A 56,810-nucleotide genomic window follows, 5' to 3' on the forward strand; every position below is an offset into this window, starting at 1 on the left:
TATTCGTCTGGTGATTATGGCGAAGAGGTCACACCCGTTCCCATGCCGAACACGGAAGTTAAGCTCTTCAGCGCCGATGGTAGTTGGGGGCTCTCCCCCTGTGAGAGTAGGACGTCGCCAGGCAAATGTAAAAAGCAGCTCTTTATGGGCTGTTTTTTTGTTTGAGTGAAGGAGAATGTAGCTGTTTTAAAGTTGTGATTGGATTTGAAAAATAATATATGGAAATTGAAAAATAAACTCCGGTTCACCCCTGAACATCCCCTGAACGATTCCCCAATTGTGTATGCTTATCTTTTTAATTAAAAACAATCAACTTTTTCCCTTTTTAGCCCTTTAATTTGTCTATTATCATTAAAAACCCTTCTCCTTATTGAAAAAGCGGGGGATGTTCCCCTAAAAATAAGACCGCTTTAACAAAAACACAAGAAAATGAACACGCAAATGAAGGCGTCCCCTGATTTATTATCGAAAATCGACTTTTTATTATCGAAATCAACGAATGTTTTATCGAAAATCCGGATCTTATTATCGAAATTGAAAATGCTTTTATCAATCATATGGAAATATCGTTGAATTTTGGTCCTTATGATCAGTTGATAAACTATATTAGTGAACACCAAAGAACCCCTTCATTTCACCTAAAGAAATAGTCACAGCTCTTTTTTTCATAACCTTTTCAATACTTCCTCTTAAACCACCGAAGTGACATTAACTTTCCCAGCCCAATCAACATACAATAGCTTAGACTCAAAGGAAGGATCTAAAACAGACTCTAATAAACTCCTTTTCATACGTTTAAAAGTTTTCCAAAACAGGAAAACTTCTAAGGGTAAGTTCTTAATTGCAAAGTTCAATGCCCGATTGTATAATTATAGTCAAATATAGTCAAAGTCAAAATGAGGAGGAGGTTTGATGAGGAACATTTCCGACATCATTGAGAGTTATTTGAAGAATGTTTTGGAACTGAGTGAGAGTGAAATAGTAGAGATAAAAAGAAGCGAAATCGCAGATAAGTTTCAATGTGTTCCTTCTCAAATTAATTATGTGATCAATACCCGTTTCACGATTGAAAGAGGGTATGTGGTTGAAAGTAAGCGTGGCGGCGGGGGTTATATCCGGATTATGAGGGTGAAAGCCCATGACCAGGTCCATCTTATAGATCAGCTTGTATCGCTGGTGACGAAAGCGATCAGTCAAAGTACAGCTGCAGATATTATTTTCAGATTAGTGGAAGAAGATATTATCTCTGAACGGGAAGCCAAGATCATGCTGAGCGTCATGGATCGTTCGGTGATCATGGTTGATCTGCCCGAACGGGATGTGCTTCGGGGAAGAATGTTAAAGGCTATGCTGGATAGCTTGAAGTATGAGTAAGGTTGAGAGGTGAGTTGGATGATTTGTCAAGAGTGTAATGAGAGACCTGCCACTCTTCATTTCACGAAGGTAGTGAATGGGGAGAAAACAGAAGTGCATTTGTGTGAACATTGCGCCCAGGATAAGGGAGATAAATTTATGTTTGATTCTTCACCTGGATTTTCTGTAAATAATTTATTGGCAGGTCTTCTTAATATATCTCCTGCATTCAAGCAGGCGAAAACTTCAGAAGTTCCTCAGCAAGAGGTTTTGCAATGTGAAAAATGCAAGATGACTTTTCAGCAGTTCATCAATGTGGGACGTTTTGGATGTTCTCATTGCTATGAGACGTTTAAGTCACAACTGGATCCGATATTAAAACGAGTGCACAGCGGCAATGTCGAGCATCATGGAAAAGTGCCTGAACGAATGGGCGGAGCGATCCACCTAAAGAAAAGAATTCTTCAATTGAGGACAGATTTGCAGAACTCGATCGAAAATGAAGAGTTTGAGCATGCAGCCCAAATCAGAGATGAGATCCGTTCCCTGGAGAAAGAGGTTAAGAAAGAGGGGGGAGATGCTGGATGAGTCTTGAGAAATTTTTGAGTAATGCTGTCAGCTCCTGGATGAATGAGGAAGGGCCGAACTCGGATATCGTACTTAGCTCCCGGGTGCGGCTGGCCCGTAATTTTACCGATTTCAGATACTCCACTCTTTATTCTGCGGAAGAAGCAAAAGAAATCGTCGAAAGGGTAAGGGATAAGGTGCCTCTATATCCAAAAGATTTAGGTGAATTGGAATTTCTGGCTACGAATGAGATTCAACCTCTTCAAAAAAGGGTATTGATGGAGAAACACCTGATCAGTCCTAATTTAGCTGAGAATGAGAATGATGGTGCAGTGCTTTTATCACATGAAGAAGATGTCAGCATCATGATAAACGAAGAAGATCATATTCGAATACAGTGCTTATACCCGGGTCTTCAGCTGAAGGAAGCGTTGAACCGGGCCAATGAAATTGATGATTGGTTTGAGAGTGAATTTAATTATGCGTTTGATGAGAAACATGGATACTTAACGACATGCCCCACCAATGTTGGAACTGGACTAAGGGCATCTGTCATGATGCACCTTCCCGGTCTTGTGCTGACACAACAGCTGAACCGTATCATACCCGCAATCAATCAGCTTGGTCTGGTGGTAAGGGGGATTTACGGAGAAGGCAGTGAAGCGCTGGGAAATATTTTTCAAATATCGAATCAGATCACTTTAGGTAAATCTGAAGAGGATATTGTGGAAGATTTATTGAGCGTCGTAAAGCAGATCATCGAAAAAGAAGAGTCTGCCAGGCAAGCATTAGTCAAGACATCAAACATACAATTAGAAGACAGAGTGTTCCGCTCGCTGGGAGTACTTGAACACAGCCGCATCATCGAGTCCAAGGAAGCAGCTAAATGTTTATCGGACGTAAGGCTTGGAATCGATTTAGGATACATCAAAAACATATCCAAGAATATATTGAATGAACTAATGATTTTGACTCAGCCCGGGTTTCTGCAGCAATACTCGGGAGGACCGCTTAAACCGAATGAAAGAGATGTAAGAAGGTCTTCTTTGATACGAGAGCGAATTAAACTAGATAAAGACGCATGTGAGGAGGAAGAATAATATGATGTTTGGTCGATTTACAGAAAGAGCACAGAAGGTATTGGCATTGGCCCAGGAAGAAGCAATCCGCTTAGCGCACAGTAATATTGGCACTGAACATATTTTATTGGGACTTGTCCGTGAAGGTGAAGGTATTGCGGCCAAGGCATTGACTGCACTCGGACTCAGCCCGGAAAAGATCCAGAAGGAAGTAGAAGGGCTGATCGGTAAGGGTACAGAGAAATCCCAAACCATTCATTATACACCGAGAGCGAAGAAGGTCATCGAACTGTCGATGGATGAAGCTCGTAAGCTCGGACACTCATATGTGGGCACTGAACATATTTTACTTGGTTTGATCCGTGAAGGTGAAGGCGTGGCTGCAAGAGTACTTGGAAACCTCGGTGTCAGCTTGAATAAAGCAAGACAACAGGTTCTTCAGCTGCTTGGCAGCAACGATTCCAACAATCATCAAGGCGGCGGCAATGCAAACGCAAATACCCCTACACTTGACAGCCTTGCCCGTGATTTAACGGCGATTGCACGTGAAGGAAGCCTGGATCCTGTAATCGGAAGAAGTAAAGAAATTCAACGCGTCATCGAAGTGTTAAGCCGACGTACGAAAAATAACCCGGTGCTGATCGGGGAGCCTGGTGTAGGTAAAACCGCCATTGCCGAAGGACTTGCACAGCAGATCATTGCCAATGAAGTACCGGAAATCCTTCGTGACAAACGTGTTATGACGCTTGATATGGGTACAGTTGTTGCCGGAACGAAATACCGCGGTGAGTTTGAAGACCGTCTTAAGAAAGTGATGGATGAAATCCGTCAGGCAGGAAACATCATTCTGTTTATCGACGAGCTTCATACCTTGATCGGTGCAGGCGGGGCAGAAGGGGCGATTGACGCTTCCAATATCCTAAAACCATCCCTTGCACGCGGTGAACTTCAATGTATCGGTGCGACTACGCTTGATGAGTATCGAAAATATATCGAAAAAGATGCCGCGCTTGAGCGCCGCTTCCAGCCTATTCAAGTGAATGAGCCGACTGCTGAAGAATCCATTCAGATTTTAAAAGGACTGCGTGATCGTTATGAAGCGCATCACCGTGTTTCGATCACGGATGAGGCAATCGATGCCGCGGTTAAATTATCCGACCGTTATATTTCAGACCGGTTCCTGCCGGATAAAGCAATTGATTTAATTGATGAGGCAGGTTCGAAAGTAAGACTGCGTTCATATACGACTCCTCCGAATTTGAAAGAGCTGGAATCAAGACTGGAGGAGATTCGCAAAGAGAAAGATGCAGCTGTTCAGAGTCAGGAATTTGAAAAGGCCGCATCTCTGCGTGATACAGAACAGAAGCTGCGCGAAGAGTTAGAAGAAACGAAAAACACTTGGAAAGAAAAGCAGGGTCAGGAAAATACAGAAGTAACCGTCGAAGATATTGCGACAGTCGTATCGAACTGGACGGGAGTGCCTGTGTCGAAACTTGCACAAACAGAAACAGACCGCCTGTTGAAACTGGAAGAAATCCTTCATTCCCGTGTAATCGGTCAGTCTGAAGCGGTAGTGGCTGTATCGAAGGCAGTCCGTCGTGCCCGTGCAGGATTGAAAGATCCTAAGCGTCCGATTGGTTCCTTCATTTTCTTAGGTCCGACTGGGGTAGGGAAGACAGAGCTTGCCCGTGCATTAGCTGAATCGATGTTTGGCGATGAGGAAGCAATGATCCGGATAGATATGTCTGAGTACATGGAAAAACACTCCACTTCACGGCTTGTCGGGTCGCCTCCAGGATATGTAGGATATGATGAAGGCGGACAGCTGACAGAAAAAGTACGACGGAAGCCATATTCCGTCATTCTGCTGGATGAGATCGAAAAGGCTCACCCTGACGTCTTCAATATCCTGCTGCAAGTTCTGGAAGACGGGCGTCTGACAGACTCTAAAGGAAGAACGGTAGACTTCAGGAATACCGTCCTCATCATGACGTCGAATGTCGGTGCACAATCACTTAAGAGCAATAAGTATGTCGGGTTCAACATCCAGGATGGAAAACAGGATTACAAGGATATGAAAGGAAAGGTCATGGAAGAGCTTAAGAGAGCATTCCGTCCAGAGTTCCTGAATCGTATCGACGAGATCATCGTTTTCCACTCATTAGAGAAAGATCATTTAAAAGAAATTGTCACGCTTATGTCTGATCAGCTTACGAAACGCTTGAAGGAGCAGGATATCCATATCGAACTTTCATCTGCCGCGAAAGAAAAGATTGCTGATGAAGGATTCGATCCGGAATACGGAGCACGTCCGCTGCGCCGCGCGATTCAAAAGCACGTTGAAGATAAACTGTCAGAAGAGCTGTTAAGAGGGAAAGTCCTGACAGGCCAAAGCATTGTAATCGATGTAGAGGATAAAGAATTTGTAGTGAAGGTAAAAGAAGAAGCTAATTCTACTACCTGATCATCTATTGAAAAGAGGTACACGTATTTGTATGACGTGTACCTCTTTTTTAATCACTGGTATAAGAAGAGTATTGGGCATTTTTAAACGGCTCCGGCGGTTGATTGGAGTGCAGGACGAAGACTACAGCGGGAAAATCCACAACGGTAATTTTAGATAGAGTAACAGAAAGCATCTATACATAACCGCGAAGGGCTTTTCATTGAAAGCCTTACACAAAATCGTTACAATCAATCCATTAGTATTGGTATGAATCAACAATAGACAAAATAGAGTAGAAGAGGAGAAGAATTGATTTGGCAAAGAAAAAAACGAAATTTGTATGTTCCTCGTGTGGATACGAGTCGGCTAAATGGATGGGGAAATGTCCAGGGTGCGGTGAATGGAACACTATGGTTGAAGAGGTTGCAATCACTGGCAAGCAGCCAAGGGCTGCGTTTATGCACAGTGAGAAAACCGGACCTTCCAAGGCGGAGAAACTTTCATCCATCGAAACCCGGCAGGAACCCCGGGTTTTAACCGATTCCAGGGAATTGAACCGGGTCCTTGGCGGCGGGGTTGTTCCCGGCTCACTGGTTTTAATAGGGGGAGATCCGGGTATAGGGAAGTCTACTTTACTTCTTCAGGTTTCCTCGCAGCTTGCCCGGCAAAATCAGAAAGTCCTATATATATCCGGGGAAGAATCGATAAAGCAGACTAAATTACGATCAGATCGTTTAAATATTAAAGGCGATGAATTATATATCTACGCAGAAACCAACTTAGAGTCCATACATCAAACGATTGAGCATCTGTCTCCGGACTTCGTGATCATTGACTCGATACAGACGATTTATCACCCTGAAGTCACGTCTGCCCCGGGCAGTGTTTCGCAGGTGCGTGAATGTACTGCAGAGCTAATGAGAATCGGAAAAACGAAAGGCATTGCCATCTTCATTGTAGGGCATGTTACTAAAGAAGGTTCGATAGCAGGACCGAGACTGCTAGAACATATGGTGGATACCGTTTTATATTTTGAAGGAGAGCGCCATCATTCTTATCGTATTTTAAGGGCAGTGAAAAACCGGTTTGGTTCCACGAATGAAATGGGAATATTTGAAATGAAGGAGTTTGGACTGGAAGAGGTGGCCAACCCGTCAGAAATTTTCCTTGAGGAGCGCTCTGAAGGGGCAACGGGCTCCACCGTTGTGGCTTCGATGGAGGGGACTCGGCCGGTACTCGTAGAGATACAGGCTCTGGTCACGCCGACAAGCTTTAATAATCCGCGCCGTATGGCGACCGGGATAGATCACAGCCGGGTTTCTCTGATTATGGCTGTATTGGAGAAACGGGTAGGAATGCTTTTGCAGCAGCAGGACGCCTATCTAAAAGTGGCCGGGGGAGTAAAACTTGATGAACCAGCGATTGATTTGGCTGTGGCCGCGAGCATTGCCTCCAGTTTTCGTGATAAAGCTTCCAACCCCCATGATTGTATTATTGGGGAAGTCGGACTGACAGGAGAAATCAGGAGGGTTTCGAGAATTGAACAGCGGGTTCAGGAAGCAGCCAAATTAGGGTTCAAACGTGTAATCGTCCCTCAAAATAACTTGAGCGGATGGCATCCTCCGTCTGATATTAATGTAGTGGGAGTAGCCACGATAAACGAAGCACTGGCGCTGATTTTAAATTCATAGAGTGCATTGTAATGTGAGAAATGTCCAGCTACAGCGCCTGGCCCCTCGAGACGTTTCAACCCGCCGCTGAAGTCAAAGAACGACTTCACCAGTCGGTCCTGAAGCGTTTGTCGGGGCTGGACAAGGCGCTTGCGCTTTTCTTAGGAGGATAAGATATGGAAGAGAAAAAAACGGATAAGTCGATATCGGATATTTTACAATTTGTCGCTCCCGGTGCTCCGATCAGAGAAGGGATAGATAATGTGCTCAGGGCAAAAACGGGAGGGTTGATCGTAGTCGGATACAATGACAAAGTGAGATCCGTCGTAGATGGCGGTTTTCATATCAATTGCTCCTTTTCCCCGAGCTACCTATATGAACTTGCGAAGATGGACGGGGCCATTATCTTAAATGAAGCAGGTACAAAGATTCTTTATGCCAATGCTCAATTGGCTCCGGATGTTTACGTTCCTTCTACTGAAACCGGGATGAGGCACCGGACAGCAGAAAGGGTTGCAAGGCAAACAAATGCCCTCGTCATTGCAATCTCACAAAGGCGAAATGTCATCACCCTTTATCAGGGCAACTTCCGTTATGCGCTCAAGGATATATCGGTTATTTTAACAAAGGCGAATCAAGCCATTCAGACATTGGAGAAGTACAAGGTCGTACTTGATCAGAGTATTTCTAATCTGTCAGTCCTTGAATTTGAGGAGCTTGTGACTCACAGCGACCTTCTTCAGGTTCTTCATCGTTTTGAGATGGTTCTACGGATCAAAAATGAACTTTTGACGTATCTGAGTGAGCTGGGAACTGAAGGAAGATTGATCCGCTTGCAAATGAATGAACTGCTGGCAGACATTGAAGAAGAAGCGATGCTCATCATCCGTGATTATGCACAGGACCGGGACATCAAGCCGTTTGAAGTGCTATACAAGTTCCAGGAGCTTGTCCATTCAGAGGTACTCGATGATAATGTCCTGCTAAAACTTCTGGGCTACTATGGATATGTCCATCATGATGATGCTATTTTCCCTCGTGGATACCGGGTGTTGAATAAGATACCGCGTCTGCCGGTGGTCATCATTGAAAACCTGATCACTGAATTTGAATCATTGCCGAAGGTGTGCAGCGCTTCCGTTGCTGAATTGGATGAAGTCGAAGGAATCGGTGAAGTGAGGGCAAGAAAAATCAAAGAGGGCCTGAAGCTCATCAAAGAACAGACGTTTGCAGACCGTCAGTTATAAAGGCTAGTCAAAAAGACCCTGTTATGGTACAATGGAATCTTTTTCAAAAAATTGACAGTTGAAGCCGGACATGTTAGCCTTTTTTTAAAGACCATTAGTATGATAGGCCTTACTGTATTAAAAATATTTCTTTTGGGTTAAATTCATGAAGTTTTCCGATTTGAAACGTTTTAAAAATAGTAAATTGTTTATAATGAGTAGGAGGAGGTGAGGGAATGTTAAAAAATATCGTTAAAGCGTGCTTCCTTATAGTAGGCGGGACACTGGGGATCTTTCTGCTTCCCGAATTGTTAACCGTACTAAATTTATCTGACATTCCTTTGATTAATAACCCTTATATGACTGCCATATTTGGTGCCATTATCTTTTATATTCTTACGTTTTGGGCAGTCGAGTACGTGGTCAATTTCGTTAAGTGGTTTGAAGATAGTCTCGTGAAGGCGCCCGTCACAGATTTATTATTTGGCAGTTTAGGTTTGATTATTGGTCTCTTTGTTGCCTATTTATTTGGTATTCCTTTTAACCAGATGGAAATCCCGATCGTCAATACGGTTGTTCCCATTCTATTAACATTGATTCTTGGTTATTTAGGATTTCAGGTTGGTTTTAAGAAGAGAGATGAATTGATTAACCTTTTCCCGGCTGCAGGTAAGGGGAAGAAAAAGGGTGCAGATGATGAGCTTGAGGAAAACGGCGTAAAAACGCTGAAGATCTTAGATACAAGTGTGATCATTGACGGCCGTATCGCTGATATATGTCAGACTGGATTCCTTGAAGGGATTGTGGTCATTCCCCAATTCGTTTTAGAGGAGCTTCAGCATATTGCTGATTCATCGGATGTATTAAAACGAAACCGCGGACGAAGAGGTCTTGATATCTTGAATCGGATTCAAAAAGAGCTGCCAGTCGAGGTCCAGATTTACGAAGGAGACTTCGAAGAAATCCAGGAAGTCGATTCAAAGCTTGTAAAACTGGCAAAACTCACAAATGGGATTGTCGTGACGAACGACTTCAACCTGAATAAAGTCTGTGACCTGCAAAGTGTACAAGTTTTAAACATCAATGACCTGGCAAACGCAGTCAAGCCGGTGGTTCTCCCTGGTGAAGAATTAAAGGTGCAAGTGATCAAAGATGGTAAAGAACATAACCAAGGCATTGCGTACTTAGACGATGGAACGATGATCGTAGTCGAAGAAGGCCGGAACTATATCGGCAAATACATCGACGTCCTCGTAACAAGCGTCCTGCAAACATCCGCAGGCCGAATGATCTTCGCCAAACCAAAACAACTGGAAAAAGCACTTTAAACTACCATAACTAAGTCAGTCTGAAAGGTTTTCAATCTTTTAGGCTGGCTTATTTTATAACCTTTAGTGGCGGTGTGGGTTGCTGTGTGAAAAAATATTGCATTTTGAATATCGGACGGGATATCCATGCGTATCCAGCGGTTGATAAAATGGAGGACTTTACTTTTTGCGGGCGGCCGAGTAAATCTTAGGTAGTTTGCCAATTGGGTGGTTTAGATGCTCTATCCATTTGTTAACCCAGAGTGGATTGGAGCGGAAGGCACTTGACTCCGACGGGATTTAGAGGAAACGTCGAGACCCCACAGGAGCGCACGCGACGAGGAGGCTCGACTTCCTCCCCGCGGAAAGCAAGTGCCTGCAGCGGAAAGGAACGGTCTTTTTTCGCATGTATTTCGATTTGGATGTACATAACCATAACTTTGCCCTGACTCCACCAATACTGTAAGCTATAATAAAGATTGACAAACGAAAGAGCTAAAGGAGTTAAGGTATGGAGTATCAAGTCGTCATCCCTGCTGCCGGACAAGGAAAAAGAATGAAAGCAGGTAAAAATAAATTGCTGCTTGAGCTGAACAGCTGCCCTGTCATCATCCACACACTGCGTGTGTTCGATCATGACCCTTCTTGCAAAGGCATCTATTTAGCCATCCACCCGGGCGACCGGGAAGCACTCCAAGAATTGATCCAGCGCTTCAACATCCAAAAGGTTGTTAATCTGGTCGAAGGTGGAGAAGAAAGACAGCACTCTGTATATAATGCATTGCTTGAGATAGATCACGAAATCGTTCTTGTGCATGATGGAGCAAGACCATTTATTAAACCGGCAACCATTCACCATCTGGTGGAAGAGGCGGAAGCATCGGGAGCGGCGATTGCGGCAGTCCCCGTGAAAGATACGATCAAGAAGGCAAGGGATGGAGCGGTCGAAGAAACGATTGAACGCTCTAGCTTGTGGATGGTACAGACCCCACAGGCTTTTCGTGTTTCATTATTGAAGCGTGCACATACAGACGCCGCAGAGAGTGGTTTCCTGGGTACAGACGATGCATCCCTGGTAGAAAGGCTGAACATCAGTGTTTCAGTCGTTGAGAGTGACTACGATAATATTAAACTGACGACACCCGAAGATTTATACTTTGCAGAAGCAATCGTAAAGAAGCAAGAGGAAATGAGTGGAGGGAACTAACATGTTTAGAATAGGACAAGGTTTTGATGTACATCAATTAACAGAAGGCAGACCATTGATCATGGGCGGAATCACCATTCCATATGAAAAAGGGTTAATGGGACACTCTGATGCTGACGTACTGCTCCATGCGGTTGCGGACGGCTGCCTTGGCGCGATTGCAGCAGGGGATATCGGAAAGCACTTCCCCGACACAGACCCTGAATTCAAGGATGCGGATTCCGCCAAGCTTCTCAAGCATGTCTGGATGCTGGTAAAAGACAAAGGCTATGAGCTTGGAAACATCGATTGCACCATCATTGCCCAAAAGCCGAAAATGGCCCCATACATCGATGAAATGAGAGCGCGGATCGCAGAACTCCTCGAAGCCGACATCTCTCAGGTCAACGTCAAAGCCACAACCTCAGAAAAACTCGGCTTCACCGGCCGGGGAGAAGGGATCGCCGCCCAGACAACGGTACTAATCCAAAAGAAAGGCGTTTAACTCAGGTGGTAATGTAATGCTTTTTTAGATGTACCGTTTTTTTATAGAAGGTTTAGAAAAGGGATTAATGATTCCACCACTAAGTTGATTGGAGCGGAAGGCACTCGACTCCTGCGGGATGCGTGGGACAGGTGAGACCCCGCAGGAGCGAAGCGACGAGGAGGCTCACCGCCCACCCCGCGGAAAGCGAGTGCCTTACGTGGAAATCAACGGACTCATTAAGAAGTCCCCAAAAGAATTAACCACACAAAATCCGCTTTATTCCCTCTCACAACGGTGTTAAAATAAGCAGAGGATTCAAGCACGTATCTTAAGGAGGAAACAATCATGACAAACGAAGTTCGTGTACGTTATGCCCCAAGTCCAACGGGACATTTACATATCGGTAACGCAAGAACAGCCCTATTCAACTATCTATTTGCAAGAAGCGTAAACGGTAAATTCATCATCCGTATTGAAGATACAGATAAAAAGAGAAACATTGAAGGCGGCGAAGAAAGCCAGCTGAAATACCTTCAATGGCTTGGCGTCGATTGGGACGAGAGTGTGGATAAGCCGGGAGAATACGGACCTTATCGCCAATCTGAACGTAACCATATCTATGAGCAGTATTTGAACGAGCTGTTAGAAAGCGGACAGGCCTATAAGTGCTATTGCACCGAAGAAGAGCTTGAAGCGGAGCGTGAGGCTCAGACGGCTGCCGGTCAGATGCCGCGCTATTCAGGCAAATGCCGCAATTTGACGAAGGAAGACCAAGAGCGCCTGGCTGCAGAAGGCCGCCAGCCAAGCATCCGTTTCAGAGTGCCTGCAGGCAAAGTGTATTCTTTCAATGACATCGTGAAAGAAGATGTTTCTTTCGAATCCGATGGAATCGGCGATTTCGTTATTGCGAAGAAGGACGGAACACCTACGTATAACTTTGCGGTAGCGGTCGATGATTACTTGATGAAGATCTCCCACGTCCTGCGCGGGGAAGATCATATCTCGAATACGCCGAAGCAGTTGATGATCTTTGAAGCACTTGGATGGGAAGCACCTGTATACGGTCATATGACACTGATCGTCAATGAAAGCCGTAAGAAGCTGAGCAAGCGTGATGAAAGCATCATTCAATTCATCGAGCAATACGAAGCCCTTGGTTATCTGCCTGAAGCATTATTCAACTTCATTGCGTTATTAGGCTGGTCTCCTAAAGGAGAAGAAGAGCTGTTCTCAAGAGAAGAATTCATCGAAATCTTTGATCCTGAACGATTATCCACTTCTTCTGCTCTTTTCGATAACCAGAAGCTGACGTGGATGAACAATCAATACATGAAGAATCTTGAGCTCGACCAAGTAGTGGACCTTTCGCTTCCTCATCTGGTCAAGGCCGGCAAACTGGAAGAACCGATGACAGATGAAAAGCGTGAATGGGCAAAAGACGTCATTTCCCTTTATCAGGAACAAATGAGCTTTGGAGCAGAAATCGTAGAACTCTCTGAAATGTTCTTCAAGACGGACCTTGACTATGATGCTGATGCAAAAGCGGTATTGGATGAAGAGCAGGTGCCGGAAGTACTTCAGGCGTTCCTGGAAGAGATCGATGCGCTTGAAAACTACGAAGCGGCTGAAATCAAAAAATCAATCAAAGCTGTTCAAAAGTCGACTGGCCATAAAGGGAAGAAGCTGTTCATGCCGATCCGTGCAGCGGTTACCGGACAGACACATGGACCTGAATTGCCGAATGCGATCGAGCTTTTAGGGAAAGATAAAGTAAAGCACCGTCTTCAGAGTCTTTTAGGTTAACATTTTCGAATAAATGTAATATAGTAAGAGTACCAATTCATTCATATTGATCGCGTTGATGAGGAGAAGTAAGAAAAGGACGCTTATTAGAGAGAACCATCACCGGCTGAAAGTGGTTTAAGCCTCTCCATTTCTGAAATGCACCTCAGAGCCCGTTACTGAAATAAGTAGGTAATGGCGGTTTCCTGCCGTTAACAGGTCGAGGTGGAGAAGAAAGATTCTTCTCAATCAGAGTGGAACCGCGCTGCCTATGCGTCTCTGTCATGATGATGACAGGGGCGTTTTTTATTTTCCATGAAAGTATAACTTGAATTTAATGGCCAGCTTCAGCGCTTAGCCCCTCAAGACGTTTCGGTCCGCCGGGTGGAGTCAAAAAACGACTTCACTGGTCGGCCCAAGAGCGTTGGTCGGGGCTGAACAAGGCGCTTACGCTTTTCTAGATAGGAGGGGAGAAGATGTTTAAGACATTCAAAGAAGATATAGATGTTGTATTTGAGCAGGATCCGGCTGCCAGGAGTTACGTTGAAGTAATTCTGACCTATTCGGGGCTTCACGCTATCTGGTCCCACCGGATCGCCCATGCGTTTTTTAAACGCAAGTTCTTTTTTCTGGCACGCTTGATATCCCAGATCAGCCGTTTCTTCACTGGGATTGAAATTCATCCCGGGGCGAAGATCGGACGCCGTTTCTTCATTGACCATGGTATGGGTGTGGTGATTGGGGAAACATGTGAGATAGGGGATAACGTGACGATCTTCCAAGGGGTAACCTTGGGCGGGACCGGCAAGGAGAAAGGGAAGCGGCATCCGACCATCCATGATAACGCGCTGATTGCAACAGGTGCCAAGGTATTGGGATCCATTGTAGTTGGAGAAAATTCTAAAGTTGGTGCCGGATCTGTCGTACTGAAGAATGTGCCCCCAAATTCTACTGTGGTCGGCATTCCCGGCCGAATTGTGATAAGGGACGGAGTAAAGGTGCAGAAAGATTTGAATCACAGCAACCTGCCCGATCCAGTATATGATCGAATGAAACAAATGCAGGAAGAAATCGATGAACTGAAAACACTACTGAAGGATCAAGAGGGAAGGAGTCGATCATTGTGACGATTCGTTTATACAATACGTTAACAAGAAAGAAAGAGGAATTTCAGCCGCTGGAAGAGGGTAAAGTGAAAATGTATGTGTGCGGCCCGACCGTATATAATTACATTCATATCGGGAATGCGCGTCCGCCGATTGTTTTTGATACCGTAAGGCGCTATCTGGAATATAGGGGATATGATGTACAATATGTATCGAATTTTACAGATGTTGACGACAAATTGATCAAAGCAGCGAATGAACTGGGTGAAGAGGTTCCGACAATCGCCAAGCGCTTTATCGAAGCCTATTTTGAGGACACGGGGGCACTCGGATGCAAAAAAGCCGATATCCACCCGACCGTAACGGAGAACATCGATACGATTATCGATTTCATATCCGCACTTGTTGAAAAAGGATATGCGTATGAGTCCAAGGGCGATGTATATTACCGTACCAGAAAATTCGAAGGGTACGGCAAGCTGTCCCATCAGCCGATCGACGAACTCAAAGCGGGGGCGCGTATCGATGTAGGCGATAAAAAAGAAGATGCTCTTGATTTTGTCCTATGGAAAGCGGCCAAGGAAGGGGAAATCTCCTGGGCCAGTCCATGGGGGGAAGGACGTCCGGGCTGGCATATCGAATGCTCGGCGATGGCAAAGCGTTATCTTGGCGACAGCATCGATATCCATGCAGGAGGACAGGATCTCGCTTTCCCTCACCATGAAAATGAAATCGCACAGTCGGAAGCTCTGTCTGGCAAGACTTTCGCCAAGTACTGGATGCACAACGGCTACATCAATATCGATAATGAAAAAATGTCTAAATCACTGGGTAATTTCGTATTGGTACATGACATCATCAAGGAGCAGGATCCGCAGGTTCTCCGTTTCTTCATGCTGTCCGTGCATTACCGCCATCCGATCAATTACAATCTCGAACTCCTGCAAAATGCCGGGACCGCCCTTGACCGGATCAAGACGGCTTATGAAAACCTTAAACACCGCAAGGAATCGAGTTCAGACCTTACGGATCACAATCAGGAATGGCTTGATAAGGTAGCGGGGTTAAAAGAACAGTTCATCTCTGAAATGGATGATGATTTCAACACGGCAAACGGTATTTCAGTCCTGTTTGAGCTATCAAAGCAGGCGAATTATTATCTGATGGAGAAAAACACGGCTGTTGAGGTCATCGATTCTTTCCTTCACCAATTCGAAGATTTCTTTGAGGTGCTGGGACTCAGCCTGCAAGCGGAAACCGAGCTCCTCGATGAGGAAGTGGAAGAGTTGATTGAAAAACGCATCCAGGCACGTAAAGACCGGAACTTCCAGCTGGCGGATGAAATTCGCGACAGGTTGAAAGACATGAATATCATTTTAGAAGACACACCGCAGGGCACCCGCTGGAAGAGAGGGTCCTGATGATATACGGAACAAATGAACAAATCGATGCGAAACAAATAAATGCGCTTGCCCTTGCGTATATGGGAGATGCCGTCTATGAAACATATGTACGGCAGCTCCTGTTGACAAAAGGGAAAATAAAGCCGAACCAGCTTCACCGCGCCGCAACCAATTATGTGTCTGCGAAGGCCCAGGCTGCGTCATTGAAGAAACTGTTTGATGAAGATCTGCTGAGTGAGGAAGAAATCAATATCGTCAAGCGCGGACGCAATGCGAAATCTGGAAGCGTCCCAAAAAATACCGATGTACAGACGTATAATCACAGCACCGCTTTTGAAGCGCTGATCGGGTATTTATTCTTACTGAACAGGACTGAGCGGCTGGAAGAGCTGATCACCATCATATTCGAACAGAAAGGAAAGGAGGAGTAAGCGATGAGCAAAGATTTTATCGGTGGTAGAAACCCCGTCATCGAAGCACTGAAGTCGGGGAGGGAAATTAATAAGATCTGGATTGCCGAAGGTTCCCAGAAGGGGTCGATCCAGCAGGTCCTCGGCCTCGCGAAAGAAGCGGGCGTGATGGTCCAATACGTACCAAAAAAGAAAATCGAACAGATGGTAGCAGAGAACCATCAGGGAGTGGTTGCTTCGGTGGCTGCTTATAAATATGCAGAGATCGATGATATTTTCGATAAGGCTGCACAGAAAGGGGAGGATCCGTTCGTTCTCATCCTGGACGAGCTTGAAGACCCTCATAACCTTGGATCCATCATGAGAACAGCCGATGCAACGGGTGCTCACGGGATCATCATTCCAAAACGCAGAGCGGTTGGATTGACCTCCACCGTAGCGAAAGCTTCGACAGGGGCGATCGAACATATCCCTGTAGCACGTGTCACAAACCTATCGAGAGCGGTGGACGAGCTGAAGGAACGCGGCGTATGGGTTGCCGGGACGGATGCAAAAGGGAAGCAGGACTACAGGCAGCTTGATGGGACCCTGCCGATCGGACTCATTATCGGAAGTGAAGGAAAGGGTATGAGCCGTATCCTTCGGGATAAGTGCGATTTTCTTGTTCAGCTTCCGATGGCAGGCCATGTCACTTCATTGAATGCTTCGGTGGCAGCCAGTATCTTAATGTATGAGGTTTACCGGAATCGCCATCCGCTGGGAGAATAGGACAAAATGGATATTCTCCTCGTGGATGGATATAACATCATAGGTGCCTGGCCGGAGCTGAATGAGTTAAAGTTAAAGGATTTAGCAGCGGCTCGGGACCGGCTTGTCGAGCAGATGGCCGAATATCAGGGATATACCGGTTACCGGGTCATCGTGGTCTTCGATGCGTACTATGTGCAGGGGATCGCGCGCAAATACAATAATTATAAGGTGGAAGTATTATTTACAAGAGAAAATGAAACAGCGGATGAACGGATCGAGAAGCTCGCCATCGAGCTCAGTAACATTAAGACCCAAATCCATGTTGCGACATCTGATTTCACTGAACAGTGGGCGATTTTCGGGCAGGGGGCTCTACGAAAATCCGCCAGGGAACTTTTAACAGAAATAAAAGTGATTGAAAAAAAGATTGAGAGAAAAGTCCGCTCATCTACTGATAACAAGCCATCTTCGAAGATTCAGTTATCGGATGAAGTTGCTGAAATTTTCGAAAAATGGCGACGTGGTGAATGATGAGCGGTTGACGATTGAATTTTCTGTAATGTATAATATTTCTATCTATTGTTTTGCGCGGGGGGATGTGTGTGAGCAATATCATCAAGAAGGATACATTTACCAGTCAGTTTGAAGGCATGGATGATGAAGAAATAATAGAAGCCGTCCATCTGGGAAATAGTGAAGCGCTGGATTTTCTGATCAAAAAGTATCGGAATTTTGTGAGGGCGAAAGCCCGCTCGTATTTTCTGATCGGAGCAGATAAAGAGGATATCGTGCAGGAAGGTATGATTGGCCTTTATAAAGCCATCCGTGATTATAAAGAGGACAAGCTTACCTCTTTCAAGGCATTTGCCGAACTCTGCATCACGAGGCAGATCATCACGGCGATCAAGACTGCGACCAGACAGAAGCATATACCGCTTAATTCATATGTCTCATTGGATAAACCTATCTATGATGACGAATCGGACAGGACGCTGCTCGATGTCATTTCAGGTGCGAAGGTTATGGATCCGGAAGAACTGATTATCAATCGTGAAGAATTCGATAACATGGAAGATAAGATGGCCCAGCTGCTTAGCGATCTTGAAAGGAAAGTCCTGGCGCTTTATCTGGATGGACAATCCTATCAGGAAATCTCGGAAGAATTGAACCGTCATGTAAAATCCATTGATAACGCTTTACAGCGTGTGAAGCGTAAGCTCGAGAGATATCTTGAGGTGCGTGAAATAACGATGTAATTGTGTTATTGACACAAATTGGTGCCCGTGTTATTTTTGATAGGACTTACTATGTATATAGGTGAATGATATGGCTGCTAAAATAGTACTGGCCTGTTCGGTGTGCGGTTCAAGAAATTATAGTGTTCCAAGTAATCGCAATCAATCGGTGAGGCTGGAGATAAAGAAGTTTTGTAATACATGCAATGCTCACACCCTACACAAAGAAACAAAATAGTTGAGTGAGAAGTCTTGCGTATTGATACAAGTTGGAGGTTACAAAAGGATGGTTAATTTCTTTCGCAATGTTGCATCAGAGATGAGAAAGGTCAGCTGGCCAAAACGTAAAGAATTAACACGCTACACAATCACTGTTATCACAACAGTTGTATTCGTCGCTGTTTTCTTTGCTGTTATCGATTTAGGGATTTCCGAATTGATGCGTTTGATCATCGGTTCTAAATAGAAAGATAGAATTAAGTTGTATATAACATGTCAAAGCATGGTATAATGAACATTAATAGAGTACATGACCTTGAAGCCCGTTCACTTTTACGGGTTTTTTCATTTGGAGAAAAAAGTCAAATAGTATTCTTTAAATAGCGAGGAGGGACGGACGCTAAGTCCTATCAAATGGAGAAGAATTGGTATGTAGTTCATACTTATTCAGGATATGAGAACAAGGTCAAAGCGAACCTTGAAAAGCGTGTTGAATCAATGGGGATGCAAGACAAGATTTTCCGTGTGCTCGTACCTGAAGAAGAAGAGACAGATATTAAGAACGGTAAGAAAAAAGTAGTGAAGAAGAAAGTATTCCCAGGCTATGTCATCGTTGAAATCGTCATGACAGATGACTCCTGGTATGTTGTCCGTAACACCCCGGGAGTGACAGGTTTCGTCGGTTCAACCGGATCGGGATCAAAACCTACACCGCTGCTGCCTGAAGAAGTGACGTATCTTCTGAAACAAATGGGCATGTCCGATAAGAAGATAGAAATAGATTTCGAATTGGGCGAGACGGTAAAGGTGAACGAAGGGCCGTTTGCTAACTTCACAGGCACAATCGAAGAAATCGATTCTGCCAAATCGAAAGTCAAAGTGCATGTGAATATGTTCGGCAGGGATACCCCGGTAGAACTTGATTTCTCTCAAATTGATAAATTATAATGGAAAAGAACTTGAAATCACTCAAAAAAAGTGATAATATTTCATAAGTCAGTGCGTCTCGACAAGAGATACTGAAACTAATAAACGTTCTTTATGTTGATAAAGACATTTTTTACATTTGAGTGGGAGGGTGAAAAGCCCAATAACCACATCACGGACTTAAGGAGGTGTGTCTCGTGGCTAAAAAAGTTATCAAAATGGTTAAATTGCAGATTCCTGCAGGTAAAGCTAATCCAGCTCCACCGGTTGGTCCTGCATTAGGTCAAGCAGGTGTTAACATCATGGGATTCTGTAAGGAATTCAATGCACGTACAGCAGATCAAGCTGGCTTAATCATTCCTGTTGAAATTACGGTATTTGAAGACCGTTCATTTACATTCATCACAAAAACTCCACCTGCTGCTGTTCTACTTAAGAAAGCGGCTGGTATCGAGTCTGGTTCAGGCGAACCTAACAGCAAAAAAGTGGCAACACTTAAACGCGATAAAGTACGTGAAATTGCTGAAACAAAAATGCCTGACTTAAATGCAGCTAGCGTTGAATCAGCTATGCGCATGGTAGAAGGAACTGCGCGCAGCATGGGTATCGTCATCGAAGACTAATCCAGCTTCGCTTATTTGAATGTTCCTGTTGAACGAGGTTGCGATGATGAAATGTATTGTTTCACTCTCGCAACCTTATTTCGTGGGAGGTTATTCCGCTAAAACCACATCAAGGAGGAAATTATAAAATGGCTAAAAAAGGTAAAAAGTTTCTTGAAGCTCAAAAGCTTGTAGATCGTACTACAGCTTATTCAGTGGAAGAAGCAATCGAATTAGTAAAGAAAACAAACATCGCTAAGTTTGACGCAACTGTTGAAGTAGCGTTCCGCTTAGGTGTAGATACTCGTAAGAATGACCAGCAAATCCGTGGAGCGGTAGTATTGCCGCACGGTACTGGTAAAACTCAAAAAGTTCTTGTATTCGCTAAAGGCGAAAAAGCGAAAGAAGCAGAAGCTGCTGGCGCTGACTTCGTTGGTGATGCAGACCTAATCAACAAAATCACTCAAGGTTGGTTCGAGTTCGACGTAATCGTTGCGACTCCGGACATGATGGGTGAAGTTGGTAAGCTTGGCCGTGTATTAGGACCTAAAGGCTTAATGCCAAACCCTAAAACTGGAACAGTTACTTTCGATGTTGAAAAAGCTGTTAACGAAATCAAAGCTGGTAAAGTAGAATACCGTGCTGACAAAGCTGGTAACGTACACGTTCCTGTTGGAAAGATCTCTTTTGATAGCGAAAAATTAGTTGAGAACTTCACAACTATGTACGAAACAATGCTTAAAGCTAAACCTTCTGCAGCTAAAGGAACTTACATGAAGAACGTTGCTGTTACTTCAACTATGGGTCCTGGCGTTAAAGTTGATCCATCAACTTTTGCAGTTAAGGCATAATTTGGTATTGACTTAACATGAACTAGTCATTATAATTAGTTCTGTTGTTAAAAAACGAATACATTTGTACCGTAGACAGCAGGTGCTCATTCAGAGCTTAATTCCCCGCCGAGGTAATTGCGATAAAAAATGCGCGTGAAGCGTGTTAGCGATGCCCTTATGTCTACAATGATATAAGGGCATTTTTTATTGGATGACGGTATAAATGTTCATCAGTCAATCTACAGGAGGTGTAATGATGAGCAGCATTCTAGAACAAAAGCAACACATCGTTGGAGAAATCTCTGACAAGCTAAAGAACAGTGTATCTACAATCATTGTAGACTACCGTGGCCTAGATGTTTCTGAAGTAACTGAGCTTCGTAAACAACTTCGTGAAGCTGGCATCGACTTCAAAGTGTACAAAAACACAATGACACGTCGTGCTGCAGCAGAAGCTGGTCTTGAAGGGTTGAACGAATTCTTAACTGGTCCAAACGCAATCGCGTTCAGTTCTGAAGAAGTTGTAGCTCCTGCCAAGATCCTTAATAACTTCGCTAAAGAACACGAAGCACTTGAAATCAAAGCTGGTGTTATCGAAGGAACAATCACATCTGTTGAAGATGTTAAAGCTATCGCTGAACTTCCAAGCCGCGAAGGACTTCTTTCTATGCTACTCAGCGTGCTTCAAGCTCCAATGCGCAACTTCGCATTGGCTACAAAAGCCGTTGCAGACCAAAAAGAAGAACAAGGCGCGTAAGTTAAACAGAGTCGCTTGAATAATATTATGAACCAACACACTAAGGAGGAAATTTAAAATGAGTAAAGAGCAAATCATTGACGCGATTAAAGAAATGTCCGTTCTTGAATTAAACGATCTAGTAAAAGCAATCGAAGAAGAATTTGGAGTAACTGCTGCTGCACCTGTAGCTGTAGCTGGTGGCGGAGCAGAAGCTGCTGCTGAAAAAACTGAATTTGACGTTGTTCTTGAGAGCGCTGGTTCTCAAAAGATCAAAGTTATCAAAGTTGTTCGTGAAATCACAGGTCTTGGACTTAAAGAAGCGAAAGAACTTGTTGACAACACTCCAAAAGCTCTTAAAGAAGGCATTTCTAAAGAAGAAGCTGAAGAGCTTAAAGCTAAACTTGAAGAAGTTGGCGCTGGCGTAGAAGTTAAGTAATAATCGCATAGAAGAAAAGCTCGCTTTATAAGCGGGCTTTTTTCTTCTTTTGGTTATATACTCTGAAGCTGCTTAAAAGATGGAGGTGTAATAATGACTAATCACTACTATTCCAGTAAGCCTGAAGTAGAAAGTAATCCTCAAATCATACAATTTGAACTCAGGGGCCATTCCTTCAGATTCAAAACGGATCAAGGTGTCTTTTCGAAAAAAGAAGTGGATTTCGGTTCGCGGGCATTGATCGAAAGCTTCGAGCTGCCAGAAACAGAAGGTGACTTGTTGGATGTTGGATGCGGCTACGGACCGATCGGTTTGGCTTTGGCTAAGGATTTTGACGACCGGATCGTTCATATGGTCGATGTAAACGAAAGAGCCCTGTCGCTTGCGAGTGAAAATGCGAAAGCGAATGGTGTAGAGAATATAAGCATCTATCAAAGCGACCGCTATCACAACGTAAAAGAAAAGAGCTTTGCGGCAATCCTTACGAACCCTCCAATCAGGGCAGGAAAGGAAACCGTTCATTCCATTCTTTCCGAGAGTTATGACTACTTGGCGGATAAAGGTGAGTTATGGGTCGTTATTCAGAAGAAACAAGGCGCTCCATCCGCCATGGATAAAATGGAGGAATTGTTCTCAAATGTAGAAATTGCTGCAAGAAAAAAAGGTTACTACATTCTGAGGTCAGTAAAATAAATCCGTTGACGTAGCTATTGCGCTATGATAACATTATAAAATGCAAAAATATTATTTTCCGGTATTGTGTCCATATGTATACATATTGGATAAATTGGAAAAGATTATAAAATAATAGTTCGTCATATGAAAATGAGGTTTTATCATTAAAACCCTTTTTCTTTTTGTCTTGTGTAGAGTCAAATCTACTATGGGCAATATAGACACAACCAAAACGCTTGATTTGAGGGGTGAATCAGTTGACAGGTCAACTAGTTCAGTATGGACGACACCGCCAACGCAGAAGTTTTGCGCGTATCAGTGAAGTTTTAGAATTGCCGAATTTAATCGAAATTCAAACTTCCTCGTATCAATGGTTTCTTGATGAGGGGTTAAGAGAAATGTTCCGTGACATTTCTCCGATTGAGGACTTCACTGGTAATCTCTCTTTAGAATTTATTGATTATAGTCTGGGAGAGCCAAAGTACTCGGTGGAAGAATCAAAGGAAAGAGATGTAACTTACTCTGCGCCGCTTAGGGTGAAAGTCCGTCTTGTGAATAAGGAAACTGGAGAAGTGAAAGATCAAGACGTATTTATGGGTGATTTCCCATTAATGACGGATACAGGTACTTTTGTCATTAATGGAGCTGAGCGTGTAATCGTTTCTCAGCTTGTTCGTTCGCCTAGTGTGTACTTCAGCGGAAAAGTAGATAAGAACGGAAAGAAAGGGTTTACTGCTACCGTTATACCAAACCGCGGAGCTTGGCTTGAGTATGAAACAGATGCAAAAGATGTTGTTTATGTGCGAATTGATCGAACTCGCAAACTGCCGGTAACGGTTCTTTTACGTGCCCTTGGGTTTGGCTCTGATCAAGAAATCATCGATTTGATCGGTGATAATGAGTACATTCGTAACACGCTCGAGAAAGACAATACGGAAGGTATCGACAAAGCATTGCTCGAAATCTATGAGCGTCTGCGTCCGGGAGAACCTCCTACAGTAGAAAATGCTAAAAGTTTACTCGTTTCACGTTTCTTTGATCCAAAGCGTTATGACTTGGCAAACGTTGGACGTTATAAGATGAATAAAAAGCTTCATATTAAGAACCGTTTATTCGGTCAGACTCTAGCGGAAACTCTAGCAGATCCGGAAACGGGCGAGATTCTTGCAGAGAAAGGCACGGTTCTTGACCGTCGTACACTGGACAAAGTCATTCCTTATTTAGAAGAGGGAATCGGATTCAAGACGTATCAGCAGTCCGGCGGAGTATTGGAAGAAGATGTTCTTCTCCAATCTATTAAAATTTACTCTCCTAATGAAGAAGGAGAACAAGAGATTAATGTAATCAGTAACGCATATGTAGAAGAGGAAGTTAAATACATCACGCCTGCTGACATCATCTCTTCCATCTCCTATTTCTTCAACTTATTGCATGGAGTAGGATTTACAGATGATATCGACCACTTAGGTAACCGTCGTTTACGTTCGGTTGGCGAATTGCTGCAGAATCAGTTCCGTATCGGACTTTCCCGTATGGAGCGTGTGGTACGTGAAAGAATGTCCATCCAGGATACTAACACGATCACGCCGCAGCAGCTGATCAACATCCGTCCGGTCATCGCTTCTATTAAAGAGTTCTTTGGAAGCTCACAGCTGTCCCAATTCATGGACCAAACGAACCCATTGGCAGAATTGACGCACAAACGCCGTCTGTCTGCACTTGGACCTGGTGGTCTGACGCGTGAACGCGCTGGTTTCGAAGTGCGTGACGTTCACTATTCCCACTATGGCCGTATGTGTCCGATTGAAACACCTGAGGGGCCGAACATCGGACTGATCAACTCACTTTCTTCATTTGCGAAAGTGAATAAATTCGGATTTATCGAGACACCTTATCGTCGCGTTGATCCTGATACAGGTAAAGTAACGGATCGTATCGATTACTTGACAGCAGACGAAGAAGACAACTATGTAGTGGCACAGGCGAATGCACGTCTTGGTGACGATGGTTCATTCCTGGATGAAGAAGTAATCGCTCGTTTCCGTGGTGAAAACACGGCAATCAAGCGTGAACGTCTTGACTACATGGATGTATCACCTAAACAAGTAGTATCAGCTGCGACAGCATGTATTCCTTTCTTAGAGAACGATGACTCCAACCGTGCCCTGATGGGAGCGAACATGCAGCGTCAAGCAGTACCTCTTATGAACCCTGAGTCCCCGATTGTTGGAACTGGTATGGAACACGTATCAGCTAAAGACTCAGGAGCTGCAGTCATCTGTAAGCATGAGGGTGTTGTGGAAAAAGTTGAAGCGAAACAAGTTTGGGTTCGCCGCGTGAAAGAAATCGATGGTCAGGAAGTCAAGGGCGACCTAGATAAGTATCGTATGCAAAAATTCATCCGTTCCAACCAGGGAACATGCTACAACCAGCGTCCGATCGTGAGTGAAGGCGACCGTGTAGTAAAAGGGGAAATCCTTGCTGATGGTCCTTCAATGGAAAAAGGCGAACTAGCCTTAGGACGTAACGTGATGGTTGGTTTCATGACATGGGACGGTTACAACTATGAAGATGCGATCATCATGAGTGAGCGTCTTGTAAAAGACGATGTTTATACTTCCATTCATATTGAAGAATATGAGTCTGAGTCGCGTGATACGAAGCTTGGGCCGGAAGAAATCACTCGTGATATTCCAAATGTCGGTGAAGATGCCCTGCGCAATCTTGACGAACGTGGAATCATCCGCATCGGTGCAGAAGTAAAAGATGGCGACTTGCTTGTAGGTAAAGTAACGCCTAAAGGTGTAACAGAGCTGACAGCTGAAGAACGCTTATTACATGCAATCTTCGGTGAGAAAGCTCGTGAAGTAAGAGATACATCCCTTCGCGTACCTCACGGCGGCGGCGGAATCATCCTTGATGTGAAAGTCTTCAACCGTGAAGACGGCGACGAACTGCCACCGGGTGTCAACCAGCTGGTCCGCGTCTACATCGTTCAGAAGCGTAAGATTTCTGAAGGTGACAAGATGGCCGGCCGACATGGTAACAAGGGTGTTATCTCGAAAATCTTACCTGAAGAAGACATGCCGTATCTTCCAGACGGTACACCGATCGATATCATGCTTAACCCATTAGGGGTACCATCACGTATGAACATCGGTCAGGTGCTTGAGCTTCACTTGGGTATGGCCGCAAGATATCTTGGCATTCATGTTGCTTCACCGGTATTCGATGGAGCGCGTGAGGAAGATGTTTGGTCTACAATCGAAGAAGCAGGTATGGCGCGCGATGCCAAAACCGTTCTTTACGATGGTAGAACCGGTGAACCGTTTGACAACCGTGTATCAGTTGGAATCATGTACATGATCAAGCTTGCTCACATGGTTGATGACAAACTTCACGCTCGTTCTACTGGTCCTTACTCGCTTGTTACGCAGCAGCCGCTTGGAGGTAAAGCTCAATTCGGTGGTCAGCGTTTCGGTGAGATGGAGGTATGGGCACTTGAAGCATATGGTGCCGCTTATACACTGCAAGAAATCCTTACGGTTAAATCCGATGACGTGGTCGGCCGTGTGAAAACATACGAGGCTATCGTCAAAGGTGAAAACGTACCTGAGCCTGGTGTTCCAGAATCATTCAAGGTTCTGATCAAAGAGCTTCAAAGTTTAGGTATGGATGTTAAGATCCTTTCAAGCACGGAAGAAGAAATTGAAATGCGTGACTTGGAAGACGAAGAAGAAGTACAACAAGCTGACACGCTAAATATATCTGAGTCTAATGAGCAAGAATCCGAGACAGTAGGGTCAAAGGAATAAATTTAGAGCAATTAGGGTTAGAGCCTGTAGATTAAAAGGGAGGTAGGCCCCTTGCTAGATGTAAATAACTTTGAGTATATGAAAATTGGTTTAGCTTCCCCCGATAAGATCCGTTCGTGGTCTTTCGGGGAAGTCAAAAAACCGGAAACCATTAATTATCGTACATTAAAGCCGGAAAAAGACGGCTTGTTCTGTGAGCGTATTTTCGGTCCTACAAAGGACTGGGAATGTCACTGCGGTAAATACAAACGTGTACGCTATAAAGGCGTCGTTTGTGACCGTTGTGGAGTTGAAGTAACAAAAGCGAAGGTTCGCCGTGAACGTATGGGTCACATCGAACTTGCCGCTCCTGTATCTCACATTTGGTACTTCAAAGGAATCCCAAGCCGTATGGGGCTTGTTTTAGACATGTCCCCTCGTGCACTGGAAGAAGTCATCTACTTCGCTTCCTATGTTGTAACAGAACCTGGTGATACGGCTCTTGAAAGAAAGCAGCTGCTTTCAGAGAAAGAGTACCGTGCTTACCGTGAAAAATATGGAGTGAAGTTCCAGGCTGCAATGGGTGCGGAAGCGATCAAAAAACTTCTGCAGGATATTGACCTTGACAAGGAAGCTGACTTCTTAAAAGAAGAGCTGAAAACAGCTCAAGGCCAACGCCGTACCCGTGCAATCAAACGTCTCGAAGTTGTCGAGTCATTCAGAAACTCAGGAAATGATCCTGATTGGATGATCCTTGATGTACTTCCTGTCATCCCTCCTGAACTGCGTCCTATGGTCCAGCTGGATGGAGGACGTTTCGCAACATCTGACCTGAACGATTTATATCGCCGGGTAATCAACCGTAACAACCGTTTAAAACGTTTATTGGATCTTGGTGCTCCAAGCATTATCGTGCAGAATGAGAAGCGTATGCTTCAAGAAGCTGTTGATGCGCTGATTGACAATGGCCGCCGTGGACGTCCGGTAACAGGACCAGGTAACCGTCCATTGAAATCTCTTTCTCACATGCTTAAAGGAAAACAAGGTCGTTTCCGTCAAAACCTTCTTGGTAAGCGTGTTGACTATTCTGGTCGTTCTGTAATCGTTGTTGGACCTAATCTGAAAATGTACCAATGTGGTCTTCCAAAAGAAATGGCACTTGAATTATTCAAGCCATTCGTCATGAAAGAACTCGTTGAAAAAGGATTGGCCCACAACATCAAGAGTGCAAAACGCAAGATTGAACGCGTACAGCCGGAAGTATGGGATGTATTAGAAGAGGTAATCAAAGAACACCCTGTTCTTTTAAACCGTGCACCTACTCTTCACAGACTTGGTATTCAAGCATTTGAACCAACCCTTGTAGAAGGTAGAGCGATCCGTCTTCATCCACTTGTATGTACAGCATACAACGCGGACTTTGACGGTGACCAAATGGCGGTTCACGTACCATTATCTTCTGAAGCCCAAGCTGAAGCTCGCATGCTGATGCTTGCCGCCCAAAACATCCTGAACCCTAAAGATGGTAAACCTGTTGTTACACCATCACAGGATATGGTATTAGGTAACTATTACCTGACACTTGAACGTGAAAATGCTGTTGGTGAAGGCATGGTCTTCTCAGACGCAAATGAAGTACTGCTTGCTTACCAAAATGGATATGCACACTTGCATACCCGTATTGGAATCCATGCAGGAACACTTCATAATAAAACGTTCACTGAAAAGCAAAACAAACAAATGTTATTAACGACGGTTGGTAAAGTAATCTTTAACGAGATTCTACCAGACTCCTTCCCATTCATTAACGAACCGACAAAGAGCAACTTGGAAGAAGCTACACCTGAAAAGTACTTTGTTGATCCGGGAACTGATATCAAAGAAGAGTTTAAAAACCGTGAGTTAATCAACCCGTTTAAAAAAGGTTTCTTAGGAAACATCATCGCCGAAGTATTCAAGAAGTTTGCGATCACTGAAACTTCACGGATGCTCGATAAAATGAAAGATCTAGGATTCAAATATTCTTCGAAAGCAGGTATTACAGTTGGTATCGCCGACATCGTAGTATTAGCTGAAAAAGAACAAATCCTTGTAGAAGCACAAAGTAAAGTGGACAACGTATTGAAGCAATTCAAACGCGGTCTGATTACAGAAGATGAGAGATACGATCGTGTCATCTCCATCTGGAGTGCTGCGAAAGATACGATCCAAGGTAAGTTAATGGCGACGCTTGATAAACGCAACCCGATCTTCATGATGAGTGACTCTGGTGCCCGTGGTAACGCATCTAACTTCACTCAGCTTGCCGGTATGCGTGGTCTGATGGCCAACCCGGCTGGTCGTATCATTGAGTTACCGATCAAATCAAGTTTCCGTGAAGGTCTGACGGTCCTTGAATACTTCATCTCTACACACGGTGCCCGTAAAGGTCTTGCCGATACAGCACTGAAGACAGCTGACTCAGGATACCTGACTCGTCGTCTTGTTGATGTGGCTCAAGATGTCATTGTACGTGAAGAGGACTGCGGAACGGATAGAGGACTGCTGGTTGGTTCCATCAAAGAAGGAACAGAAATCATCGAGCCTCTTGAAGAGCGTCTGCTTGGCCGTTACTCACGTAAGACATTGCGTCACCCGGAAACAGATGAGATTCTTGTCGATGAAAATCAGCTGATCAATGAAGACTTAGCGAAGGCCATTGTAGATGCGGGTGTTGAACATGTTTCAATCCGTTCTGCATTTACATGTAACACACGCCACGGTGTATGTGAAAAATGTTATGGTACAAACTTAGCTACTGGTCAGAAGGTAGAGGTAGGAGAAGCAGTCGGTATCATCGCTGCGCAATCAATCGGGGAGCCTGGTACACAGTTAACGATGCGTACATTCCATACCGGTGGGGTTGCAGGAGACGATATCACTCAAGGTTTACCGCGTATCCAAGAGATCTTCGAAGCGCGTAATCCTAAGGGTCAGGCTGTCATCTCTGAAATTGATGGTGTCATTACTTCCATCAGTGAAGGAAAAGACCGTCAATACGAAATCACTGTTCAAGGTGATGTGGAAACAAGAAATTACACCGCTCCTTATACAGCGCGTCTTAAGTACGCAGTCAACGATAAAGTTGCCCGCGGACAAGAGCTTACAGAAGGTTCGATCGATCCAAAAGAACTTCTCAAAGTGCGTGACGTATCTGCCGTTCAAGAATACTTGCTGCGCGAAGTACAAAAAGTATATCGTATGCAAGGGGTTGAAATCGGCGATAAGCACGTAGAAGTGATGGTTCGTCAAATGCTTCGTAAAGTTCGTGTTATCGATGCTGGTGAAACTGAGGTACTTCCAGGTACTCTTATGGATATCCACCAGTTCAGGGACGCGAATGAGAACGCATTGCTCAAAGGAGATATCCCGGCAACAGGCAGACCTGTATTGCTTGGAATCACGAAAGCTTCTCTTGAGACGGATTCCTTCTTATCTGCAGCTTCATTCCAGGAAACAACCCGTGTGTTGACGGATGCTGCAATCAAAGGTAAACGTGATGAGCTTCTAGGATTGAAAGAAAATGTCATCATCGGTAAACTCGTGCCTGCTGGTACAGGTATGCAGCGCTACCGTAAGGCAGAACCGGTCTTAGCTGAAGAAACGAGCGAAGAAACAGTTACAGTAGAGTAATCTAATATGGCTAACTCTTAGATTGTTTCACTTTCTAAGAGTTAGCTTTTATAAATCTTTTGATTCTGTGTTGACATAGTAATTTTAAGATGATAATATATTCAAGGTTGCTCCTATTAATAACCTGCTACTTTGGAGGATATCAAATGTCTTATGAAAAAGTATCACAGGCGAAAGAAATTATTGTAGGGACAAAGCAAGCAGTGAAAGCTCTGAAGAATGGTCATGTACTGGAAGTTGTTATCGCGGAAGATGCTGATCCGAGGGTGATAGCGAAAGTAGTGCAGGCTGCTAAAGATCTTGATGTACAGGTCAATAAAGTGGATTCGATGAAGAAGCTTGGCAGATCGTGCGGAATAGATGTTGGAGCGGCAGCTGTTGCGATTATACAGTAAAATAGTTTTTGTAGACTATATCTGCAAAAACTTTACTTTTACCCAAAAATGAACCACCTGGATGTGTGGGCTTACCAAGTAAGAAGGGAGGAAAACAAAATGCCAACTATTAACCAATTAGTTCGCAAGCCTCGTCAGTCTAAATCTACAAAGTCTAAGTCACCAGCACTTAACAAAGGTTACAACAGCTTTAAGAAAGTGCACACGAACTTGTCTTCTCCACAAAAACGTGGTGTATGTACTCGTGTAGGTACTATGACTCCAAAGAAACCGAACTCGGCGTTACGTAAATATGCCCGTGTTCGTTTGACAAATGGAATCGAGGTTACTGCTTACATTCCTGGTATCGGGCACAACCTTCAAGAGCACAGTGTCGTGCTTATCCGTGGAGGACGTGTAAAGGATTTACCGGGGGTACGTTATCATATCGTACGTGGTGCGCTTGATACAGCTGGAGTTGAAGGCCGTATGCAAGGACGTTCTAAATACGGAACTAAGCGCCCTAAAGCAGCTAAAAAATAATCATGAAATCATAAATTCATTTCTCGTTGAAAGGAGGAAATCACATGCCACGTAAAGGTCCTGTAGCAAAAAGAGACGTTTTACCTGATCCAATGTACAATTCTAAATTAGTTACCCGCTTAATCAACAAAATCATGATTGACGGTAAAAGAGGTAAAGCTCAAAAGAAATTATACGCTGCGTTTGATATCATCAGCGAGCGTTCTGGGAAAGATGCAATGGAAGTATTCGATGCAGCTTTAAAGAATATCATGCCGGTATTAGAAGTTAAAGCTCGTCGTGTTGGTGGTTCAAACTACCAAGTACCTGTTGAGGTTCGCCCTGAGCGTCGTACGACTCTAGGTCTTCGTTGGTTAGTAAACTACTCTCGTCTTCGCGGTGAGAAGACAATGGAAGAGCGTTTAGCTAACGAAATCCTTGATGCAGCTAATAACACTGGAGCTTCTGTTAAGAAGCGTGAAGATACTCATAAGATGGCTGAAGCGAACAAAGCGTTTGCTCACTATCGCTGGTAATCTTTAATTAACAAACAAATTACACTCATATAAGGAAGGAGAAAGACCACATGCCAAGAGAGTTCTCCTTAGAAAACACTCGTAATATCGGTATCATGGCACACATCGATGCCGGTAAAACAACTGCAACTGAGCGTATCCTATTTTACACTGGTCGTATCCATAAAATTGGAGAAACTCACGAAGGCGCTTCTCAAATGGACTGGATGGAGCAGGAGCAAGAGCGTGGAATCACGATCACATCTGCTGCGACAACAGCTCAATGGAAAGGCCATCGTATCAACATCATCGATACACCTGGACACGTAGACTTCACTGTTGAAGTTGAACGTTCCCTGCGTGTACTTGATGGTGCAGTAGCAGTGCTTGATGCTCAATCTGGTGTTGAGCCTCAAACTGAAACAGTTTGGCGCCAAGCAACAACATACGGGGTTCCTCGTGTTGTGTTCGTTAACAAAATGGACAAAATCGGTGCTGACTTCCTTTACTCTGTAAAAACTCTTCATGAGCGTTTACAAGCAAATGCACACCCAATTCAGCTTCCAATCGGTGCTGAAGATGATTTCGAAGGTATCATCGACTTAGTAGAAATGAAAGCTTACTTCTATGAAGATGACCTTGGAACACGTGCAGAAGCTCGTGACATTCCTGATGAGTACAAAGATCAAGCTGAAGAATACCGCGGAAAATTAATAGAAGCAGTTTCTGAACTTGATGAAGAGTTAATGATGAAATACCTAGAAGGCGAAGAGCTTACAAATGATGAGCTTAAAGCAGCTATCCGTACAGCAACTCTAACTGTAGAGTTCTATCCGGTAGTTTGTGGATCAGCTTTCAAAAACAAAGGGGTTCAATTACTAATTGATTCAGTTATTGATTATCTTCCAGCACCAACTGATGTTGAAGATATCAAAGGTTTTATTCCTGAAACAGAAGAAGAAGTGACTCGTCCATCTTCGGACGACGCTCCATTCTCTGCATTGGCGTTTAAAGTTGCAACTGACCCTTATGTTGGTAAATTAACATTCTTCCGTGTTTACTCTGGTATCTTAGAGTCAGGTTCATACGTAAGAAACTCTTCAAAAGGCAAGCGTGAGCGTGTAGGACGTATCCTTCAAATGCACGCTAACTCCCGTGAAGAGATCTCAAGCGTTTACGCTGGGGATATCGCAGCGGCAGTTGGTCTTAAAGATACAAGTACTGGTGATACACTATGTGATGAAAAGAATCTTGTTATTCTTGAATCAATGGTATTCCCAGAGCCGGTTATCTCACTATCTGTTGAGCCTAAATCAAAGGCTGACCAAGATAAGATGACAACAGCGCTTCAAAAACTTCAAGAGGAAGATCCTACATTCCGCGCTCACACTGACCAGGAAACTGGACAGGTTATCATCGCGGGTATGGGTGAACTTCACTTAGATATCATCGTTGACCGTATGAAACGTGAATTCAAAGTAGAAGCAAACGTTGGTGCTCCTCAAGTATCTTACCGTGAAACTTTCCGTGATACGGCTAAAGTTGAAGGTAAGTTCGCTCGTCAATCTGGTGGACGTGGACAATTCGGACACGTTTGGATCGAATTCGCGCCTAACGAAGAAGGTAAAGGATTCGAATTCGAGAATGGTATCGTCGGTGGTGTAGTTCCACGTGAATACATCCCTGCAGTACAAGCCGGCCTTGAAGATGCACTTGAAAATGGTGTACTTGCTGGTTTCCCACTTGTTGATGTTAAAGCAAGATTATTCGATGGTTCATACCATGATGTTGACTCCTCTGAAATGGCGTTTAAGATCGCTGCTTCAATGGCACTTAAGAATGCCGCTTCTAAATGTAAGCCGGTAATCCTTGAGCCAATGATGAAAGTAGAGGTTGTTATCCCTGAGGAATACCTTGGAGATATCATGGGTGACGTCACTTCCCGTCGTGGACGCGTAGAAGGTATGGAAGCACGCGGTAACGCACAAGTCGTTAAAGCGTTCGTACCTCTATCAGAAATGTTTGGTTATGCAACGTCTCTTCGTTCTAACACACAAGGACGCGGAACGTACTCCATGCACTTCGACCACTACGAAGAAGTACCTAAGTCGATTTCAGAAGAAATCATCAAAAAAAATAAAGGTGAATAATTGATTTATTCCCTTCAATAAAGTATAAATACTATTGTAAGCTAGTACATTTTCAGGGGTGGAGCGATCCGCTTCTGAAAATAACCTAACAATATACTTATTTCTTTCAAAACTAAAGGAGGATTTTCAAATGGGTAAGGAAAAATTTGATCGTTCCAAGCAACATGCGAATATCGGTACAATCGGTCACGTTGACCATGGTAAAACTACTTTAACTGCTGCAATCACAACTACACTTCACAAGAAGTATGGTCGTGGAACTGCAATGGCTTATGACCAAATCGATGGTGCACCAGAAGAAAGAGAGCGTGGTATCACAATCTCTACTGCACACGTTGAGTACGAAACTGACACTCGTCACTATGCACACGTTGACTGCCCAGGACACGCTGACTATGTTAAAAACATGATCACTGGTGCTGCGCAAATGGACGGTGGAATCCTAGTAGTATCTGCTGCTGATGGTCCAATGCCACAAACTCGTGAGCACATCCTTCTTTCTCGTCAAGTAGGTGTACCTTACCTAGTTGTATTCATGAACAAATGTGACATGGTAGACGACGAAGAGCTACTTGAACTAGTAGAAATGGAAGTACGTGACCTTCTTTCTGAGTACGATTTCCCTGGTGATGACGTACCTGTAATCAAAGGTTCTGCTCTTAAAGCTCTTGAGGGAGATCCTGAGTGGGAAGCGAAAATCTTCGAACTTATGGAAGCTGTAGACAGCTACATCCCAACTCCAGAGCGTGACACTGAAAAGCCATTCATGATGCCAGTTGAGGACGTATTCTCAATCACTGGTCGTGGTACAGTTGCTACTGGACGTGTTGAGCGTGGACAAGTTAAAGTTGGTGACGAAATCGAAATCATCGGTATCTCTGAAGAGTCTAAAAAGACTACAGTTACTGGTGTAGAAATGTTCCGTAAGCTTCTTGATTATGCTGAAGCTGGAGACAACATCGGTGCGCTGCTTCGTGGTGTATCCCGTGACGATATCCAACGTGGTCAAGTACTTGCTAAGCCAGGTACAATCACTCCACACACTAAGTTCAAAGCAGAAGTTTATGTTCTTTCTAAAGAAGAAGGTGGACGTCACACTCCATTCTTCACTAACTACCGCCCTCAGTTCTACTTCCGTACAACTGACGTAACTGGTATCTGTAACCTTCCTGAAGGTGTAGAAATGGTTATGCCTGGCGATAACATCGAAATGACTGTTGAGCTTATCGCTCCAATCGCTATCGAAGAAGGTACTAAGTTCTCTATCCGTGAGGGTGGACGTACTGTAGGTGCTGGAGTAGTAGCAACTATCACTGAGTAATCAATGATGATATAAAACAGATGGACTTCATGTCCATCTGTTTTTTTTATGTAATTGAGTGCGAAGTGAATATTATTGGATTGTATCTATGTAAGGAAAAATAATTAGAATGCTAAGTTAAGGAAGATCTTGAGCTGATTATTTAAAGAGCAGCTGAAAGTTTTGTTCAAAATGAGTTATAGTACAAAGATTTCAAGGATTTAAGGTTCGATATGATGATATATGATCCTAATTGTAAAAAATACAATCCTAATCCGAATTTTACTATCCTAAATATAAAAATAAGATCCTATTTACAGATTGATGATCTTCTAAGAATAATTCAAAACAAACCTTATCTGTTTCTGATCAATTTTCAATAAATCACTACTCAAAATCACCAGCTAAAACCACATTAAACACCTCCCAAAAACGACTTTCTTCTATAGTATATAAACGATCCAAACTAAAAACATAATTCTTTCGCTCCAACCAATATTTAATATTGTGAAAACTCTACATACCCTTGCTATTCATCTGTCCGCTTTGTATAATAGAGAAAGTGTGCGAAACATATAGATTTTGTAAGAAACCCTTGCATCTTCTAGGTGTTTTAGTTATAATAGACAATGTTGGTCTTTGACTGCGATGAAATGGAAGGTTGCTGACACACCCGGCCGCTTTGCCATGGCGAGTGTGTGGGAAATTTCCATGGAGAATGTCTATTTAAAAATAGGCGAAAAAGGAGGGAAAATAATGGCAAAACAAAAGATTCGTATTCGTTTAAAGGCTTATGATCACAGAATTCTTGATCAATCAGCTGAGAAAATTGTTGAAACAGCAAAACGTTCTGGTGCGGCGGTTTCTGGACCGATCCCACTACCGACAGAAAAGTCTGTTTACACAATCTTACGTGCTGTGCACAAATACAAAGATTCTCGTGAGCAATTCGAGATGCGTACACACAAACGCTTAATCGACATTGTGAACCCGACACCACAGACAGTTGATGCGCTTATGCGTTTAGACTTACCATCTGGTGTAGATATCGAAATCAAACTTTAATCTTATAAAAACAAATTAACAGGAGGTGTGACTTATGACCAAAGGAATCTTAGGAAGAAAGATCGGTATGACTCAAGTTTTTGCTGAAAACGGTGATCTTATCCCGGTAACAGTTATCGAAGCTGCTCAAAACGTTGTTCTTCAAAAGAAAACTACTGAAGTTGATGGCTATGAAGCGATCCAAGTAGGTTTCGAAGACAAACGCGACAAGCTTTCTAACAAACCGGCGAAAGGCCATGTTGCTAAAGCTGAAACTGCTCCTAAGCGCTTCATCCGTGAAATCCGCGGTGTAAACGTAGAAGAGTACGAAGTTGGTCAAGAAGTCAAAGTTGATATTTTCGCTGCAGGCGATGTAGTAGATGTAACAGGAGTATCGAAAGGGAAAGGTTTCCAAGGTGCTATCAAGCGTCATAACCAATCTCGCGGACCTATGTCCCACGGTTCCCGTTATCACCGTCGTCCTGGTTCAATGGGTCCTGTCGATCCGAACCGTGTATTCAAAGGTAAATTACTACCTGGACGTATGGGCGGAGAACAAATTACGATTCAAAACCTTGAAATCGTAAAAGTGGATGCAGAACGCAACCTTATCTTAGTTAAAGGTAATGTACCTGGACCTAAGAAACAACTGATCAAAGTAAAAACAGCTATCAAAGCAGCTAAATAATAGAACTTTCCAGGAAAGGAGGAAATAAGAATGCCGAAAGTAGCATTATTTAACCAAACAGGTTCTAAAGTCGGTGATATCGAACTTAATGATTCTGTATTTGGTATCGAACCAAATAAACATGTACTGTTTGAAGCAGTATTAATGCAAAGAGCTTCATTACGTCAAGGAAATCATAAAGTAAAAAATCGTTCTGAAGTACGTGGCGGTGGGCGTAAGCCTTGGCGTCAAAAGGGAACAGGCCGTGCTCGTCAAGGGTCAATCCGTTCTCCACAATGGCGCGGTGGTGGTACTGTATTTGGACCAGTTCCACGCAGCTACAGCTACAAATTACCTAAGAAAGTTCGTCGCTTAGCGATCAAATCTGCTCTTTCTTCTAAAGTAGTGGAAGAGAACATCTTGGTATTAGAAGCATTATCATTTGATGCTCCAAAAACAAAGGAATTTGCTAACGTTCTTAAAGGTCTTTCACTTAACGCTAAAACATTAGTCGTTACTGATGGTCTTGACGAAAACGTAGCACTTTCAGCTCGTAACATCCCTGGTGTAACAGTCGTTCCTGCAGATGGAATCAGCGTTCTTGATGTATTAGGACATGACAAACTAGTGATGACTAAATCAGCTGTTGAAAAAGTAGAGGAGGTGCTTGCATAATGGATGTACGTGAAATCATTAAGCGCCCCGTAATTACAGAAGCTTCTACAGATCTTATGTCTGAGAAAAAGTATACGTTCGAAGTTGATACTAGAGCGAACAAAACTCAAGTTAAAGACGCTGTTGAAGAAATCTTTGACGTAAAAGTCGAAAAAGTTAACATCATGAACTACAAAGGTAAGTTCAAACGTATGGGCAAACACGCTGGTTACACTAACAAGCGTCGTAAAGCAATCGTTAAACTTTCTGCTGACAGTAAAGAAATCGAATTCTTTGAAGTATAATTCACTTAATTAAGAAGAGGAGGGAAAAACATGGCGATTAAAAAGTATAAACCTACCTCTAATGGTCGTCGCGGTATGACTTCATCTGATTTCGCTGAAATCACTACGGATTCTCCGGAAAAGTCACTTTTAGCACCCCTGCACAAAAAGGGTGGCCGTAACAACCAAGGTAAGTTAACAGTTCGTCATCAAGGCGGCGGTCATAAGCGTCAATACCGTATCATCGACTTCAAACGTGATAAAGATGGTATACCAGGACGCGTTGCTACGATCGAATACGATCCAAACCGCTCTGCAAATATTGCACTAATCAACTACGCTGATGGAGAAAAGCGTTACATCCTTGCACCTAAGTCAATCGAAGTAGGTATGGAAGTAATGTCTGGACCAGAAGCAGATATCAAAACAGGTAATGCGTTACCACTTATCAACATCCCTGTTGGTACAGTAGTACACAATATCGAACTTAAACCAGGTAAAGGTGGACAGCTGGTACGTTCTGCTGGTACATCTGCACAAGTACTTGGTAAAGAAGGTAAATACGTTCTTGTACGTCTAAACTCTGGTGAGACTCGTATGATTCTTTCTGCTTGCCGCGCTACAGTAGGTCAAGTTGGAAATGAACAGCACGAACTTATCAACATCGGTAAAGCTGGACGTTCTCGCTGGTTAGGCAAGCGCCCAACGGTTCGTGGTTCTGTCATGAACCCTAACGATCACCCACACGGTGGTGGTGAAGGACGTGCGCCAATCGGACGTAAATCACCAATGTCTCCATGGGGCAAACCTACTCTTGGATACAAGACACGTAAGAAGAACAACAAATCAGATAAATTTATTGTGCGTCGTCGCAAAAAATAACGGGGTTGAACTACGGTTCGTTCACAGAGCCGTAGACCAATCACGAAGGGAGGTTCAAACATGGGTCGTAGCTTAAAAAAGGGACCTTTTGTTGATGATCATTTAATGAATAAGATCGAAAAATTGAACGAAACTGAAGGCAAACAAGTTGTTAAGACTTGGTCTCGCCGTTCAACGATCTTCCCAGCATTCATCGGTCACACTATCGCAGTTTACGATGGTCGTAAACATGTACCTGTATACGTCACTGAAGACATGGTAGGACACAAGCTTGGTGAATTCGCACCATCTCGTACTTACAAAGGTCATGCAAGTGATGATAAGAAAACAAGACGCTAATTGAGAGGAGGGTATCCTAATGCAAGCAAAAGCTGTTGCTAGAACAGTACGTATTGCTCCTCGTAAAGTACGTTTAGTCGTTGATCTAATCCGAGGTAAGCAAGTTGGAGAAGCAGTTGCGATTCTTAATCACACGCCTAAGGCAGCTTCACCAGTCGTTGAAAAAGTACTTAAATCTGCTATCGCAAACGCAGAGCATAACTATGACATGGATATTAACAGCCTTATCGTTACTGAGGCTTATGTAAATGAAGGACCAACACTTAAACGTTTCCGTCCACGTGCGATGGGTCGTGCAAGTCAAATCAACAAACGTACAAGTCACATTACACTTGTAGTATCAGAAAAGAAGGAGGGATAATCCGTGGGTCAAAAAGTACATCCGGTCGGACTTCGTGTCGGTATAATTCGTGATTGGGAGTCTAAATGGTACGCAGACAAAGATTACGCTACACTTTTACACGAAGACTTAAAAGTACGTGAATATATTGCAAAACGTTTAGTAGACGCATCTGTTTCTAAAGTAGAAATCGAACGCGCTGCAAACCGTATCAACATTACTGTTCATACAGCTAAACCTGGTATGGTTATCGGTAAAGGTGGTACTGAAGTTGAAGCTCTTCGTAAAGCTCTTAACGAACTGACTTCAAAACGTGTACACATCAACATCGTTGAAATCAAAAGAGCTGACGTTGATGCTAAGTTAGTAGCAGAAAACATTGCTCGTCAATTAGAAAACCGTGTTTCATTCCGTCGTGCTCAAAAGCAAGCGATCCAACGTGCGATGCGTGCTGGTGCAAAAGGAATCAAAACACAGGTATCTGGTCGTCTAGGCGGAGCTGACATCGCTCGTGCTGAACATTATAGTGAAGGTACTGTTCCACTTCATACTCTACGCGCTGACATTGACTATGCTCATGAAGAAGCTGACACTACTTACGGTAAGCTTGGTGTTAAAGTATGGATCTACCGTGGAGAAGTTCTTCCTACAAGAAAGAAATCTGAGGAAGGAGGCAAATAATTATGTTATTACCTAAACGCGTTAAACATCGTCGCGAACACCGTGGTAAAATGCGTGGTCGTGCTAAAGGCGGTCAAGAAGTTGCGTTCGGTGAATACGGTTTACAAGCTACTGAAGCTTCTTGGATCACAAACCGTCAAATCGAATCTGCTCGTATCGCTATGACTCGTTACATGAAACGTGGCGGTAAAGTATGGATTAAAATCTTCCCTCACAAACCTTACACTGCTAAGCCTTTAGAAGTACGTATGGGTTCTGGTAAAGGGGCTCCTGAAGGTTGGGTAGCAGTAGTTAAGCCTGGAAAAATCATGTTTGAAGTAGCTGGTGTTTCTGAAGAGGTTGCTCGTGAAGCTCTTCGTCTTGCAGCACACAAACTTCCTGTAAAATGCAAGTTTGTAAAACGAGAAGAAATTGGTGGTGAATCAAATGAAAACTAATGAGATTCGTGACCTAACCACTGCTGAAATAGAACAAAAAGTAAAAACTCTGAAAGAAGAGTTATTTAACCTTCGCTTCCAACTTGCGACTGGCCAACTTGAAAACACAGCCCGCATCCGTGAAGTCCGCAAAGGGATCGCTCGTATGAAAACTGTAATCCGTGAAAGAGAGATCGGGGTTAACAATCGATAAATGAGAGGAGGTTTGCTTAAATGAGTGACCGCAACCAACGTAAGGTTTACACTGGCCGTGTTGTTTCCGACAAAATGGATAAAACAGTAACGGTTATGGTAGAAACTTATAAAAAGCATTCTCTATACGGCAAGCGCGTTAAGTACTCTAAGAAGTTTAAAACTCATGATGAGAACAACGAAGCAAAAGTAGGCGATATCGTACGTATCATGGAGACTCGTCCACTATCTGCTACGAAACGTTTCCGTTTAGTAGAAGTTGTTGAAAAAGCAGTTATTATCTAATATATTTGCTCGGATAATTTTTGATTCCGAAGGGAGGTAACCTACATGATTCAACAAGAATCACGTTTAAAAGTTGCTGACAACTCTGGTGCTCGTGAAGTATTAACGATTAAAGTTCTTGGTGGTTCTGGACGTAAGACCGCTAACATCGGTGATGTAATCGTATGTACAGTAAAACAAGCAACACCAGGTGGCGTTGTTAAAAAAGGTGACGTAGTTAGAGCAGTTGTCGTTCGTACTAAGTCTGGTGTACGCCGTCAAGACGGTACTTACATCAAATTCGATGAGAACGCATGTGTAATCATCCGTGACGACAAAGGACCACGTGGAACTCGTATCTTCGGACCTGTCGCTCGTGAATTACGTGACAGCAACTTTATGAAAATTGTATCTTTAGCTCCAGAAGTTCTTTAATAGATTAGCATTGGGCCATTCAAGGAGGTGCGATGAAATGCATGTAAAAAAAGGCGATAAAGTAGTGGTCATTACTGGGAAAGACAAAGGCAAAACTGGTGAAGTTCTTGCTGCGTTCCCTAAGAAAGACCGAGTGCTGGTTGAAGGAATCAACGTTGTAAAAAAACACGCTAAGCCTTCACAGATGAACCCGCAAGGCGGAATCATCAGCCAAGAAGCATCTATCCACGTATCAAACGTAATGCTATTAGATCCGAAATCTAACGAGGCAACTCGTGTAGGTTATAAAACGGAAGACGGCAAAAAAGTACGTGTAGCAAAAAAATCAGGTGAAGTTCTAGATAAATAGTTCTATAAAGAAGGGAGGTATTCTGGATGAACCGCCTAAAAGAAAAATTCCAAAGTGAAATCAGTCCAGCTCTTGTGAGCAAATTCAATTACAAATCAGTAATGGAAGTACCTAAAGTTGAAAAGATCGTTGTCAACATGGGTATCGGTGATGCTGTTCAAAACTCAAAGGCTCTTGATGTAGCAGTTGATGAATTGACACAAATCACTGGTCAAAAACCAGTTGTAACAAAAGCAAAAAAATCTATCGCTGGCTTCCGCCTTCGTGAAGGTATGCCAATCGGTGCTAAAGTTACTCTTCGCGGAGAGCGTATGTACCAATTCTTAGATAAATTAATTTCTGTTTCTCTTCCACGTGTACGTGACTTCCGCGGTGTTTCTAAAAAAGCATTCGACGGTCGCGGTAACTACACTCTTGGAGTAAAAGAGCAATTGATTTTCCCTGAGATCGACTATGATAAAGTATCTAAAGTACGTGGTATGGATATCGTTATCGTAACTACTGCTAATTCAGATGAAGAAGCACGTGAGTTATTGACTCAAATCGGAATGCCATTCCAAAAGTAATCGCTATATAAGGGAGGCGAAAATGTGGCTAAAAAATCAATGATTGCGAAACAAAAACGCACGCCAAAGCATAATGTTCAAGCGTACACACGTTGCGAACGTTGCGGACGTCCTCATTCAGTAATCCGTAAATTCAAGCTTTGCCGTATTTGTTTCCGTGAACTTGCATACAAGGGTCAGATTCCTGGCGTTAAGAAAGCTAGTTGGTAATACCCTATATTGGGAAGGAGGTAAATTATTATGACAATGACAGATCCAATTGCAGATTTGCTTACTCGCATCCGTAATGCGAACATGGTTCGTCACGAAAGACTAGAAGTTCCTGCTTCTAACATCAAGAAAGAAATCGCTGAAATCCTCAAACGTGAAGGTTTCGTACGTGACGTAGAATATGTCGAAGATAACAAACAAGGTGTTATCCGCATTTTCTTAAAATATGGAGCAAACAATGAGCGCGTAATCACTGGATTAAAGCGTATCTCTAAACCAGGTTTACGTGTATATGCAAAATCTACAGAAGTACCTAAAGTATTAAACGGATTAGGTATCGCACTTGTTTCCACTTCTCAAGGTGTTTTAACTGATAAAGAAGCTCGTGCACAACAAGTGGGCGGAGAAGTATTAGCTTACGTTTGGTAATAGTTTTTAAATGAATGGAGGTGCAACAGGATGTCACGTGTAGGAAAACAGCCTATCGAAATGCCATCTGACGTTACTCTTACAGTAGGTGAAGATAACCTAGTAACTGTAAAAGGACCTAAAGGTGAACTTTCTCGTACATTCAGTTCTGATATTAAAGTAGAATTAGAAGGTAACACAGTAACAATCACTCGTCCTTCTGATGCAAAAGAACACCGCGCGTTACACGGTACAACTCGTGCCCTGATCGCGAACATGGTTGAAGGTGTATCTAAAGGATTCGAAAGAAATCTTGAGCTTGTCGGTGTAGGTTACCGTGCTCAAAAACAAGGTGCTAAGCTTGTCCTTAACGTAGGGTACTCTCACCCAGTTGAGATCGAAGCTGAAAAAGGCATCGAGATCGAAGTACCATCAAACACTAAGATCTCAATCAAAGGTATCGATAAAGAACGTGTTGGTGCATTAGCAGCTAACATTCGTGCAGTACGCTCTCCTGAGCCTTACAAAGGAAAAGGTATTCGCTACGAAGGTGAATATGTTCGTCGTAAAGAAGGTAAAACAGGTAAATAATGCCGCGTAGGCAATAAGAAAGGAGTGACCGTAGGTGATTACTAAGCCAGATAAGAACAAAACGCGTAAGAAGAGACATGCCCGTGTACGTTCTAAAATTACTGGAACTGAAACTCGTCCTCGTCTGAACGTTTTCCGTTCTAACAAAAACATCTATGCTCAAATTATCGATGATATGAACGGTGTTACTCTTGCAAGTGCATCTTCTAAAGATAAAGATTTCGGATTAGAATCAACTAACACTGTTGAAGCAGCAGCAAAAGTTGGAGAACTAGTTGCGAAACGTGCAGCAGATAAAGGTTTAAAATCTGTAGTATTTGACCGTGGTGGATATTTATATCATGGCCGTATCAAAGCTTTAGCTGAATCAGCTCGTGAAAACGGCTTAGAATTTTAATAAAAAGGAGGGACAATCCAGATGCGTCGTATTGATCCAAGCAAACTAGAATTTGAAGAACGCGTAGTCACAATCAATCGTGTTGCGAAAGTTGTTAAAGGTGGACGTCGTTTCCGTTTCGCTGCTCTTGTAGTAGTAGGCGACAAAAACGGTCACGTTGGTTTCGGAACTGGTAAAGCTCAAGAGGTTCCTGATGCAATCCGTAAAGCGATTGAAGATGCGAAGAAAAATCTAATTGAAGTTCCTATGGTAGGAGGTACTACTCCTCACGTAGTAACTGGACGATTTGGTGCTGGTCAAATTCTTATCAAGCCTGCTTCTGCGGGTACAGGAATTATTGCTGGTGGACCTGTTCGTGCGGTACTAGAATTAGCTGGGGTACAAGATATCCTTTCTAAATCACTAGGATCCAACACTCCAATTAACATGGTTCGTGCAACAATCGAAGGTTTAAAACAATTAAAGCGTGCTGAAGACGTAGCTAAATTACGTGGTAAATCAGTAGAAGAACTATTAGGATAAGGGAGGGATAACGATGGCTAACAAACTAGAAATTACCCTCACTCGAAGTGTTATTGGTCGTCCGCAAGATCAACGTAAAACGGTTGAAGCTTTAGGACTTCGCAAAATGCACCAAACAGTTGAGCAACAAGATAATGCTGCTATCCGCGGTATGATCAACAAAGTTGCTCACCTTGTAACGGTAACAGAAAAATAATCGAGTTGTTTCGATAATAAGGAGGTGCCGACATGAAATTACATGAGTTACAACCTGCAGAAGGTTCTCGTAAAGTCCGCAACCGTGTAGGACGCGGAATTGGTTCTGGTAATGGTAAAACTGCTGGTAAAGGTCATAAAGGACAAAACGCTCGTTCTGGCGGGGGAGTACGTCCTGGATTCGAAGGTGGTCAAACTCCTTTGTTCCAACGTTTACCAAAGCGTGGTTTCACTAATATCAACCGTAAAGAATATGCAATCGTCAATCTTGACGCATTGAATCGCTTCGAAGATGGTACAGAAGTTACTCCAACTCTACTAGTTGAAACTGGTCTAGTAAGTAACGAAAAAGCAGGAATTAAGATTCTTGGTAAAGGTTCAATCGAGAAAAAGCTTACTGTAAAAGCACACAAATTCTCAACCACTGCTAAAGAAGCTATTGAGGCTGCTGGCGGTACATCTGAGGTGATCTAATGTTTCAAACTATCTCCAATTTTATGCGCGTGGGTGATATAAGAAATAAAATTATCTTCACCCTTTTAATGTTAGTCGTCTTCCGTCTTGGTACCTTCATTCCGGTGCCAAACGTTGACGCAAATGTACTAAAGATGCAAGACCAGGCAGGGATTCTCGGATTCCTGAATACATTTGGCGGTGGTGCGCTGCAGAACTTCTCCATCTTCGCGATGGGAATCATGCCTTACATCACAGCTTCGATCATCGTTCAGCTGCTTCAAATGGATGTAGTTCCTAAGTTCACTGAATGGTCGAAGCAAGGTGAAGTAGGCCGCCGTAAATTAGCTCAGTTCACTCGTTATTTCACGATTATTCTTGGTTTTATCCAAGCTTTAGGAATGTCCTACGGCTTTAACCGGATTTATGGTGGAATGCTTATCCAAAGTCCTGGAGTAAGCACGTACTTGTTAATCGCATTGGTATTAACAGCCGGTACGGCTTTTCTTATGTGGCTGGGTGAACAAATCACAGCTAAAGGTGTTGGAAATGGTATCTCGATCCTGATCTTTGCAGGTATCGTAGCTGCGATTCCTAACACTGTTAACCAAATCTATGCTCAACAAATCGAAGGAGCAGGCGAGCAGCTCTTCCTTCGCATTGTCGTTCTTGCACTTTTAGTATTGGCTGTTATTGCAATCGTAGTTGGTACGGTGTTTATTCAACAAGCACTTCGTAAAATTCCGATTCAATATGCAAAACGTCTTGTGGGACGCAGTCCGGTTGGCGGACAATCAACACATCTTCCTTTGAAAGTAAATGCTGCGGGTGTTATTCCAGTAATCTTCGCGATTTCTTTTATCATCACGCCACAGACCATTTCCACTTTCTTCGGTGAAAATGATGTGACAAGTACGATTCAGTACATCTTCGATTACACGAAGCCGGTTGGTATGATCATCTATGTAGCATTGATCATTGCCTTTACTTACTTCTATGCTTTCATTCAAGTGAATCCGGAGCAAATGGCGGAAAACTTGAAGAAGCAAGGTGGATATATCCCTGGTATCCGTCCAGGTAAAACCACTCAAGAGTATCTCACTCGCGTTCTGTATCGCCTAACATTTGTAGGGGCTATTTTCTTATCTGTGATCTCCATTCTTCCAGTGTTCTTCATTAATTTCGCTGGACTGCCGCCTGCGGCACAAATTGGTGGAACGAGTCTCTTGATCGTCGTTGGTGTTGCTCTTGAGACGATGAAGCAATTGGAAGCACAGTTAGTGAAACGTCACTACAAAGGGTTCATTAAATAAGAGGGTTTTCGGGAACGTTCTGTTCCTGAAGCCATTTTATAGACATTGAGGGGGAGTTCGAGTGAATATAGTTCTTATGGGCTTACCAGGCGCAGGAAAAGGCACTCAAGCTGAGAAAATCGTTGAAAAATATGGTATCCCTCATATTTCGACTGGTGACATGTTCCGTGCTGCTATCAAAGATGGCACTGAGCTTGGCTTGAAGGCTAAATCATTCATGGATAATGGCGATCTTGTCCCTGATGAAGTGACAATCGGAATCGTCCGTGAACGCTTAAGCAAAGAGGATTGTGGAAAAGGCTTCTTACTTGATGGGTTTCCTAGAACGGTAGCTCAGGCGGAAGCACTTGAAAACATTCTCGCTGATCTTGGTAAAAAGATGAATTATGTCATTAATATAGATGTAGATAAGGACATCCTGATGGGGCGCTTGACAGGTCGCAGAATCTGTAAAGAGTGCGGCGCTACTTATCATCTTGTCTTTAATCCACCAAAAGAAGAGGGCGTTTGTGATCGCTGCGGCGGAGAATTGTATCAGCGTGCTGATGATAACGAGGAAACAGTTCAAAATCGCCTGGACGTAAACATCAAACAAACTCAACCACTTTTGGCCTACTACGAAGATAAAGGCTATCTAAAAAACATTGACGGTCAACAAGACATCGATAAAGTGTTTGCTGACATCGATGTATTACTTGGAGGCCTTTCATAATGATCATTTGTAAAACTCCGAGAGAGATTGAGATCATGCGGCAAGCCGGCAGGATTGTGGCACTGACTCATGCGGAATTGCAAAAGTATATTTCACCAGGAATTACGACGAATGAATTGGATGCAATTGCTGAGAAATTCATTCGTAAACATGATGCAATTCCATCTTTTAAAGGGTATAATGGGTTTCGTGGCAGCATCTGTGCTTCAGTCAACAACGAACTGGTTCATGGAATTCCGGGAGATCGGGTGTTAAAAGACGGCGACATTATCAGCATCGATATCGGTGCGAAATATAACGGCTATCACGGCGACTCGGCCTGGACTTATCCAGTTGGGAAGATTGACGATGAAACCCGGAAGCTTCTTGATGTAACAGAGGAATCTTTATATCTGGGGCTTAAGGAAGCTAAACCAGGCGAACGTCTGTCGAATATCTCTCATAGTATTCAAACTTTTGTTGAAGCAAATGGCTTTTCTATCGTTCGAGAGTATGTAGGGCACGGAGTTGGTCAAGACTTACATGAGGACCCTCAGATTCCTCATTATGGACCGCCTAACAAAGGTCCTCGCTTAAAGCCTGGCATGGTACTGGCTATTGAACCAATGGTTAATGCAGGAAGTCGATATGTTAGAACGTTATCAGATAACTGGACAGTCGTGACAGTTGATGATAAAATGTGTGCGCACTTTGAACACACCATTGCAATTACTGAAGAAGGCTATGAGATATTGACGAAAGCCTAAGTGAAGGTGATTGGATTGATCGAGTCAGATTCGGCGATTCCGAGTATAGGTCAGATTGTTCTGCCTCTTAAGGGCAGGGAGGCTGGTACGTATTCGGTCGTTGTTCAGCAATTGGATGAACGTTTTGTACTCATAGCAGACGGAGATAAACGTAAATTCGATCGCGCCAAGCGAAAGAATATCGGACATCTTCAACTGTTTGACTATGTTTCTCCAGAAGTTCATAACAGTATTATCGAAACAGGAAGAGTTACGAACGGTAAACTGCGCTATGCTGTTTCAAAGTTTGTAAATGAAGTTTTAATTGATGAGAAGAAGGGAGACATGTTCGATGGCTAAGGATGATGTAATTGAAGTGGAAGGGAAAGTCGCTGAGACTTTGCCTAACGCGATGTTTAAGGTAGAATTAGAAAATGGTCATACAGTTCTGGCACATGTTTCAGGAAAGATTCGTATGCACTTCATCCGTATCCTACCTGGTGACAAGGTGACAGTTGAATTATCACCGTATGACTTAACTCGTGGTAGAATCACTTATCGTTATAAATAATTCATTGCACTCCGTACTATTAAGGAGGTTAGAATAAGATGAAAGTTAGACCATCTGTTAAGCCGATCTGCGAAAAATGTAAAGTTATCCGCAGAAAAGGTAAAGTCATGGTTATCTGTGAAAACCCTAAACACAAACAAAAACAAGGCTAAACTAAAAGGAGGTGCGCTATCACTATGGCACGTATTGCTGGTGTAGACATTCCACGTGACAAACGTGTTGTCATTTCATTAACATACATCTACGGTATTGGTAAAAATACTGCGACACAAATTCTTTCAGAAGCTGGTGTCTCTGAAGACACTCGCGTTCGCGATCTAACTGAAGACGAACTAGGAAAGATTCGTGATATCGTTGATAAATTAAAGGTTGAAGGTGATCTTCGTCGTGAGATCTCTCTAAACATCAAACGTCTTATGGAAATCGGTTCATACCGCGGTCTTCGTCACCGTCGTGGACTACCTGTTCGTGGACAACATACGAAGAACAACGCTCGTACACGTAAAGGTCCTCGTAAGACTGTAGCAAACAAGAAAAAATAATAGGTAAAGGAGGTTACTTCTTAACATGGCACGTAAAACAAACACTCGTAAACGTCGTGTGAAAAAGAATATCGAAGCTGGTATTGCACACATTCGTTCTACATTCAATAATACAATCGTAACTATCACTGATGTTCATGGAAACGCTGTTGCATGGTCAAGTGCAGGTTCACTAGGATTCAGAGGTTCTCGTAAATCTACTCCTTTCGCAGCACAAATGGCTGCTGAAACTGCTGCAAAAGCTTCCCAGGAACACGGTTTAAAAACTCTTGAAGTAACAGTTAAAGGCCCTGGAGCTGGACGTGAAGCTGCTATCCGTGCTCTTCAAGCTGCTGGTCTTGAGGTTACTGCAATCAGAGACGTTACTCCAGTTCCTCATAACGGATGCCGTCCGCCAAAACGTCGCCGCGTTTAATTTTTCTGTATAAATTTTGTATCGTTGTCTATAATGGGATATGATACAAAATGTTCATTCAGAAAAATGTAACCAGTTGTTGGTGCACAATAGGGAACGTAAACATGGGGAATTTCGGACTTCATATTATTTAGCCCGGAGTTTCGACGTTTTGAAGGAGGGTAAATATTAATGATCGAAATTGAAAAACCAAAAATTGAAACGGTTGAGATCAGCGATGATGCCACATATGGAAAGTTCGTCGTAGAACCACTTGAGCGTGGATATGGTACAACTTTGGGTAACTCCTTACGTCGTATCCTATTATCGTCACTCCCAGGTGCCGCTGTCACATCTATTCAAATAGATGGAGTACTGCATGAGTTTTCAACAATTGAAGGCGTCGTAGAGGATGTCACATCCATCATTTTGAATATCAAAAAGCTAGCGTTGAAGATTTACTCTGATGAAGAGAAGACGCTCGAAATTGATGTGCAGGGTGAAGGAGTCGTTACTGCTGCTGATATTACTCATGATAGTGATGTGGAAGTGTTAAATCCTGATTTGCACATCGCCACATTATCTAAAAGTGGTCACTTCCGTGTGCGTTTAAGCGCATCACGCGGACGTGGATACAGACCTGCTGACCAAAACAAACGTGAGGATCTTCCTATCGGTGTGATCCCAATCGATTCTATTTACACTCCAGTTTCACGCGTTAATTATCAAGTAGAAAATACTCGTGTTGGTCAAATGACGAACTATGATAAGCTTTCTCTTGATGTATGGACTGATGGAAGTATTGGACCGAAAGAAGCGATTTCTTTAGGTGCTAAGATTCTGACAGAACACTTGAATATTTTCGTTGGCCTTACAGATGAAGCGCAGAATGCTGAAATCATGGTAGAAAAAGAAGAAGATCAAAAAGAAAAAGTTCTTGAGATGACAATCGAAGAATTAGATCTTTCTGTTCGTTCTTACAACTGCCTTAAGCGTGCTGGAATCAACACTGTTCAAGAGCTTGCTAACAAGACTGAAGAAGATATGATGAAAGTGCGTAACCTAGGACGTAAATCTCTTGAAGAGGTTAAAGTTAAACTTGAAGACCTTGGATTAGGGTTACGTAAAGACGATTGATAATCATTTTAGATATATAGTTTCAACAAAGGAGGGAACCCTTAATGGCTTACAGAAAGTTAGGACGTACTAGTGCCCAACGTAAAGCAATGCTACGTGATTTGGCTACTGACCTAATCATCAATGAGCGTATCGAAACAACTGAAACTCGCGCGAAAGAGCTTCGTTCAGTTGTGGAAAAGATGATCACATTAGGTAAACGTGGTGATGTTCACGCACGTCGTCAAGCTGCTGCATTCATTCGTAAAGAAATTGCAAACGCTGAAAACAACCAAGATGCTCTTCAAAAGTTATTCTCTGACATCGCTCCTCGTTACAACGAGCGTCAAGGCGGATATACTCGCATTATGAAGGTTGGTCCTCGCCGTGGTGACGGTGCTCCAATGGCAATCATCGAATTAGTTTAATAATTCGTGACTACTAACATTAAGGGCGGGACAGTTAATCCTTAACTGCTTCTTTGCCCTTTTTGTATAAGTGCATGATTGATGATGAAAAGCAGAGCGTTACGATGAGCAGCGCTGCTGACTCGTCTAGCTCGTGCGCCCCTTCCGACTTCTATATCGATAGAAGCTGTTCAGTGGATGAACAAGAAAAGGTTTCTTTTCTTTGGTCGGGGTGCAGGCTTTTTTTTATTTATATGGATTTTTGCTATTATTTATTTATTGAATCATATAACACTTCTTTATACCGCTATTGATTTCCGTGCAAGACTTCGCTTTCCGCGGGCGGCTGGTGAGCCTCCTCAAGGGGAATGTCCAGCTGCAGGGCTTAAAAGCACATGTCATAAGCCAAATCGACCAAGAAGGCAAAGAACGCCTTCGTGGCCGATTCGTCTTATGCCACACGCTTCCTGAGCAAAGCCCTTCCGCTTTTCTAATAGGAGTCTTCGTCTTGCACTCCAGTCAATCGCTAGAATCAGTTGCAAATATAAATAATTGGTTAATGATAAAAAACAATCTGTTCTTAAAATACTATAAAAAGCCGAGCAGAGTTAATATTCAGTTGAGAATTGATGAGCATAGAGGAGGTATGTATTGTGCGAGAGATGATTAACGTTAAGGATGTCTATTTTCGTTATCCGGATCAGGAAGCCTATGCTCTTGAGGGAATCAGCCTTCATGTGGAGCAGGGTGAGTGGCTTGCGATTGTCGGGCATAATGGTTCTGGTAAATCGACACTTGCCAAGATGCTGAACGGTCTGCACTTTCCTGAAAAGGGTGACGTTACAGTAGACGGAATCGCTTTAGAAGAAGAGACGATCTGGGATATCCGCTCCAAGATTGGAATGGTCTTTCAAAATCCAGATAATCAGTTTGTCGGTGCTACAGTCGAAGATGATGTGGCTTTTGGGTTAGAAAACCATGGAGTACCTTATGAAACGATGGTACAGAGAGTGAGTGGCGCTTTAAGGCGTGTCCATATGGAAGATTTTCTTGATCAAGAGCCGCACCATTTATCAGGCGGACAGAAGCAGCGCGTGGCAATCGCCGGAGTGGTGGCCCTTCAGCCGGATATCATCATCCTGGACGAATCGACATCCATGCTTGATCCGAAAGGAAAGAAAGAAGTGCTTGAAACGGTCAGGATTTTAAAGGAAAAAGAGAATTTGACTGTCATTTCGATCACCCATGACCTTGAGGAAGCAGCAAGGGCCGACCGAATCATCGTACTGAATAAGGGGAAAGTCTTTAAGGAAGGGACACCACAAGAGATTTTCCTGCTCGAGGATGAATTAAAGAAATTGGGGCTTGATTCACCTTTTACCATTAAACTTTCAGGAGCGCTGAAGAATGCGGGTATCTCATTACCCCAAACCTACTTTACAGAAGAAGAGCTGGTGAACGAGTTATGGAAATCTCATTTCAACAAGTAGAATATCGATATTCCTATAAAACCCCATTTGAAAAGCTTGCTCTTGAAGATATCAATCTCTCCATTCCATCAGGTCAGTTCCTGGCGATCATCGGTCATACAGGTTCAGGCAAGTCGACACTCTTGCAGCATCTGAATGCACTGCTAAAGCCGACATCCGGAATCGTGAACGTCGGAGACTACGAGATCAGCCCCGAGAAAAAATCGAAGAGTCTGAAACCGATCAGGCAAAAGGTAGGGATCGTTTTTCAATTCCCAGAACATCAGTTATTTGAAGAAACGATATTGAAGGATATTTGTTATGGCCCTATGAACTTCGGAGTATCAGAGGAAGAAGCGAAAGAAAGAGCGAAGGAACTGATTGTGAAGGTCGGGCTTTCAGAAGACATACTTCAGAAATCCCCATTTGATCTCTCAGGCGGTCAGATGAGGAGGGTGGCCATTGCCGGTGTCCTTGCCATGAATCCGGATGTGATCGTATTGGACGAGCCTACAGCCGGTTTAGATCCGCGTGGGCAGCGTGAGATCATGGATATGTTCCACGATCTTCATAAAGAAAAAGGACTGACTACCATCCTTGTCACGCACAGCATGGAGGATGCGGCTCACTATGCAGATGAGATTGTCATCTTGCAGAAGGGACGCTTACAGAGGAAGGGTTCCCCGCAAGACATTTTTTCGAATCCAGAGGAATTGTTTGAAATGGGGCTGGATGTTCCCGATGTGGTCCGATTTCAGTTCAAGCTGGAAGAGCGTATCGGCAGGAAGCTCGGTATCACTTGTTTGACGGTTGAAGAACTGGCTGATGCAATTGGTTCCCTCGAAGAAGGGGGTGGACCGCTATGATGGAAAAAATGATCTTCGGCCGTTACGTACCGGCAAATTCCATTCTTCACAGCATGGATCCAAGGTCGAAGCTTCTCTTTATATTCGGTTTCATTTGTGTTGTATTTTTGGCTAATAATGTTGTCACCTATGCCATATTAGGGGCATTTACGCTTACTGCACTCATCTTTTCCAATCTTCCCATCCGGTTCATCATCGGAGGGTTGAAGCCCATTCTATGGCTGATCCTGTTTACGTTTTTCCTGCATGTATTCTTTACAAAAGAGGGCGGGGTCATCCTGGATCTTGGCTTCCTTAAGATTCATGAGGAAGGGCTGCGGCAGGGGATATTCATCTCCCTTCGATTCTTTTATCTGATCCTGATCACTTCTTTACTGACGCTGACGACATCACCGATCACCATCACAGATGGGCTGGAAACATTATTGAATCCGCTGCGTAAGGTGAAGTTCCCGGTCCATGAGCTTGCGTTGATGATGTCGATTTCGCTGCGTTTCATCCCGACCCTGATGGAAGAAACGGATAAAATCATGAAGGCGCAGATCGCGAGGGGAGCAGAGTTTTCCTCAGGGCCGATAAAAGATCGGATCAAGGCGATCATCCCATTGCTCATCCCTTTATTCGTCAGTGCGTTCAAGCGTGCAGAAGACCTGGCTACGGCCATGGAAGCAAGGGGCTACCGGGGAGGGGAAGGAAGAACGAAATACAGGCTTCTTTCCTGGCATAAAAAAGATACAGGCGCACTGGTTGTACTCGGCATCCTGACAGCCTTATTGCTATTCTTCAGAGGATAGGAGGAGTAATTCTATGAAGCGTGTAAAATGTACGATATCATATGACGGCACCCATTTCAGCGGTTATCAAATACAGCCAAACCAGCGTACTGTACAGGGCCTCCTTGAAGACACCCTCAGTGCCATTCATAAAGGAGAGCGGCTACGCGTCACTGCTTCAGGGAGAACGGATGCCGGGGTCCACGCACACGGCCAGGTATTCCACTTTGATACCACATTGGCCATTCCTGAAGAAAAGTGGCCGGTCGTCCTGAACACGCGCCTGCCTGACGAAGTGACCATCAAAGAGGCACAATTTGTCCCTGATGACTTTCATGCAAGATTTTCAGTTAAGAGGAAGGAATATCGTTACAGAGTCTATACAGCTGAATCGAGAAGTCCTTTCTATCGTCATTTTGCTCTTCACTATCCTTTCACTATTTCGGTAGGGGAAATGCAAAAGGCAGCGCAGGATCTAATGGGTGAACATGACTTTACAAGTTTCTGCTCTGCTAAAACGGAAGTAGCGGACAAAGTAAGGAATCTCCACAGCATCACCATCACGCAGCATGAGGACGAAATCATTTTTTCTTTTACCGGAAATGGTTTTCTTTACAACATGGTGAGGATCCTGGTAGGTACGCTGCTCGAGGTAGGTGCGGGGAATCTCCGCAGTGAGGACATGAAAAACATCCTTGAAGCCAAAGACAGGAACCAGGCAGGGAAGACTGCTCCGCCGCATGGATTGTATCTTTGGAAGGTGGAGTATGGGGAAGAAAATGAAGAGATTCAATCTGGAAAATAATTTTTTATCTAAAACAACTAATCCTGGTGTAACATTCCCTTGACATTCACTATAGAACAAGATATTATAGCATATGGTATGTTATTAACCCCACGATAAGCCCCGGAATCTTATTGTGATTAGAAAATAAATACTACGGATTCATTTAATAGGAGGTAAACTCATGCGTACTACGTATATGGCAAAAGCCAACGAAATCGATCGTAAATGGTACGTTGTAGATGCTGAAGGCAAGACTCTTGGTCGTCTGGCTAGTGAAGTAGCTTCAGTTCTACGCGGTAAACACAAACCAACTTTCACACCACATGTTGACACTGGTGATCACGTAATTATTCTTAACGCTTCAAAAATCGAATTGACTGGTAAAAAGCTTACTGATAAGATCTACTACCGTCACAGTAACCACCCTGGTGGTTTGAAGCAGCGTACTGCATTAGAAATGCGTACAAACTACTCAGAGAAAATGTTAGAGCTTACTATCAAAGGTATGCTTCCTAAAGGTTCTCTAGGTCGTCAAATGATCAAGAAGCTACATGTATACTCTGGATCTGAGCATCCACACCAAGCACAACAACCAGAAGTTTACGAACTTCGTGGATAATTAAAAAGAGGAGGTTATTATCTTGGCTCAAGTTCAATATTACGGAACTGGTCGTCGTAAGAGCTCAGTAGCTCGCGTACGTTTAGTACCAGGTAACGGTAACATTGTTATCAATGATCGTGAAGTAGAAGTATATATCCCATTCGCAGCACTAAGAGAAGTAATCAAGCAACCACTAGTTGCAACTGAAACTCTTGGTAACTATGACGTTTTAGTAAACGTACACGGTGGAGGTTACGCTGGTCAAGCTGGTGCGATCCGTCACGGTATCGCTCGTGCTTTACTTCAAGCTGATCCTGAGTACCGCGGTACTCTAAAACGCGCTGGATTGTTAACTCGTGACGCTCGTATGAAAGAACGTAAAAAATACGGTCTTAAAGGCGCTCGTCGTGCACCACAATTCTCTAAGCGTTAATTATTGCTTACAGAGACTCTCAACCTTTTGGGTTGGGGGTCTTTTTTATTGGTTAGGGATGATACTTGTTTGTGTTTGGTGTATTCGTTTCTATTGTAGCGGGCGGGTAGGTTAATCCTGTATTTCACCAAGTGACGGAATGATCCGGGAAATCGAAAGATAAAAGCGGAAAAGTAAAAGATTTATGGTCAAAATTAAAAGATTATCGGGCAAAACTCGAAGATTATACAATGAAAACGAAAGATACCTTCATCTCCCCATTCAACGGACCTGTCCCCGTGGTTCTTCCCCCCATTAAAAACTCTCAAAAAAGATCATTTATGACTAGTTTCCCCGCCACATATAGTCCATTATTCCTTTAAAGTAAAAGAGAATCTCTCTGATTGGCTGCCATTAAAGGCTGGAACATCAATATTTTACGTAAAAACTCCCTTTTTGATATGAAAATATAGGTAAGCGTTTCCAAATTTAAACTCGTGACCATGTACACAATTCATCTCGATAAAAAATCTGGATTCTGATTTGACAGATTATTTCGACTCCGTTATGATGATAAAAATTCAAACAACACAATTGCATATTTCCTTATCTAGAGCCGGGGGAGGAATCTGGTCCCGTGATCCCGCAGCAACCGTTACTTGTAACAAGGTGCTAATTCCAGCAAGCAGATGCTTGAAAGATGAGAGGATGGTATAGAAATGAACCTCTTCCTCATCGGGAGAGGTTTTTTTAGTTGTAGTAAATCGTTAAGGAGTCCTCGCTGTTTCTAAACCGAGTATAACGATAAGAATACTCAAACCTGACCTCATCCCCAAAAAACACATCAATCCACCCATCGCCACGGCCAAATCACTTTTAAGAAAAAGGAGACTTTCCAATGAAAAAACAAATTCATCTCAACGGCTTCATCCAAAACTCGCCTTCACCGCATTCGACCGGCTTATGGAAACATGAAAAAGATCAAGGTACTTCTCACAACAGTCTGGCTTATTGGGTCGAAACGGCAAAGACGCTTGAACGCGGGAAATTTGATGCGATGTTCATCGCTGATGTGCTTGGTACCTACAGCGTTTATGAAAACAGTCATGATGCGGCGGTCAGGGGTGCAGTGCAGCTGCCTGCACATGATCCGCTCATCCCGATCTCGGCCATGGCGGCTGTAACAGAGCATCTTGGGTTTGCACCGACGATCTCCACGACTTATGCCCAGCCTTATTCACTGGCACGGCAGTTATCGACGCTTGACCATTTAACCGGGGGAAGGGTGGCATGGAATGTGGTGACCTCCTATTTGGAAAGTGAAGCCATTAATCTTGGACTTTCCGGGAGGCTTCCAAAGGAACTCCGATATGACAGAGCCGATGAATTCCTCCAGGTCGCTTATAAATTGTGGGAGCACAGCTGGGAGAACGAGGCGGTCGTTTAT

69 protein-coding genes, 1 rRNA gene, 1 riboswitch and 2 other annotated features (1 of these 73 running past the window's edge) are annotated in these 56,810 nt (G+C 43.5%); all 70 genes read left to right on the forward strand.

Annotation, left to right across the window (positions count from 1 at the left end; translation table 11 throughout):
- Positions 1-6: 6 nt before the first annotated feature.
- Positions 7-123 (forward strand): 5S ribosomal RNA (gene rrf / locus HWX64_RS00005).
- A gap of 789 nt (positions 124-912) precedes the next feature.
- Entirely contained in the window at positions 913-1,374 is a 462-nt protein-coding gene (locus tag HWX64_RS00010; RefSeq protein WP_175986311.1) for a CtsR family transcriptional regulator, read from the forward strand.
- Positions 1,375-1,392: 18 nt separating this feature from the next.
- Complete coding sequence (locus HWX64_RS00015) at positions 1,393-1,941, forward strand: UvrB/UvrC motif-containing protein (RefSeq protein ID WP_175986313.1); 549 nt, start codon at positions 1,393-1,395, stop codon at positions 1,939-1,941.
- A complete protein-coding gene (locus tag HWX64_RS00020) occupies positions 1,938-3,020 on the forward strand; it encodes a protein arginine kinase (RefSeq protein ID WP_175986314.1) in 1,083 nt (360 codons plus the stop codon). Before HWX64_RS00015 ends, HWX64_RS00020 begins: the two co-directional genes overlap by 4 nt.
- 1 nt (position 3,021) lies before the next feature.
- Positions 3,022-5,463 (forward strand): ATP-dependent protease ATP-binding subunit ClpC, encoded by a 2,442-nt coding sequence (gene clpC / locus HWX64_RS00025; RefSeq protein ID WP_175986316.1) that lies wholly within the window; start codon positions 3,022-3,024, stop codon positions 5,461-5,463.
- A gap of 296 nt (positions 5,464-5,759) precedes the next feature.
- A complete protein-coding gene (gene radA / locus HWX64_RS00030; protein WP_175986317.1) occupies positions 5,760-7,136 on the forward strand; it encodes a DNA repair protein RadA in 1,377 nt (458 codons plus the stop codon).
- 155 nt (positions 7,137-7,291) lie between these two features.
- Entirely contained in the window at positions 7,292-8,362 is a 1,071-nt protein-coding gene (disA, locus tag HWX64_RS00035) for a DNA integrity scanning diadenylate cyclase DisA (protein WP_175986319.1), read from the forward strand.
- A 215-nt stretch (positions 8,363-8,577) separates the two neighbouring features.
- Complete coding sequence (locus HWX64_RS00040) at positions 8,578-9,669, forward strand: PIN/TRAM domain-containing protein (protein WP_175986320.1); 1,092 nt, start codon at positions 8,578-8,580, stop codon at positions 9,667-9,669.
- Positions 9,670-10,159: 490 nt separating this feature from the next.
- On the forward strand, positions 10,160-10,855 hold the full coding sequence (ispD, locus tag HWX64_RS00045) for a 2-C-methyl-D-erythritol 4-phosphate cytidylyltransferase (protein WP_175986322.1): 696 nt from the start codon (positions 10,160-10,162) through the stop codon (positions 10,853-10,855).
- Position 10,856: 1 nt separating this feature from the next.
- Entirely contained in the window at positions 10,857-11,339 is a 483-nt protein-coding gene (ispF, locus tag HWX64_RS00050) for a 2-C-methyl-D-erythritol 2,4-cyclodiphosphate synthase (protein WP_175986324.1), read from the forward strand.
- 327 nt (positions 11,340-11,666) lie between these two features.
- Positions 11,667-13,124, forward strand: a complete 1,458-nt coding sequence (gltX, locus tag HWX64_RS00055) for a glutamate--tRNA ligase (protein ID WP_175986326.1) — start codon at positions 11,667-11,669, stop codon at positions 13,122-13,124.
- 46 nt (positions 13,125-13,170) lie between these two features.
- Positions 13,171-13,387, forward strand: a binding site (T-box leader).
- Between the two features lie 192 nt (positions 13,388-13,579).
- On the forward strand, positions 13,580-14,230 hold the full coding sequence (gene cysE / locus HWX64_RS00060; protein ID WP_175986328.1) for a serine O-acetyltransferase: 651 nt from the start codon (positions 13,580-13,582) through the stop codon (positions 14,228-14,230).
- Positions 14,227-15,630 carry a cysteine--tRNA ligase gene (gene cysS / locus HWX64_RS00065; protein WP_175986330.1) on the forward strand — a complete coding sequence of 468 codons (1,404 nt, stop codon included), beginning with the start codon at positions 14,227-14,229 and terminating at the stop codon, positions 15,628-15,630. Before cysE ends, cysS begins: the two co-directional genes overlap by 4 nt.
- Complete coding sequence (locus HWX64_RS00070) at positions 15,630-16,043, forward strand: Mini-ribonuclease 3 (protein WP_303049450.1); 414 nt, start codon at positions 15,630-15,632, stop codon at positions 16,041-16,043. The genes cysS and HWX64_RS00070 overlap by 1 nt, the downstream gene beginning before the upstream one ends.
- A 3-nt stretch (positions 16,044-16,046) precedes the next feature.
- A complete protein-coding gene (gene rlmB / locus HWX64_RS00075; RefSeq protein ID WP_175986332.1) occupies positions 16,047-16,790 on the forward strand; it encodes a 23S rRNA (guanosine(2251)-2'-O)-methyltransferase RlmB in 744 nt (247 codons plus the stop codon).
- Positions 16,791-16,796: 6 nt separating this feature from the next.
- Positions 16,797-17,303, forward strand: coding sequence for an NYN domain-containing protein (locus tag HWX64_RS00080; protein ID WP_175986333.1), 507 nt, complete (start codon positions 16,797-16,799; stop codon positions 17,301-17,303).
- Between the two features lie 119 nt (positions 17,304-17,422).
- Entirely contained in the window at positions 17,423-18,028 is a 606-nt protein-coding gene (sigH, locus tag HWX64_RS00085) for an RNA polymerase sporulation sigma factor SigH (RefSeq protein WP_254871099.1), read from the forward strand.
- A gap of 70 nt (positions 18,029-18,098) precedes the next feature.
- Positions 18,099-18,245, forward strand: a complete 147-nt coding sequence (gene rpmG / locus HWX64_RS00090; protein ID WP_175986336.1) for a 50S ribosomal protein L33 — start codon at positions 18,099-18,101, stop codon at positions 18,243-18,245.
- Between the two features lie 48 nt (positions 18,246-18,293).
- On the forward strand, positions 18,294-18,473 hold the full coding sequence (secE, locus tag HWX64_RS00095) for a preprotein translocase subunit SecE (protein WP_175986338.1): 180 nt from the start codon (positions 18,294-18,296) through the stop codon (positions 18,471-18,473).
- Positions 18,474-18,640: 167 nt separating this feature from the next.
- Positions 18,641-19,174: a transcription termination/antitermination protein NusG gene (nusG, locus tag HWX64_RS00100; protein WP_175986339.1), complete on the forward strand. Its 534-nt coding sequence runs from the start codon at positions 18,641-18,643 to the stop codon at positions 19,172-19,174.
- A gap of 176 nt (positions 19,175-19,350) precedes the next feature.
- Positions 19,351-19,776 carry a 50S ribosomal protein L11 gene (rplK, locus tag HWX64_RS00105; RefSeq protein WP_032085258.1) on the forward strand — a complete coding sequence of 142 codons (426 nt, stop codon included), beginning with the start codon at positions 19,351-19,353 and terminating at the stop codon, positions 19,774-19,776.
- A 128-nt stretch (positions 19,777-19,904) separates the two neighbouring features.
- Entirely contained in the window at positions 19,905-20,606 is a 702-nt protein-coding gene (gene rplA, locus HWX64_RS00110; RefSeq protein ID WP_175986341.1) for a 50S ribosomal protein L1, read from the forward strand.
- 51 nt (positions 20,607-20,657) lie between these two features.
- Positions 20,658-20,802 (forward strand) — a sequence feature (ribosomal protein L10 leader region).
- Between the two features lie 42 nt (positions 20,803-20,844).
- On the forward strand, positions 20,845-21,345 hold the full coding sequence (gene rplJ, locus HWX64_RS00115; RefSeq protein WP_175989565.1) for a 50S ribosomal protein L10: 501 nt from the start codon (positions 20,845-20,847) through the stop codon (positions 21,343-21,345).
- Between the two features lie 58 nt (positions 21,346-21,403).
- A complete protein-coding gene (gene rplL / locus HWX64_RS00120; RefSeq protein ID WP_032085261.1) occupies positions 21,404-21,763 on the forward strand; it encodes a 50S ribosomal protein L7/L12 in 360 nt (119 codons plus the stop codon).
- Between the two features lie 93 nt (positions 21,764-21,856).
- Complete coding sequence (locus tag HWX64_RS00125) at positions 21,857-22,456, forward strand: class I SAM-dependent methyltransferase (protein ID WP_175986342.1); 600 nt, start codon at positions 21,857-21,859, stop codon at positions 22,454-22,456.
- 239 nt (positions 22,457-22,695) lie between these two features.
- Positions 22,696-26,253 (forward strand): DNA-directed RNA polymerase subunit beta, encoded by a 3,558-nt coding sequence (gene rpoB / locus HWX64_RS00130; RefSeq protein WP_175986344.1) that lies wholly within the window; start codon positions 22,696-22,698, stop codon positions 26,251-26,253.
- Positions 26,254-26,304: 51 nt separating this feature from the next.
- Positions 26,305-29,904 carry a DNA-directed RNA polymerase subunit beta' gene (rpoC, locus tag HWX64_RS00135; RefSeq protein ID WP_175986346.1) on the forward strand — a complete coding sequence of 1,200 codons (3,600 nt, stop codon included), beginning with the start codon at positions 26,305-26,307 and terminating at the stop codon, positions 29,902-29,904.
- 146 nt (positions 29,905-30,050) lie between these two features.
- Positions 30,051-30,299: a 50S ribosomal protein L7ae-like protein gene (locus HWX64_RS00140; protein ID WP_175986348.1), complete on the forward strand. Its 249-nt coding sequence runs from the start codon at positions 30,051-30,053 to the stop codon at positions 30,297-30,299.
- 99 nt (positions 30,300-30,398) lie between these two features.
- On the forward strand, positions 30,399-30,821 hold the full coding sequence (gene rpsL, locus HWX64_RS00145) for a 30S ribosomal protein S12 (protein ID WP_032085266.1): 423 nt from the start codon (positions 30,399-30,401) through the stop codon (positions 30,819-30,821).
- A gap of 44 nt (positions 30,822-30,865) precedes the next feature.
- Positions 30,866-31,336, forward strand: a complete 471-nt coding sequence (gene rpsG / locus HWX64_RS00150; RefSeq protein WP_034765993.1) for a 30S ribosomal protein S7 — start codon at positions 30,866-30,868, stop codon at positions 31,334-31,336.
- Between the two features lie 50 nt (positions 31,337-31,386).
- Positions 31,387-33,465, forward strand: a complete 2,079-nt coding sequence (gene fusA / locus HWX64_RS00155; protein ID WP_175986349.1) for an elongation factor G — start codon at positions 31,387-31,389, stop codon at positions 33,463-33,465.
- A gap of 130 nt (positions 33,466-33,595) precedes the next feature.
- Positions 33,596-34,786, forward strand: a complete 1,191-nt coding sequence (gene tuf, locus HWX64_RS00160; RefSeq protein WP_175986351.1) for an elongation factor Tu — start codon at positions 33,596-33,598, stop codon at positions 34,784-34,786.
- 735 nt (positions 34,787-35,521) lie between these two features.
- On the forward strand, positions 35,522-35,830 hold the full coding sequence (gene rpsJ / locus HWX64_RS00165; RefSeq protein WP_007085291.1) for a 30S ribosomal protein S10: 309 nt from the start codon (positions 35,522-35,524) through the stop codon (positions 35,828-35,830).
- 34 nt (positions 35,831-35,864) lie between these two features.
- The gene (gene rplC, locus HWX64_RS00170; RefSeq protein ID WP_175986352.1) at positions 35,865-36,497 is read left to right on the forward strand and encodes a 50S ribosomal protein L3; all 633 of its coding nucleotides are present in this window, start codon (positions 35,865-35,867) and stop codon (positions 36,495-36,497) included.
- Positions 36,498-36,527: 30 nt separating this feature from the next.
- On the forward strand, positions 36,528-37,151 hold the full coding sequence (rplD, locus tag HWX64_RS00175; RefSeq protein WP_175986354.1) for a 50S ribosomal protein L4: 624 nt from the start codon (positions 36,528-36,530) through the stop codon (positions 37,149-37,151).
- The gene (gene rplW / locus HWX64_RS00180) at positions 37,148-37,435 is read left to right on the forward strand and encodes a 50S ribosomal protein L23 (protein ID WP_175989566.1); all 288 of its coding nucleotides are present in this window, start codon (positions 37,148-37,150) and stop codon (positions 37,433-37,435) included. Before rplD ends, rplW begins: the two co-directional genes overlap by 4 nt.
- Before the next feature lie 30 nt (positions 37,436-37,465).
- The gene (gene rplB / locus HWX64_RS00185; RefSeq protein ID WP_175986355.1) at positions 37,466-38,296 is read left to right on the forward strand and encodes a 50S ribosomal protein L2; all 831 of its coding nucleotides are present in this window, start codon (positions 37,466-37,468) and stop codon (positions 38,294-38,296) included.
- Between the two features lie 60 nt (positions 38,297-38,356).
- Positions 38,357-38,635, forward strand: coding sequence for a 30S ribosomal protein S19 (gene rpsS, locus HWX64_RS00190; RefSeq protein WP_044340526.1), 279 nt, complete (start codon positions 38,357-38,359; stop codon positions 38,633-38,635).
- A 19-nt stretch (positions 38,636-38,654) separates the two neighbouring features.
- On the forward strand, positions 38,655-38,996 hold the full coding sequence (gene rplV, locus HWX64_RS00195) for a 50S ribosomal protein L22 (protein WP_172253790.1): 342 nt from the start codon (positions 38,655-38,657) through the stop codon (positions 38,994-38,996).
- A 3-nt stretch (positions 38,997-38,999) separates the two neighbouring features.
- Entirely contained in the window at positions 39,000-39,656 is a 657-nt protein-coding gene (gene rpsC / locus HWX64_RS00200) for a 30S ribosomal protein S3 (RefSeq protein WP_172253791.1), read from the forward strand.
- 2 nt (positions 39,657-39,658) lie between these two features.
- Positions 39,659-40,093, forward strand: a complete 435-nt coding sequence (gene rplP, locus HWX64_RS00205; RefSeq protein ID WP_032085277.1) for a 50S ribosomal protein L16 — start codon at positions 39,659-39,661, stop codon at positions 40,091-40,093.
- Positions 40,083-40,286 (forward strand): 50S ribosomal protein L29, encoded by a 204-nt coding sequence (gene rpmC, locus HWX64_RS00210; RefSeq protein WP_032085278.1) that lies wholly within the window; start codon positions 40,083-40,085, stop codon positions 40,284-40,286. The genes rplP and rpmC overlap by 11 nt, the downstream gene beginning before the upstream one ends.
- 20 nt (positions 40,287-40,306) lie before the next feature.
- Positions 40,307-40,570 carry a 30S ribosomal protein S17 gene (gene rpsQ / locus HWX64_RS00215; protein ID WP_032085279.1) on the forward strand — a complete coding sequence of 88 codons (264 nt, stop codon included), beginning with the start codon at positions 40,307-40,309 and terminating at the stop codon, positions 40,568-40,570.
- A 45-nt stretch (positions 40,571-40,615) separates the two neighbouring features.
- Positions 40,616-40,984: a 50S ribosomal protein L14 gene (gene rplN, locus HWX64_RS00220; protein WP_060674112.1), complete on the forward strand. Its 369-nt coding sequence runs from the start codon at positions 40,616-40,618 to the stop codon at positions 40,982-40,984.
- 37 nt (positions 40,985-41,021) lie between these two features.
- A complete protein-coding gene (rplX, locus tag HWX64_RS00225) occupies positions 41,022-41,333 on the forward strand; it encodes a 50S ribosomal protein L24 (protein WP_175986357.1) in 312 nt (103 codons plus the stop codon).
- A gap of 26 nt (positions 41,334-41,359) precedes the next feature.
- Positions 41,360-41,899: a 50S ribosomal protein L5 gene (rplE, locus tag HWX64_RS00230; protein WP_071617122.1), complete on the forward strand. Its 540-nt coding sequence runs from the start codon at positions 41,360-41,362 to the stop codon at positions 41,897-41,899.
- Between the two features lie 24 nt (positions 41,900-41,923).
- Entirely contained in the window at positions 41,924-42,109 is a 186-nt protein-coding gene (locus HWX64_RS00235) for a type Z 30S ribosomal protein S14 (RefSeq protein WP_010191505.1), read from the forward strand.
- 30 nt (positions 42,110-42,139) lie between these two features.
- Positions 42,140-42,538, forward strand: coding sequence for a 30S ribosomal protein S8 (gene rpsH, locus HWX64_RS00240; RefSeq protein ID WP_032085283.1), 399 nt, complete (start codon positions 42,140-42,142; stop codon positions 42,536-42,538).
- Between the two features lie 30 nt (positions 42,539-42,568).
- On the forward strand, positions 42,569-43,108 hold the full coding sequence (rplF, locus tag HWX64_RS00245) for a 50S ribosomal protein L6 (protein WP_175986359.1): 540 nt from the start codon (positions 42,569-42,571) through the stop codon (positions 43,106-43,108).
- Between the two features lie 34 nt (positions 43,109-43,142).
- The gene (gene rplR, locus HWX64_RS00250) at positions 43,143-43,505 is read left to right on the forward strand and encodes a 50S ribosomal protein L18 (protein WP_172255409.1); all 363 of its coding nucleotides are present in this window, start codon (positions 43,143-43,145) and stop codon (positions 43,503-43,505) included.
- Between the two features lie 21 nt (positions 43,506-43,526).
- Complete coding sequence (gene rpsE / locus HWX64_RS00255; RefSeq protein WP_175986360.1) at positions 43,527-44,027, forward strand: 30S ribosomal protein S5; 501 nt, start codon at positions 43,527-43,529, stop codon at positions 44,025-44,027.
- 13 nt (positions 44,028-44,040) lie between these two features.
- Positions 44,041-44,223 carry a 50S ribosomal protein L30 gene (gene rpmD / locus HWX64_RS00260; protein ID WP_032085287.1) on the forward strand — a complete coding sequence of 61 codons (183 nt, stop codon included), beginning with the start codon at positions 44,041-44,043 and terminating at the stop codon, positions 44,221-44,223.
- A gap of 32 nt (positions 44,224-44,255) precedes the next feature.
- Positions 44,256-44,696 (forward strand): 50S ribosomal protein L15, encoded by a 441-nt coding sequence (rplO, locus tag HWX64_RS00265; protein ID WP_175986362.1) that lies wholly within the window; start codon positions 44,256-44,258, stop codon positions 44,694-44,696.
- Complete coding sequence (secY, locus tag HWX64_RS00270; protein WP_175986364.1) at positions 44,696-45,988, forward strand: preprotein translocase subunit SecY; 1,293 nt, start codon at positions 44,696-44,698, stop codon at positions 45,986-45,988. Before rplO ends, secY begins: the two co-directional genes overlap by 1 nt.
- Before the next feature lie 61 nt (positions 45,989-46,049).
- On the forward strand, positions 46,050-46,700 hold the full coding sequence (locus HWX64_RS00275) for an adenylate kinase (protein WP_175986365.1): 651 nt from the start codon (positions 46,050-46,052) through the stop codon (positions 46,698-46,700).
- The gene (gene map / locus HWX64_RS00280; protein ID WP_175986367.1) at positions 46,700-47,446 is read left to right on the forward strand and encodes a type I methionyl aminopeptidase; all 747 of its coding nucleotides are present in this window, start codon (positions 46,700-46,702) and stop codon (positions 47,444-47,446) included. The genes HWX64_RS00275 and map overlap by 1 nt, the downstream gene beginning before the upstream one ends.
- A 15-nt stretch (positions 47,447-47,461) precedes the next feature.
- A complete protein-coding gene (locus tag HWX64_RS00285; RefSeq protein WP_175986369.1) occupies positions 47,462-47,785 on the forward strand; it encodes a KOW domain-containing RNA-binding protein in 324 nt (107 codons plus the stop codon).
- Entirely contained in the window at positions 47,778-47,996 is a 219-nt protein-coding gene (infA, locus tag HWX64_RS00290) for a translation initiation factor IF-1 (RefSeq protein ID WP_034765945.1), read from the forward strand. The genes HWX64_RS00285 and infA overlap by 8 nt, the downstream gene beginning before the upstream one ends.
- A 38-nt stretch (positions 47,997-48,034) precedes the next feature.
- Entirely contained in the window at positions 48,035-48,148 is a 114-nt protein-coding gene (rpmJ, locus tag HWX64_RS00295) for a 50S ribosomal protein L36 (protein ID WP_003156543.1), read from the forward strand.
- A 24-nt stretch (positions 48,149-48,172) separates the two neighbouring features.
- Positions 48,173-48,538 (forward strand): 30S ribosomal protein S13, encoded by a 366-nt coding sequence (rpsM, locus tag HWX64_RS00300; protein ID WP_172254178.1) that lies wholly within the window; start codon positions 48,173-48,175, stop codon positions 48,536-48,538.
- A 25-nt stretch (positions 48,539-48,563) separates the two neighbouring features.
- On the forward strand, positions 48,564-48,953 hold the full coding sequence (gene rpsK, locus HWX64_RS00305; RefSeq protein ID WP_032085294.1) for a 30S ribosomal protein S11: 390 nt from the start codon (positions 48,564-48,566) through the stop codon (positions 48,951-48,953).
- A 171-nt stretch (positions 48,954-49,124) separates the two neighbouring features.
- Positions 49,125-50,069, forward strand: a complete 945-nt coding sequence (locus HWX64_RS00310) for a DNA-directed RNA polymerase subunit alpha (RefSeq protein WP_032085295.1) — start codon at positions 49,125-49,127, stop codon at positions 50,067-50,069.
- Positions 50,070-50,113: 44 nt separating this feature from the next.
- Positions 50,114-50,476 carry a 50S ribosomal protein L17 gene (gene rplQ, locus HWX64_RS00315; protein WP_071617130.1) on the forward strand — a complete coding sequence of 121 codons (363 nt, stop codon included), beginning with the start codon at positions 50,114-50,116 and terminating at the stop codon, positions 50,474-50,476.
- Between the two features lie 629 nt (positions 50,477-51,105).
- Complete coding sequence (locus tag HWX64_RS00320; protein ID WP_175989567.1) at positions 51,106-51,945, forward strand: energy-coupling factor ABC transporter ATP-binding protein; 840 nt, start codon at positions 51,106-51,108, stop codon at positions 51,943-51,945.
- Positions 51,921-52,790: an energy-coupling factor ABC transporter ATP-binding protein gene (locus tag HWX64_RS00325; protein WP_175986370.1), complete on the forward strand. Its 870-nt coding sequence runs from the start codon at positions 51,921-51,923 to the stop codon at positions 52,788-52,790. Before HWX64_RS00320 ends, HWX64_RS00325 begins: the two co-directional genes overlap by 25 nt.
- On the forward strand, positions 52,787-53,584 hold the full coding sequence (locus HWX64_RS00330; protein ID WP_175986372.1) for an energy-coupling factor transporter transmembrane protein EcfT: 798 nt from the start codon (positions 52,787-52,789) through the stop codon (positions 53,582-53,584). The genes HWX64_RS00325 and HWX64_RS00330 overlap by 4 nt, the downstream gene beginning before the upstream one ends.
- 13 nt (positions 53,585-53,597) lie before the next feature.
- Positions 53,598-54,368 carry a tRNA pseudouridine(38-40) synthase TruA gene (gene truA / locus HWX64_RS00335; RefSeq protein WP_175986374.1) on the forward strand — a complete coding sequence of 257 codons (771 nt, stop codon included), beginning with the start codon at positions 53,598-53,600 and terminating at the stop codon, positions 54,366-54,368.
- A 163-nt stretch (positions 54,369-54,531) separates the two neighbouring features.
- Positions 54,532-54,969: a 50S ribosomal protein L13 gene (gene rplM, locus HWX64_RS00340; protein WP_032085300.1), complete on the forward strand. Its 438-nt coding sequence runs from the start codon at positions 54,532-54,534 to the stop codon at positions 54,967-54,969.
- Positions 54,970-54,991: 22 nt separating this feature from the next.
- Positions 54,992-55,384, forward strand: coding sequence for a 30S ribosomal protein S9 (gene rpsI, locus HWX64_RS00345; RefSeq protein ID WP_172250513.1), 393 nt, complete (start codon positions 54,992-54,994; stop codon positions 55,382-55,384).
- A gap of 582 nt (positions 55,385-55,966) precedes the next feature.
- Positions 55,967-56,070: riboswitch (SAM riboswitch) on the forward strand.
- Between the two features lie 191 nt (positions 56,071-56,261).
- On the forward strand, positions 56,262-56,810 hold the 5' end (the start) of the coding sequence (locus HWX64_RS00350; protein ID WP_175986376.1) for an LLM class flavin-dependent oxidoreductase. Its footprint extends 822 nt past the window's final position; 549 of the gene's 1,371 nt are visible here — the first part of the coding sequence; its start codon is at positions 56,262-56,264; its stop codon lies off the right edge, out of view.

The sequence above is a fragment of the Bacillus sp. Marseille-Q1617 genome (assembly GCF_903645295.1).
Taxonomy (GTDB): domain Bacteria; phylum Bacillota; class Bacilli; order Bacillales; family Bacillaceae_B; genus Rossellomorea.

Excerpts from the sequence above, each read along its gene's own strand:
- rpsE (WP_175986360.1), top strand. The coding sequence starts at position 43,527 with ATGCGTCGTATTGATCCAAGCAAACTAGAATTTGAAGAACGCGTAGTC.
- clpC (WP_175986316.1), top strand. The coding sequence starts at position 3,022 with ATGATGTTTGGTCGATTTACAGAAAGAGCACAGAAGGTATTGGCATTG.
- rplN (WP_060674112.1), top strand. The coding sequence starts at position 40,616 with ATGATTCAACAAGAATCACGTTTAAAAGTTGCTGACAACTCTGGTGCT.
- rpsH (WP_032085283.1), top strand. The coding sequence starts at position 42,140 with ATGACAATGACAGATCCAATTGCAGATTTGCTTACTCGCATCCGTAAT.
- infA (WP_034765945.1), top strand. The coding sequence starts at position 47,778 with ATGGCTAAGGATGATGTAATTGAAGTGGAAGGGAAAGTCGCTGAGACT.
- rpsK (WP_032085294.1), top strand. The coding sequence starts at position 48,564 with ATGGCACGTAAAACAAACACTCGTAAACGTCGTGTGAAAAAGAATATC.
- rpsS (WP_044340526.1), top strand. The coding sequence starts at position 38,357 with ATGGGTCGTAGCTTAAAAAAGGGACCTTTTGTTGATGATCATTTAATG.
- rpmC (WP_032085278.1), top strand. The coding sequence starts at position 40,083 with ATGAAAACTAATGAGATTCGTGACCTAACCACTGCTGAAATAGAACAA.
- gltX (WP_175986326.1), top strand. The coding sequence starts at position 11,667 with ATGACAAACGAAGTTCGTGTACGTTATGCCCCAAGTCCAACGGGACAT.
- rplL (WP_032085261.1), top strand. The coding sequence starts at position 21,404 with ATGAGTAAAGAGCAAATCATTGACGCGATTAAAGAAATGTCCGTTCTT.
- fusA (WP_175986349.1), top strand. The coding sequence starts at position 31,387 with ATGCCAAGAGAGTTCTCCTTAGAAAACACTCGTAATATCGGTATCATG.
- rplE (WP_071617122.1), top strand. The coding sequence starts at position 41,360 with ATGAACCGCCTAAAAGAAAAATTCCAAAGTGAAATCAGTCCAGCTCTT.
- rpmD (WP_032085287.1), top strand. The coding sequence starts at position 44,041 with ATGGCTAACAAACTAGAAATTACCCTCACTCGAAGTGTTATTGGTCGT.
- sigH (WP_254871099.1), top strand. The coding sequence starts at position 17,423 with ATGGATGATGAAGAAATAATAGAAGCCGTCCATCTGGGAAATAGTGAA.
- truA (WP_175986374.1), top strand. The coding sequence starts at position 53,598 with ATGAAGCGTGTAAAATGTACGATATCATATGACGGCACCCATTTCAGC.
- rpsQ (WP_032085279.1), top strand. The coding sequence starts at position 40,307 with ATGAGTGACCGCAACCAACGTAAGGTTTACACTGGCCGTGTTGTTTCC.
- rplQ (WP_071617130.1), top strand. The coding sequence starts at position 50,114 with ATGGCTTACAGAAAGTTAGGACGTACTAGTGCCCAACGTAAAGCAATG.
- ispD (WP_175986322.1), top strand. The coding sequence starts at position 10,160 with ATGGAGTATCAAGTCGTCATCCCTGCTGCCGGACAAGGAAAAAGAATG.
- rpsL (WP_032085266.1), top strand. The coding sequence starts at position 30,399 with ATGCCAACTATTAACCAATTAGTTCGCAAGCCTCGTCAGTCTAAATCT.
- HWX64_RS00325 (WP_175986370.1), top strand. The coding sequence starts at position 51,921 with ATGGAAATCTCATTTCAACAAGTAGAATATCGATATTCCTATAAAACC.
- HWX64_RS00015 (WP_175986313.1), top strand. The coding sequence starts at position 1,393 with ATGATTTGTCAAGAGTGTAATGAGAGACCTGCCACTCTTCATTTCACG.
- HWX64_RS00040 (WP_175986320.1), top strand. The coding sequence starts at position 8,578 with ATGTTAAAAAATATCGTTAAAGCGTGCTTCCTTATAGTAGGCGGGACA.
- HWX64_RS00125 (WP_175986342.1), top strand. The coding sequence starts at position 21,857 with ATGACTAATCACTACTATTCCAGTAAGCCTGAAGTAGAAAGTAATCCT.
- rpsJ (WP_007085291.1), top strand. The coding sequence starts at position 35,522 with ATGGCAAAACAAAAGATTCGTATTCGTTTAAAGGCTTATGATCACAGA.
- secY (WP_175986364.1), top strand. The coding sequence starts at position 44,696 with ATGTTTCAAACTATCTCCAATTTTATGCGCGTGGGTGATATAAGAAAT.
- rplD (WP_175986354.1), top strand. The coding sequence starts at position 36,528 with ATGCCGAAAGTAGCATTATTTAACCAAACAGGTTCTAAAGTCGGTGAT.
- rplX (WP_175986357.1), top strand. The coding sequence starts at position 41,022 with ATGCATGTAAAAAAAGGCGATAAAGTAGTGGTCATTACTGGGAAAGAC.
- rpsG (WP_034765993.1), top strand. The coding sequence starts at position 30,866 with ATGCCACGTAAAGGTCCTGTAGCAAAAAGAGACGTTTTACCTGATCCA.
- rplO (WP_175986362.1), top strand. The coding sequence starts at position 44,256 with ATGAAATTACATGAGTTACAACCTGCAGAAGGTTCTCGTAAAGTCCGC.
- HWX64_RS00070 (WP_303049450.1), top strand. The coding sequence starts at position 15,630 with ATGATATACGGAACAAATGAACAAATCGATGCGAAACAAATAAATGCG.
- cysE (WP_175986328.1), top strand. The coding sequence starts at position 13,580 with ATGTTTAAGACATTCAAAGAAGATATAGATGTTGTATTTGAGCAGGAT.
- rplM (WP_032085300.1), top strand. The coding sequence starts at position 54,532 with ATGCGTACTACGTATATGGCAAAAGCCAACGAAATCGATCGTAAATGG.
- rplA (WP_175986341.1), top strand. The coding sequence starts at position 19,905 with ATGGCTAAAAAAGGTAAAAAGTTTCTTGAAGCTCAAAAGCTTGTAGAT.
- rpsM (WP_172254178.1), top strand. The coding sequence starts at position 48,173 with ATGGCACGTATTGCTGGTGTAGACATTCCACGTGACAAACGTGTTGTC.
- rpmG (WP_175986336.1), top strand. The coding sequence starts at position 18,099 with ATGGCTGCTAAAATAGTACTGGCCTGTTCGGTGTGCGGTTCAAGAAAT.
- HWX64_RS00140 (WP_175986348.1), top strand. The coding sequence starts at position 30,051 with ATGTCTTATGAAAAAGTATCACAGGCGAAAGAAATTATTGTAGGGACA.
- HWX64_RS00310 (WP_032085295.1), top strand. The coding sequence starts at position 49,125 with ATGATCGAAATTGAAAAACCAAAAATTGAAACGGTTGAGATCAGCGAT.
- rlmB (WP_175986332.1), top strand. The coding sequence starts at position 16,047 with ATGAGCAAAGATTTTATCGGTGGTAGAAACCCCGTCATCGAAGCACTG.
- ispF (WP_175986324.1), top strand. The coding sequence starts at position 10,857 with ATGTTTAGAATAGGACAAGGTTTTGATGTACATCAATTAACAGAAGGC.
- disA (WP_175986319.1), top strand. The coding sequence starts at position 7,292 with ATGGAAGAGAAAAAAACGGATAAGTCGATATCGGATATTTTACAATTT.
- rplF (WP_175986359.1), top strand. The coding sequence starts at position 42,569 with ATGTCACGTGTAGGAAAACAGCCTATCGAAATGCCATCTGACGTTACT.
- HWX64_RS00080 (WP_175986333.1), top strand. The coding sequence starts at position 16,797 with ATGGATATTCTCCTCGTGGATGGATATAACATCATAGGTGCCTGGCCG.
- rplB (WP_175986355.1), top strand. The coding sequence starts at position 37,466 with ATGGCGATTAAAAAGTATAAACCTACCTCTAATGGTCGTCGCGGTATG.
- rplP (WP_032085277.1), top strand. The coding sequence starts at position 39,659 with ATGTTATTACCTAAACGCGTTAAACATCGTCGCGAACACCGTGGTAAA.
- rplC (WP_175986352.1), top strand. The coding sequence starts at position 35,865 with ATGACCAAAGGAATCTTAGGAAGAAAGATCGGTATGACTCAAGTTTTT.
- rpmJ (WP_003156543.1), top strand. The coding sequence starts at position 48,035 with ATGAAAGTTAGACCATCTGTTAAGCCGATCTGCGAAAAATGTAAAGTT.
- rplJ (WP_175989565.1), top strand. The coding sequence starts at position 20,845 with ATGAGCAGCATTCTAGAACAAAAGCAACACATCGTTGGAGAAATCTCT.
- HWX64_RS00330 (WP_175986372.1), top strand. The coding sequence starts at position 52,787 with ATGATGGAAAAAATGATCTTCGGCCGTTACGTACCGGCAAATTCCATT.
- tuf (WP_175986351.1), top strand. The coding sequence starts at position 33,596 with ATGGGTAAGGAAAAATTTGATCGTTCCAAGCAACATGCGAATATCGGT.
- secE (WP_175986338.1), top strand. The coding sequence starts at position 18,294 with ATGGTTAATTTCTTTCGCAATGTTGCATCAGAGATGAGAAAGGTCAGC.
- rplV (WP_172253790.1), top strand. The coding sequence starts at position 38,655 with ATGCAAGCAAAAGCTGTTGCTAGAACAGTACGTATTGCTCCTCGTAAA.
- map (WP_175986367.1), top strand. The coding sequence starts at position 46,700 with ATGATCATTTGTAAAACTCCGAGAGAGATTGAGATCATGCGGCAAGCC.
- nusG (WP_175986339.1), top strand. The coding sequence starts at position 18,641 with ATGGAGAAGAATTGGTATGTAGTTCATACTTATTCAGGATATGAGAAC.
- HWX64_RS00010 (WP_175986311.1), top strand. The coding sequence starts at position 913 with ATGAGGAACATTTCCGACATCATTGAGAGTTATTTGAAGAATGTTTTG.
- HWX64_RS00020 (WP_175986314.1), top strand. The coding sequence starts at position 1,938 with ATGAGTCTTGAGAAATTTTTGAGTAATGCTGTCAGCTCCTGGATGAAT.